This window comes from Caenimonas soli (assembly GCF_013155545.1).
In the GTDB taxonomy this organism is placed as follows: Bacteria; Pseudomonadota; Gammaproteobacteria; order Burkholderiales; family Burkholderiaceae_C; genus Ramlibacter; species Ramlibacter soli.
Genome location: NZ_JABJVV010000026.1, coordinates 1 through 46,067 on the forward strand (window position 1 = coordinate 1; position 46,067 = coordinate 46,067).

General features: G+C 65.4%; 50 protein-coding genes and 3 tRNA genes. 37 read left to right on the forward strand and 16 right to left on the reverse strand.

Translation table 11 applies throughout. The features are described from left to right. The coding region (locus HNE04_RS26505) for a transposase (RefSeq protein WP_172226505.1) at positions 1–228 on the reverse strand (228 nt) is incomplete at its 3' end. Between the two features lie 210 nt (positions 229–438). Between HNE04_RS26505 and HNE04_RS26510 the strand changes: the two genes are divergently transcribed. After that, positions 439–1,281: a hypothetical protein gene (locus tag HNE04_RS26510; protein WP_172226508.1), complete on the forward strand. Its 843-nt coding sequence runs from the start codon at positions 439–441 to the stop codon at positions 1,279–1,281. A 453-nt stretch (positions 1,282–1,734) separates the two neighbouring features. Here HNE04_RS26510 and HNE04_RS26515 read toward each other — a convergent pair whose 3' ends face one another. Next, the gene (locus HNE04_RS26515) at positions 1,735–2,463 is read right to left on the reverse strand and encodes an IclR family transcriptional regulator (RefSeq protein ID WP_172226511.1); all 729 of its coding nucleotides are present in this window, start codon (positions 2,461–2,463) and stop codon (positions 1,735–1,737) included. A 90-nt stretch (positions 2,464–2,553) separates the two neighbouring features. Here HNE04_RS26515 and HNE04_RS26520 point away from each other — a divergent pair, with 90 nt between their 5' ends. From HNE04_RS26520 to HNE04_RS26575, 12 genes are all read left to right on the forward strand, one after another. Then, on the forward strand, positions 2,554–3,495 hold the full coding sequence (locus tag HNE04_RS26520) for a hydroxymethylglutaryl-CoA lyase (protein ID WP_172226513.1): 942 nt from the start codon (positions 2,554–2,556) through the stop codon (positions 3,493–3,495). Continuing rightward, positions 3,488–4,687 (forward strand): CaiB/BaiF CoA transferase family protein, encoded by a 1,200-nt coding sequence (locus tag HNE04_RS26525; RefSeq protein ID WP_172226516.1) that lies wholly within the window; start codon positions 3,488–3,490, stop codon positions 4,685–4,687. Before HNE04_RS26520 ends, HNE04_RS26525 begins: the two co-directional genes overlap by 8 nt. 50 nt (positions 4,688–4,737) lie before the next feature. Then, a complete protein-coding gene (locus HNE04_RS26530) occupies positions 4,738–5,655 on the forward strand; it encodes a LysR family transcriptional regulator (RefSeq protein ID WP_172226519.1) in 918 nt (305 codons plus the stop codon). Beyond that, positions 5,655–6,110: a DUF2214 family protein gene (locus HNE04_RS26535; protein WP_172226522.1), complete on the forward strand. Its 456-nt coding sequence runs from the start codon at positions 5,655–5,657 to the stop codon at positions 6,108–6,110. Before HNE04_RS26530 ends, HNE04_RS26535 begins: the two co-directional genes overlap by 1 nt. Positions 6,111–6,126: 16 nt before the next feature. After that, positions 6,127–7,800, forward strand: coding sequence for an arginine--tRNA ligase (gene argS, locus HNE04_RS26540; RefSeq protein WP_172226525.1), 1,674 nt, complete (start codon positions 6,127–6,129; stop codon positions 7,798–7,800). An 18-nt stretch (positions 7,801–7,818) separates the two neighbouring features. Continuing rightward, positions 7,819–8,436, forward strand: a complete 618-nt coding sequence (locus tag HNE04_RS26545; RefSeq protein WP_172226528.1) for an SPOR domain-containing protein — start codon at positions 7,819–7,821, stop codon at positions 8,434–8,436. Between the two features lie 73 nt (positions 8,437–8,509). Next, positions 8,510–9,163: a thiol:disulfide interchange protein DsbA/DsbL gene (locus tag HNE04_RS26550; RefSeq protein ID WP_172226531.1), complete on the forward strand. Its 654-nt coding sequence runs from the start codon at positions 8,510–8,512 to the stop codon at positions 9,161–9,163. Between the two features lie 88 nt (positions 9,164–9,251). Continuing rightward, a complete protein-coding gene (gene lptA, locus HNE04_RS26555) occupies positions 9,252–9,860 on the forward strand; it encodes a lipopolysaccharide transport periplasmic protein LptA (RefSeq protein ID WP_172226534.1) in 609 nt (202 codons plus the stop codon). After that, on the forward strand, positions 9,857–10,645 hold the full coding sequence (lptB, locus tag HNE04_RS26560; RefSeq protein ID WP_172226537.1) for an LPS export ABC transporter ATP-binding protein: 789 nt from the start codon (positions 9,857–9,859) through the stop codon (positions 10,643–10,645). Before lptA ends, lptB begins: the two co-directional genes overlap by 4 nt. Before the next feature lie 17 nt (positions 10,646–10,662). Further along, on the forward strand, positions 10,663–12,210 hold the full coding sequence (locus HNE04_RS26565) for an RNA polymerase factor sigma-54 (protein WP_172226540.1): 1,548 nt from the start codon (positions 10,663–10,665) through the stop codon (positions 12,208–12,210). Then, on the forward strand, positions 12,207–13,427 hold the full coding sequence (locus HNE04_RS26570; protein ID WP_172226543.1) for a THUMP domain-containing class I SAM-dependent RNA methyltransferase: 1,221 nt from the start codon (positions 12,207–12,209) through the stop codon (positions 13,425–13,427). The genes HNE04_RS26565 and HNE04_RS26570 overlap by 4 nt, the downstream gene beginning before the upstream one ends. Beyond that, on the forward strand, positions 13,408–13,827 hold the full coding sequence (locus HNE04_RS26575) for a PIN domain-containing protein (protein WP_172226546.1): 420 nt from the start codon (positions 13,408–13,410) through the stop codon (positions 13,825–13,827). The genes HNE04_RS26570 and HNE04_RS26575 overlap by 20 nt, the downstream gene beginning before the upstream one ends. Here HNE04_RS26575 and HNE04_RS26580 read toward each other — a convergent pair. Both HNE04_RS26580 and HNE04_RS26585 read right to left on the reverse strand, forming a co-directional pair. Then, the gene (locus HNE04_RS26580; protein ID WP_172226549.1) at positions 13,820–14,317 is read right to left on the reverse strand and encodes a nuclear transport factor 2 family protein; all 498 of its coding nucleotides are present in this window, start codon (positions 14,315–14,317) and stop codon (positions 13,820–13,822) included. The genes HNE04_RS26575 and HNE04_RS26580 overlap by 8 nt on opposite strands. A 15-nt stretch (positions 14,318–14,332) precedes the next feature. Next, the gene (locus HNE04_RS26585) at positions 14,333–15,217 is read right to left on the reverse strand and encodes a LysR family transcriptional regulator (RefSeq protein ID WP_172226552.1); all 885 of its coding nucleotides are present in this window, start codon (positions 15,215–15,217) and stop codon (positions 14,333–14,335) included. A 93-nt stretch (positions 15,218–15,310) separates the two neighbouring features. Here HNE04_RS26585 and HNE04_RS26590 point away from each other — a divergent pair, with 93 nt between their 5' ends. Continuing rightward, positions 15,311–16,327, forward strand: coding sequence for an NAD-dependent epimerase/dehydratase family protein (locus tag HNE04_RS26590; RefSeq protein WP_172226555.1), 1,017 nt, complete (start codon positions 15,311–15,313; stop codon positions 16,325–16,327). 11 nt (positions 16,328–16,338) lie between these two features. After that, the gene (locus HNE04_RS26595) at positions 16,339–17,499 is read left to right on the forward strand and encodes an Acg family FMN-binding oxidoreductase (protein WP_172226558.1); all 1,161 of its coding nucleotides are present in this window, start codon (positions 16,339–16,341) and stop codon (positions 17,497–17,499) included. A 6-nt stretch (positions 17,500–17,505) separates the two neighbouring features. On the opposite strand, the gene HNE04_RS26600 is transcribed toward HNE04_RS26595, so the two are convergent. The 4 genes from HNE04_RS26600 to thiL are packed head-to-tail and all read right to left on the reverse strand — an operon-like array spanning position 17,506 to position 19,992. Then, positions 17,506–17,988 (reverse strand): CinA family protein, encoded by a 483-nt coding sequence (locus HNE04_RS26600; protein ID WP_235965462.1) that lies wholly within the window; start codon positions 17,986–17,988, stop codon positions 17,506–17,508. Further along, a complete protein-coding gene (locus tag HNE04_RS26605) occupies positions 17,985–18,518 on the reverse strand; it encodes a phosphatidylglycerophosphatase A family protein (RefSeq protein WP_172226564.1) in 534 nt (177 codons plus the stop codon). Before HNE04_RS26605 ends, HNE04_RS26600 begins: the two co-directional genes overlap by 4 nt. Next, positions 18,515–19,036 (reverse strand): thermonuclease family protein, encoded by a 522-nt coding sequence (locus HNE04_RS26610; RefSeq protein WP_235965463.1) that lies wholly within the window; start codon positions 19,034–19,036, stop codon positions 18,515–18,517. Before HNE04_RS26610 ends, HNE04_RS26605 begins: the two co-directional genes overlap by 4 nt. Next, on the reverse strand, positions 19,033–19,992 hold the full coding sequence (gene thiL, locus HNE04_RS26615; protein ID WP_172226567.1) for a thiamine-phosphate kinase: 960 nt from the start codon (positions 19,990–19,992) through the stop codon (positions 19,033–19,035). Before thiL ends, HNE04_RS26610 begins: the two co-directional genes overlap by 4 nt. Before the next feature lie 96 nt (positions 19,993–20,088). On the opposite strand from thiL, the gene HNE04_RS26620 reads away from it, so the two are divergent. Beyond that, the gene (locus tag HNE04_RS26620) at positions 20,089–24,972 is read left to right on the forward strand and encodes an RHS repeat-associated core domain-containing protein (protein ID WP_172226570.1); all 4,884 of its coding nucleotides are present in this window, start codon (positions 20,089–20,091) and stop codon (positions 24,970–24,972) included. Further along, positions 24,960–25,412 (forward strand): hypothetical protein, encoded by a 453-nt coding sequence (locus HNE04_RS26625; protein WP_172226573.1) that lies wholly within the window; start codon positions 24,960–24,962, stop codon positions 25,410–25,412. Before HNE04_RS26620 ends, HNE04_RS26625 begins: the two co-directional genes overlap by 13 nt. Before the next feature lie 177 nt (positions 25,413–25,589). Here the strand turns inward: HNE04_RS26625 and HNE04_RS26630 are convergent, their stop codons facing one another. From HNE04_RS26630 to apaG, 3 genes are read right to left on the reverse strand one after another with little or no spacing between them, the layout of a single operon-like run. Further along, positions 25,590–26,711 (reverse strand): YbdK family carboxylate-amine ligase, encoded by a 1,122-nt coding sequence (locus HNE04_RS26630; RefSeq protein WP_172226624.1) that lies wholly within the window; start codon positions 26,709–26,711, stop codon positions 25,590–25,592. A 37-nt stretch (positions 26,712–26,748) separates the two neighbouring features. Further along, positions 26,749–28,011 (reverse strand): cation:proton antiporter, encoded by a 1,263-nt coding sequence (locus tag HNE04_RS26635; RefSeq protein WP_172226576.1) that lies wholly within the window; start codon positions 28,009–28,011, stop codon positions 26,749–26,751. Positions 28,012–28,024: 13 nt separating this feature from the next. Next, a complete protein-coding gene (apaG, locus tag HNE04_RS26640; RefSeq protein ID WP_172226579.1) occupies positions 28,025–28,405 on the reverse strand; it encodes a Co2+/Mg2+ efflux protein ApaG in 381 nt (126 codons plus the stop codon). Between the two features lie 53 nt (positions 28,406–28,458). On the opposite strand from apaG, the gene rpe reads away from it, so the two are divergent. Beyond that, on the forward strand, positions 28,459–29,142 hold the full coding sequence (gene rpe / locus HNE04_RS26645; protein WP_172226582.1) for a ribulose-phosphate 3-epimerase: 684 nt from the start codon (positions 28,459–28,461) through the stop codon (positions 29,140–29,142). On the opposite strand, the gene HNE04_RS26650 is transcribed toward rpe, so the two are convergent. Continuing rightward, entirely contained in the window at positions 29,132–29,398 is a 267-nt protein-coding gene (locus tag HNE04_RS26650) for a hypothetical protein (protein WP_172226585.1), read from the reverse strand. The genes rpe and HNE04_RS26650 overlap by 11 nt on opposite strands. Positions 29,399–29,623: 225 nt before the next feature. On the opposite strand from HNE04_RS26650, the gene HNE04_RS28380 reads away from it, so the two are divergent. The 4 genes from HNE04_RS28380 to HNE04_RS26665 all read left to right on the forward strand — a co-directional run bounded on the left by HNE04_RS28380 (position 29,624) and on the right by HNE04_RS26665 (position 33,313). Then, positions 29,624–29,746 (forward strand): hypothetical protein, encoded by a 123-nt coding sequence (locus HNE04_RS28380; RefSeq protein WP_268904976.1) that lies wholly within the window; start codon positions 29,624–29,626, stop codon positions 29,744–29,746. A gap of 80 nt (positions 29,747–29,826) precedes the next feature. Beyond that, positions 29,827–31,986, forward strand: a complete 2,160-nt coding sequence (locus HNE04_RS26655; protein WP_172226588.1) for a catalase — start codon at positions 29,827–29,829, stop codon at positions 31,984–31,986. A 159-nt stretch (positions 31,987–32,145) separates the two neighbouring features. After that, a complete protein-coding gene (locus HNE04_RS26660) occupies positions 32,146–32,517 on the forward strand; it encodes a KGG domain-containing protein (protein ID WP_172226591.1) in 372 nt (123 codons plus the stop codon). Positions 32,518–32,590: 73 nt separating this feature from the next. After that, positions 32,591–33,313, forward strand: a complete 723-nt coding sequence (locus HNE04_RS26665) for a Crp/Fnr family transcriptional regulator (RefSeq protein WP_172226594.1) — start codon at positions 32,591–32,593, stop codon at positions 33,311–33,313. Positions 33,314–33,319: 6 nt separating this feature from the next. Here the strand turns inward: HNE04_RS26665 and HNE04_RS28475 are convergent, their stop codons facing one another. Beyond that, positions 33,320–34,126, reverse strand: a complete 807-nt coding sequence (locus HNE04_RS28475; protein ID WP_172226596.1) for a beta/gamma crystallin-related protein — start codon at positions 34,124–34,126, stop codon at positions 33,320–33,322. A gap of 229 nt (positions 34,127–34,355) precedes the next feature. Between HNE04_RS28475 and HNE04_RS26675 the strand changes: the two genes are divergently transcribed. Together HNE04_RS26675 and HNE04_RS26680 are read left to right on the forward strand one after the other, a co-directional pair. Continuing rightward, on the forward strand, positions 34,356–34,667 hold the full coding sequence (locus HNE04_RS26675; protein ID WP_172226597.1) for a BON domain-containing protein: 312 nt from the start codon (positions 34,356–34,358) through the stop codon (positions 34,665–34,667). Positions 34,668–34,674: 7 nt separating this feature from the next. Continuing rightward, positions 34,675–35,067: a hypothetical protein gene (locus HNE04_RS26680; protein ID WP_172226598.1), complete on the forward strand. Its 393-nt coding sequence runs from the start codon at positions 34,675–34,677 to the stop codon at positions 35,065–35,067. Positions 35,068–35,091: 24 nt separating this feature from the next. On the opposite strand, the gene HNE04_RS26685 is transcribed toward HNE04_RS26680, so the two are convergent. Further along, the gene (locus HNE04_RS26685) at positions 35,092–35,811 is read right to left on the reverse strand and encodes a Crp/Fnr family transcriptional regulator (protein ID WP_235965464.1); all 720 of its coding nucleotides are present in this window, start codon (positions 35,809–35,811) and stop codon (positions 35,092–35,094) included. Between the two features lie 123 nt (positions 35,812–35,934). On the opposite strand from HNE04_RS26685, the gene gph reads away from it, so the two are divergent. Then, on the forward strand, positions 35,935–36,645 hold the full coding sequence (gene gph / locus HNE04_RS26690; protein ID WP_172226600.1) for a phosphoglycolate phosphatase: 711 nt from the start codon (positions 35,935–35,937) through the stop codon (positions 36,643–36,645). Here the strand turns inward: gph and HNE04_RS26695 are convergent. After that, on the reverse strand, positions 36,614–37,198 hold the full coding sequence (locus HNE04_RS26695) for a chalcone isomerase family protein (protein WP_172226601.1): 585 nt from the start codon (positions 37,196–37,198) through the stop codon (positions 36,614–36,616). The genes gph and HNE04_RS26695 overlap by 32 nt on opposite strands. A gap of 324 nt (positions 37,199–37,522) precedes the next feature. Here HNE04_RS26695 and trpE point away from each other — a divergent pair, with 324 nt between their 5' ends. The 8 genes from trpE to HNE04_RS26735 are packed head-to-tail and all read left to right on the forward strand — an operon-like array spanning position 37,523 to position 44,164. Beyond that, positions 37,523–39,022: an anthranilate synthase component I gene (gene trpE, locus HNE04_RS26700; protein ID WP_172226602.1), complete on the forward strand. Its 1,500-nt coding sequence runs from the start codon at positions 37,523–37,525 to the stop codon at positions 39,020–39,022. Beyond that, positions 39,019–39,336, forward strand: coding sequence for a chorismate mutase (locus tag HNE04_RS26705; protein WP_172226603.1), 318 nt, complete (start codon positions 39,019–39,021; stop codon positions 39,334–39,336). Before trpE ends, HNE04_RS26705 begins: the two co-directional genes overlap by 4 nt. After that, complete coding sequence (locus tag HNE04_RS26710) at positions 39,333–39,905, forward strand: aminodeoxychorismate/anthranilate synthase component II (protein WP_172226606.1); 573 nt, start codon at positions 39,333–39,335, stop codon at positions 39,903–39,905. Before HNE04_RS26705 ends, HNE04_RS26710 begins: the two co-directional genes overlap by 4 nt. After that, entirely contained in the window at positions 39,902–40,966 is a 1,065-nt protein-coding gene (gene ltaE / locus HNE04_RS26715; protein ID WP_172226609.1) for a low-specificity L-threonine aldolase, read from the forward strand. Before HNE04_RS26710 ends, ltaE begins: the two co-directional genes overlap by 4 nt. Next, positions 40,959–41,609 carry a LysE family translocator gene (locus HNE04_RS26720; RefSeq protein WP_172226612.1) on the forward strand — a complete coding sequence of 217 codons (651 nt, stop codon included), beginning with the start codon at positions 40,959–40,961 and terminating at the stop codon, positions 41,607–41,609. The genes ltaE and HNE04_RS26720 overlap by 8 nt, the downstream gene beginning before the upstream one ends. A gap of 12 nt (positions 41,610–41,621) precedes the next feature. After that, positions 41,622–42,653: an anthranilate phosphoribosyltransferase gene (gene trpD, locus HNE04_RS26725; protein WP_172226615.1), complete on the forward strand. Its 1,032-nt coding sequence runs from the start codon at positions 41,622–41,624 to the stop codon at positions 42,651–42,653. A 5-nt stretch (positions 42,654–42,658) separates the two neighbouring features. Further along, a complete protein-coding gene (trpC, locus tag HNE04_RS26730; RefSeq protein ID WP_172226618.1) occupies positions 42,659–43,450 on the forward strand; it encodes an indole-3-glycerol phosphate synthase TrpC in 792 nt (263 codons plus the stop codon). Positions 43,451–43,453: 3 nt separating this feature from the next. Beyond that, complete coding sequence (locus tag HNE04_RS26735) at positions 43,454–44,164, forward strand: uracil-DNA glycosylase (RefSeq protein WP_328700421.1); 711 nt, start codon at positions 43,454–43,456, stop codon at positions 44,162–44,164. Here the strand turns inward: HNE04_RS26735 and HNE04_RS26740 are convergent. Then, a complete protein-coding gene (locus HNE04_RS26740) occupies positions 44,150–45,304 on the reverse strand; it encodes a patatin-like phospholipase family protein (protein WP_235965466.1) in 1,155 nt (384 codons plus the stop codon). The genes HNE04_RS26735 and HNE04_RS26740 overlap by 15 nt on opposite strands. Before the next feature lie 76 nt (positions 45,305–45,380). Here HNE04_RS26740 and HNE04_RS26745 point away from each other — a divergent pair. The 4 genes from HNE04_RS26745 to HNE04_RS26760 all read left to right on the forward strand — a co-directional run. After that, positions 45,381–45,466 (forward strand) — tRNA-Tyr (locus HNE04_RS26745). A gap of 87 nt (positions 45,467–45,553) precedes the next feature. Continuing rightward, a tRNA-Gly gene (locus tag HNE04_RS26750) sits at positions 45,554–45,627 on the forward strand. 28 nt (positions 45,628–45,655) lie between these two features. Then, positions 45,656–45,730 (forward strand) — tRNA-Thr (locus HNE04_RS26755). A gap of 40 nt (positions 45,731–45,770) precedes the next feature. After that, a partial coding sequence (locus tag HNE04_RS26760) for a GTP-binding protein (protein ID WP_172225625.1) occupies positions 45,771–46,067 on the forward strand: 297 nt, incomplete at its 3' end.

The following is a 46,067-nucleotide window of genomic DNA, read 5'->3' on the forward strand; positions in this document are numbered from 1 at the left end:
CTCAGAGCGGATCCCAAAGCAATAGCCAATGACCAACATCCGGATCATCAGCTCGGGGTCGATCGATGGCCGGCCCGTGTGACTGTAGAAGGGCGCCAGGTGGCGGCGCAGATCGCTCAAGTCCAAGAAGCGCCCTATACCCCGCAGCAAATGATCCCGCGGTACATGGTCTTCCAGATTGAACGCGTAGAACAACGGCGCTTGGCTCGCGCCTTGGTTTCCCATCATGGCCCACTCCACCCCTCGAGTTGGTCGTGGCCTAAATCTAGAAGGTCAGCAGGAGTTTTTCAACACAATAGGTCGAAAGCAGCCATGACCCAGGAATTTGCCTAGTTCGGATACCGCGTTCGCGACATTTTTCACGCGTGCGGATCGCGCTTGCAACTGTCGGTTGCGCTTCCCGTCACACAGGCCGTACGATCGCGGCAGGAAAACATCGTGCCCGACCGCCTTATCCCTCGCTGCCGCGTGCATGCGGCGCTTCTCATCGGGTTCGCCGCTGCGCACGCGCATGCGCAGACCCCCGTCTCCAACCGCGCGGTTCTGGAGCCGCTGGCGGGCGTCCAGGTAAGCTACGAACGCCTGGGCCCGGACGGCAGCGCAAGCCCGCCTGGGCAGTTCGATGGGTTCCTCTCCACGCCGGCTGGCACCTTGCGCACGACGATCCATGCGGTGCCGCTCGCCAAACAGCAGTTCCAGCGTGGCGACACGAGCTTCGAATGGGCGACTCGCGTGCTCGGTGGGCAGCTGCAACTGCGTGACCTCCAAGCCGGTGGGACAGCCGCGGCTTGGCGGGGGCGGCTCGACGCCAGCCACACGGCCGAGACCGAGTATGAGTGGACGCCGGTCCGCAGCGGCCAAGCGCTGCGGCTAAACCAGAACTTTGGTGAAGGCCGCGTTGCCACGGTACGTCTGTCCAGCTCGAGGGCGGCCGCCGGCCAAGGCTCGCGTGGAGAGTTCGAATTCGTCCAGGACACTGGCAGGTCGCGCTGGAATGCCGGAATCGACGCGGCCGAACAAGGCTATGTTGCGACTGCCGGTGGTCCGGAGTCTGGCGTCGCCGGGCTCCTGGGCGCGCAATGGCTGCTCTTGCCGCACACGCGGTTGGAGGCCCGCTATAAGCGGAAGCTTCGAAGCGATGCGGAGAAGCCCCCGTCTTCGGTGTTGCTCGCCACGCGGTTCGACCTGCCGCACCGCCTCAGCCTGGTGACGAGCGTGGAGACGGACGCGAACGACCACAAGGCCTCGTTAACGCTCGCCGTGCCGCTGGAAATTCGCTGAGCTTCCGTGAACCAGCGGGGGTGCACCGGACTTCTTTTGACGATGTGAGCAAGGTTATGTCTGCGTCGGTCCACTCAGGGAACCGCACCGCAAACGACGTCTGCTTCTTTCGGGGCCAAGTACGGACATGCCCAAGCCATTCGCATCATCGGCTCGGAGTTCCGCAGGCGGCGGCCAACTTGACTGCTCCTCTGTGGACTCACTATGCTGGGTGCCTGCGAGGGGGATGATGAAGCTCAAAGCACGCTTACTGCCTTGGCGGCGTGGCGCCAGTTCCATTCGTCGCCCTTTTTCGAACCGGGCCACTAAGCAGGGCAACGTGCCGCCACCGTGCTAGGCGATCGGCCTAGTGTCACGCCGGCGCTGCCGAGCTCGCATTGACCCAGGCGGCGCACTTGAAGCGCTGGGAGTCGCCGATCAAGAGCTCGGGCGACAAGACCGAGTAGTCCGGCTTCACGCCTTGCCGCTCAGCCGCCGGGCGGCTTCCAGCACCGGCTTCACGTAGCGCTCGTCATAGCGGTGGCTGGGCATGGTGAGCGTGACGGCGGCCGCGATGGCGCCGTCCGCGTGGAACACCGGCGCGGAAATTCCGGCGACCTCGGCCAGCCGGTCGCCGGTGGCAGCGTAGTAGCCGCGCTCGCGGACTCCGGCCAACAGCTTGCGCTCCCGCGGCGGGGCGGCTTTGGCTAGCGCGGGATCGAACGCGGTTAATACCCGTCCCCCGGTTCCCCGGTCCAGCGGCAATACATCGCCGGCCTTGATGTGATCGCGGATGGGGTGGGGCGAGTCGACGCGGTACAGGCACAGCCGCGCATCGGCCTGGCGCACGTGATAGGCAGCGCTTTCGCCGGTGCTCTCCACCAGGGCGCGCAGTTCCGGCAGCACCAGGCTATCGAGCGAGAACGATGCCGCGTAGATCGCGTGCAGTCTCGCCACCTCGTTGCCCAGGGCGTAGCGGCCGTCGTCCCGGCGCAGAATCAATCCCGCATGTTCCAGCGAAGCCAGCAGCCGCAACACCGTGCTCTTGTAGAGGCGGGTGCGCTCGGCCAGCTCGGCCAGCGCCAGGGCGGTGTCGCCGCCGCGAAAGGCGCCCAATAGCGAGAGCGCGCGGTCCACCGCGGCGGCCCCGCCGGGCGCGGCGTCGGCGTCGGCGATGGATTCGGTCTGGGCTTTGCGGGGCATGGGTTGACATCCGGGCGCGCCTGCGCCATCATTTCATTAGAAAGAACACTGTTCTATCTTATAGAATTAACGGAAGGCGTCAAGAAGTTCATGCGAGACACGACGACACCCCAGGTGCTGATTAGCGAAGTGGGCCCGCGCGATGGCCTGCAGTCCGTCAAAGCGACCATGCCGACGCAGCGCAAGTTCGCATGGATAGACGCGCTGCACGCGGCGGGCCTGCGCGAGATCGAGGTCGCCTCTTTCGTGCCGGCAACACTGCTACCCCAGATGGCCGACGCATCGGAAGTGGTGCAGCATGCGCTGTCGCTGCCGGGGCTGACGGTGATGGCGCTGGTGCCCAACGTGCGCGGCGCGCAAGCCGCGCTGGCGGCGGGCGCGCATAAGCTCACCATTCCGGTGTCGGCCAGCGCCGCCCATTCGATGGCCAACGTGCGCAAGACACGCGAGCAGATGATCGACGAGCTGCGCGCCATCGTGGCCTTGCGCGACGAACGTGCGCCCGGGGTCAAGGTCGAGGCCGGCATTTCCACGGCCTTCGGCTGCACGCTGCAAGGTGAGGTTCCCGAAGACGAGGTGGTCTGGCTGGCCGCCCAATGCGCCGCGGCCGGCGTCGATGACGTAGGCCTGTCCGACACCACCGGCTATGCGAACCCCGCCCAGGTGCGGCGGCTGTTCCGCCGCGTGCGGGCGGAGATCGGCGACAAGACCGGCGCCGCCCACATGCACAACACCCGCGGCCTGGGCCTGGCCAATTGCCTGGCCGCTTACGACGAGGGCGTGCGCACCTTCGACTCATCGCTCGGTGGCCTGGGCGGCTGCCCTTACGCGCCGGGCGCCTCGGGCAATGTCGTTACCGAAGACCTGGTGTTCATGTTCGAGGCCATGGGCGTGTCCACCGGCGTCGATCTGAACCGGTTGATGGCGGCGCGCGAAGCCTTGAAGGCCGGCCTGCCGGGCGAGCCGATCTACGGCATGACGCCCGAGGCCGGCCTGCCCAAGGGTTTCGTGCAGGAGGCGATTCATGGCTGATCAATCCACCGAAAACAACTTGCCGCTGTCGGGCATCCGAGTGGTCGAGTTCACCCACATGGTGATGGGGCCGACCTGCGGCATGGTGCTGGCCGACTTGGGCGCCGAAGTGATCAAGGTCGAGCCGATGGGCGGCGACAACACGCGCAAGCTGCTGGGGTCCGGCGCTGGATTCTTTCCGCTGTTCAACCGCAACAAGAAGAGCATCGCGCTCGACCTGCAGCAGCCGCAGGGCCGTGAAGTCGCGCTGCGCCTGGTCGCCACCGCCGACGTGGTGAGCGAGAACTTCAAGCCGGGCACCATGAAGAAACTGGGCCTGGACAACGCCAGCCTGTGCAAGCTCAACGAGCGCCTCATCTACGTCAGCCACAAGGGCTTCCTGCCCGGGCCCTATGACCATCGCACGGCGCTGGACGAGGTGGTGCAGATGATGGGCGGGCTGGCGTACATGACCGGCCGGCCCGGCGATCCACTGCGCGCCGGCACCAGCGTCAACGACATCATGGGCGGCATGTTCGGCGCGATCGGCGCCATGGCGGCGCTGATGCAGCGGGCTCACACCGGCCGCGGCCAGGAGGTGCAGAGCGCCCTGTTCGAGAACAACGTGTTCCTGGTGGCCCAGCACATGATGCAGTTCGCGGTGACGGGCAAGCCGGCCGCGCCCATGCCCGGCCGCATCTCGGCCTGGGCCGTGTACGACGTCTTCACGGTGAAGGACGGCGAACAGATATTCCTGGCGGCCGTGAGCGACACGCAATGGAAGCTGTTCTGCGAGGCCTTTGGCTTCGCCGATCTCTATGCCGACCCGCGCCTGAAGACCAACAACGACCGGGTGCAGGCGCGCGACTGGATGATGCCCATCCTGCGCTCGCGGCTGGCCGATCGGAGCGCAGCGGATCTGAGCGCGGTGTTCGAGAAAAACGGCCTGCCGTTCGCGCCCATCACCCCGCCCGAAGACCTGTTCGACGATCCGCACCTGCGCGAAACCGGCGGCCTGGCTCCCCTGACCCTGCCCGACGGGCGCGCCACGCAGGTCCCGCTGTTGCCCCTGACGCTGGGCGGCGAGCGTCCCGGCGTACGCCTGCAGCCGCCCAAGCTGGGAGAACACGGCGGCGAACTGCTCGCCGAGCTGGGGTATGACCCAGCGCAGATCGAGGCGCTTCGCAGCGCCAAAGTCACGGTTACAAGCTAATCGCCTGACGTTACTCGTCCATTCGAGACTTTGATGCGCATAATCTGCGCGTGGACAAACTCAAGCAGCTTGAATCCTTCGCCTCGGTGGCGACCCGTGGCAGTCTCACCGCCGCCGCCAAAGCCGAAGGGGTCGCGCCCGCCATCATGGGCCGCCGCCTCGACGCGCTGGAGGAGCGCCTGGGGGTGAAGCTCCTGGTGCGCACTACGCGCCGCATCACGCTGACGCACGAGGGCAGCGCCTTTTTGGAAGATTGCCAGCGCCTGTTGTCCGACATCGCCAACGCCGAGGCCAGCGTCAGCGCGGGCGGCGTCAAGGCCAGCGGGCATCTGCGGATCACCGCGCCGGCCGGGTTCGGGCGGCGCCATGTGGCGCCGCTGGTGCCCAAGTTCCGCGAGCTGCATGCCGACGTGACGATCTCATTGAACCTGAGCGATCGCGTGGTCGACCTGGCGGGCGAGGGCTACGACTGCGCCGTGCGTGTGGGCGACCTGCCCGACTCATCGCTGGTGAGCGTGCGGCTGGCCGACAACCGGCGGCTGTGCGTGGCCACGCCGCAATACCTGAAACAGCACGGCACGCCCCAGCATCCCAACGAGCTGTCCAAGTTCGACTGCCTCACGCTGTCCAGCGACGCCTCGCAGACCCGCGGCTGGGCCTTTCGCATCCCCAAGCCGGAGGGCGGCGAGGTGGTTCATCTCAAGCCGGGCGGTCCGCTCGATTGCTCCGACGGCCAGGTGCTGCACGACTGGTGCCTGGCCGGCTACGGCATCGCCTGGCGCAGCACCTGGGAAGTGGAAAGCGAAATCGCCGCCGGCCGGCTGACCGAAGTGCTGGCCGAATTCGCCGCGCCCCCCAACGGCATCTACGCCGTGTTCCCCCAGCGCAAGCACCTGCCGTTGCGGGTGCGGCTTTGGATAGACTTCCTCAAGCACAACTACAGCCAGCCCGAGTTCTGGAAAACCTGATGACGCTCGAAGCCCTGCTTGCCTATGCGCACCTGCTGGCCATCCTGACGATGGTCGTGTTCATCTCCAGCGAGGCGGCGCTGTGCCGGCCCGAATGGATCAACGCCAAGGCCGTCGAGCGGCTGGGCAAGATCGACATGGTGTACGGCATCGCGGCCGGCGCCGTGCTGCTCACGGGGATCGCCCGTACCTGGTGGGGCATCAAGGGAACGCCCTGGTACTGGAGCAACGGCCTGCTGCACCTCAAGCTCGCGCTGTTCGTGGCGGTGGGGCTGATCTCGATCAAGCCGACGCTGATGTTCAGGCGCTGGGGCAAGCAGCTGGCGGCCGGCGGCGGCATGCCTGAGGAAGCCCAGATCCGGCTGGCGCGCAAGTGGGTCATGGTGCAGGCGCACCTGATCGCGGTGATCCCGCTGGCAGCGGTTTTTCTGGCGCGCGGCTATGGAACGCGCTGAACCTTAAAATTCGTCAATGCTCCTCGTCAAACAAGAATTGCTCGGCAGCCTGGCTGCCGAGCTGGAAAAGCTTTTCCCCGGCTCGGGCGATAAGGCGGTGTTCGAATCGCCCAAGGTGGCGGCCCACGGCGATTTCGCTTGCACCGCCGCCATGCAGTTGGCCAAACCCCTCAAGCAGAACCCCCGCCAGCTGGCTGAAAGCCTGCGCTCGGCCCTGCTGGCGGTGCCGTCCTTCGCGCGCTGGGTCGAGGCGATCGACATCGCCGGCCCCGGCTTCCTGAACATCAAGCTCAAGCCCGAAGCCAAGCAGCAGATCGTGAAGGAAGTGCTGGCCGCGGGCGCCGCTTTCGGCCGCCAGCCCGCGGCCGGCAAACGAGTGATGGTGGAATTCGTCTCGGCCAATCCCACGGGGCCGCTGCACGTGGGCCATGGCCGCCAGGCCGCGTTGGGCGATGCCATCTGCAACTTGTACGCCACCCAGGGCTGGGATGTGTACCGCGAGTTCTATTACAACGACGCGGGCGTGCAGATCGCCACGCTCGCCACCTCCACCCAGCTGCGCGCCAAGGGCTTCAAGCCGGGCGACCCCGAGTGGCCGGAAGCCGCCTACAACGGCGAATACATCGCCGAGATCGCCCAGGACTTCCTGGCCAAGAAGACCGTCAAGGCCGACGACCGCGAGTTCACCGCCAGCGGCGACGTGAACGACCTGGATTCCATCCGCCAGTTCGCCGTGGCCTACCTGCGCCACGAGCAGGACCTGGACCTGAAGGCCTTCGAGGTCCAGTTCGACCACTACTACCTCGAGTCCAGCCTCTACACCAGCGGCAAGGTCGCTGAGACCGTGCAGCGGCTGCAGCAGGCGGGCAAGACCTACGAGCAGGACGGCGCGCTGTGGCTCAAGTCCACCGACTACGGGGACGACAAGGACCGCGTGATGCGCAAGTCCGACGGCAGCTACACCTACTTCGTGCCCGATGTGGCCTATCACATCAGCAAGTGGGAACGCGGCTTCGCCAAGGCCGTGAACATCCAGGGCACCGATCACCACGGCACCATCGCGCGGGTGCGCGCCGGCCTGCAGGCCGCGGACGTGGGGATTCCGCTGGGCTATCCCGACTACGTGCTGCACACCATGGTGCGGGTCGTGCGCGGCGGCGAGGAAGTGAAAATTTCCAAGCGCGCCGGCAGCTACGTCACCTTGCGCGACCTCATCGAGTGGACCAGCAAGGACGCGGTGCGCTTCTTCCTGCTGTCTCGCAAGCCCGACACCGAATACACCTTCGATGTCGACCTGGCGGTGGCCCAGAACAACGACAACCCGGTGTACTACGTGCAATACGCCCATGCCCGCATCAGCTCGGTGCTGGCGGCCTGGGGCGGCGATGCGGCCACATTGAATGACGCGGACCTGTCGGCCCTGGGCAGCCCTCAGGCGTTATCACTCATGTTGCAGCTGGCCAAGTACCCGCAGATGCTGCAGGGCGCGGCAACGGATTTCGCGCCGCACGACGTCACCTTTTATCTGCGCGAACTGGCTGCCACCTACCATAGTTACTATGATGCCGAGCGAATCCTGGTGGACGACGAGGCCCTGCGCAATGCCCGGCTGGCGCTGGTCGCCGCCACGGCCCAGGTGTTGCACAATGGTTTGGCGGTGCTGGGCGTCAGCGCCCCCCGGAAGATGTAAGCGGCAGGAAATCAAGCAGTGAAAAACAGACAAACAGGCTCCGTCATCGTCGGCATCATCATCGGGGTGGTGCTCGGCTTGGCCGCAGCCTTGGCGGTCGCGGTTTATGTGACCAAGGTGCCCGTGCCCTTCATGAACAAGGGGCAAAGCCGTACGGCCGAGCAGGACGCGGCCGAGACCCGCAAGAACCGCGACTGGGATCCCAACGCCCCGTTGTACGGCAAGAACCCGGCCAAGACCGTTCCGCCGGCGCCGGCTGTGGTCGCGCCAGCCGCGCCCGCCGTGGCCACCATCCCCGCTCCGGCCACCGTGCCGGTCGCCCCTGCCGTGCGCGGCAAGCCTTCCGCCGATCCGCTGGGCGACCTGGCCTCGGCCCGAACAGCGACTCCCGGGGCCGACCCGTTCTTCTATTTCGTGCAGGCCGGCGCCTTCCGCACGGCCGAGGACGCCGAAGCCCAGCGGGCCAAGCTCTCGCTCATGGGCATCGACGCCAGGGTCACCGAGCGCGAGCAATCCGGTCGCCAGGTGTTCCGGGTGCGGGTGGGCCCCTTCGACAAGCGCGAAGAAGCCGACCGGCAGAAGGAAAGGCTTGAATCCGGCGGGGTCGAAACCGCGCTGGTTCGGGTGCAGCGCTAAAGCCGGACGCCCGCCGCCGGAACCTTCCGGCTGAGCTGGCCTCAGACCTTTCTCAGCAAGGAGTGAAAGCTACATGAACCGACGTGATTTTTCTGCGGGCGCCGCCTGCGTGCTGGCGACTGCCGCCCTGGGCCTGCCCGGCAGCCTGTTCGCCCAGATCAAGAAGCCGGATGAAGGTACGGAGTACCTGACGCTGGACAAGCGGGTGAGCTCGGACGCGCCGCAGGGCAAGGTCGAAGTCATCGAATTCTTCTGGTACAGCTGCCCGCACTGCAATGCCTTCGAGCCGCGGCTGGAGGCCTGGATCAAGAAGCAGCCCGCCGACGTGGTGATCAAGCGCGTGCCGGTGGCGTTTCGCGACGACTTCGTGCCCCAGCAGCGCCTGTTCTACACGCTCGAGGCCATGGGCAAGCTCGACGAACTGCACGGCAAGGTGTTCCAGGCGATCCACGCCAACCGCGAGCCGATCAACCGCGAAGACCTCATCCTCGCGTGGGCCGGCAAACAGGGCCTGGACACGGCCAAATTCAAGGAGCTGTACAACTCGTTCTCGGTGTCCAGCAAGGCCCGGCGCGCAATCCAGCTGCAGGAGGCATTCCAGGTGCAGGGCGTGCCCGCCATCGGCATCGCCGGGCGCTATTACACCGACGGCACCCTGGCAGGCAACATGGACCGGGCGCTGCAAGTCACCGACTACCTGATCGCGGAAGCCCGGAAGACTCGATAAAAACGAGCTCATTTGTCGCATCGAAAGCCCGCGCAGCGGGCTTTTTGCTTTCCACTGGCTACAATGCCAGAGCAAGATTCATGCCTCTATGAAACATTCCTACGTTCCGCTGTTGTTGTCGCTCGCCCTCGCGCTGTCGGGCGGCTTGGCCCGCGCTGAAAAGGCCGACCGGAACAAGCCGATGAATATCGAGGCGGATGCCCTGCGCTACGACGACCTGAAGCAGACCAGCATCTTCACCGGCAAGGTCGTGCTGACCAAGGGCACGATCGTGATCCGCGGCGCCCGGGTCGAGGTGCGGCAGGACCCGGAGGGCTACCAGTTCGGCGTGGTGACGGCCGAGCCGGGCAAGCTGGCGTTCTACCGGCAAAAGCGCGAGGGGGTGGATGAGTTCATCGAGGGCGAGGGCGAGGTCATCGAATACGACAGCAAGGCCGATCGCGTGAAGTTCATCAAGCGCGCCGAACTGCGGCGCTACCGCGGGGCCTCGCTCAACGACGAGGTCGTCGGCAGCCTGATCACGTATGACAACGGCACCGACGTGTTCAGCGTCGACGGCGGGCCCACCAGCCCGGCCGCCGGGGGCCGGGTCCGGGCCGTGCTGGCGCCGCGCGGCAGCGCATCGGCCCCGGCCGCGCCCGCCCAGCCCCCAGCGCAGCTGCGGCAGAGCACCACGCTGGACGGGGGCAAGAAGTGACGCAGCCGTCGCCGGCCGGGCGCAGTGCGGAACCTACGCCCGGCAACAGCCGGCTTCAGGCGCGGCACCTGCAGAAGTCCTACGGCAGCCGCAAGGTGGTCAAGGACGTTTCGCTCGAGGTGGACAAGGGCGAAGTGGTGGGCTTGCTGGGGCCCAACGGCGCCGGCAAGACCACTTCGTTCTACATGATCGTGGGCCTGGTGCGCGCCGACGCCGGCGAGATTTCGATCGACGGCCGGTCGGTCGAGCACATGCCGATCCACCGGCGCTCGCGCCTGGGCCTGTCGTACCTGCCGCAGGAAGCATCGATCTTCCGCAAGCTGAATGTCGAGGAAAACGTGCGCGCCGTGCTGGAACTGCAGCGCGACAGCGAGGGCCAACCCCTCAACCGCGCCGAGATCGACAAGCGCCTCACCACCTTGCTGCAGGACCTGCGGGTCGATCACCTGAGGGACTCGCCCGCGCTGGCCTTGTCCGGCGGCGAGCGCCGGCGGGTGGAAATCGCGCGCGCATTGGCGACGCAGCCGCGCTTCATCCTGCTGGACGAGCCTTTTGCGGGCATCGATCCGATCGCGGTGATCGAGATCCAGCGCATCATCGGCTTCCTGAAGTCGCGCGGCATCGGCGTGTTGATCACCGACCACAACGTGCGCGAAACGCTGGGCATCTGCGATCACGCGTACATCATCAGCGACGGCAACGTCTTGGCACAGGGCACGCCCTCCGAGATCGTGAACAACGCCGACGTACGCCGGGTCTATCTCGGCGAACATTTTCGAATGTAAATGGCCTGGTGTTCCCCATGAAGCAGGGTCTTTCGCTTCGTGTCTCCCAGCATCTGGCGTTGACGCCGCAGCTGCAGCAGTCGATCCGCCTGCTGCAGCTGTCCACGCTCGAACTCTCGCAGGAAGTCGAGCAGATGCTCGACGAGAACCCCTTCCTGGAGATGAGCCTCGACGAAGCCCCGCGCGAGGAATTCGGGCTGGCGCAGGCCGACGCCCCGGTGCCCGAAGAGGACCGCGAGACCGATTTCTCCGACTACGCGCCCGCGGCATCGGCATCGGCAACGGAAGCCGAGCCCGCTAACAGCGTGGAAGTCGAGGCGCCCAGCTGGGAGGGCGATGGCAGCACTGAAGTCATCCCCGACGACGGTGAGTGGGGCGGTGACGCGACGCCGCGAAAAAACAACCTGGGCGGCGACGAGGAGATGGACGCCACCAACCTCGCGCGTGCCCATGAGTCGCTGCAGTCCCACCTGCACCGGCAGGCCCTGTCGCTGCGCCTGTGCGAGGAAGACAGCTGCGCCTTGCGCTTCCTGATCGAATCGCTCAACGACGATGGCTACCTGGACGAGTCGCTGGAGTCGCTCGCCGCCGGCCTGGCGGAAGGCGATGCCGAACAGCAGGAAGAGTTGGTGCACCGTTTCACCGTGGCGCTGCGCTTGCTGCATCACCTGGACCCGGTGGGCGTGGGCGCACGGTCGCTCGGCGAATGCCTGTCGTTGCAGCTCAAGGCCATGCAGGACGACGGCGACGCCCATGTGGCCTGCGCCACGGCGCTGCGCATCTGCGCCCAGCCCATGGAACTGCTGGCGCGCCGCGATGTGAAGCGGCTGTCGCAGCTATGCGGCGACAGCGACGCCCAGGTTCGGGCGGCGATCGGCCTCATCACCCGGCTGGAGCCCAAACCCGGCCGGCGCTTCGTCGATGTGGAGCGCAACATCGTCATTCCCGACGTGCTGGTCACCAAGGCCGGCCGTGGCCAGCAGGCGCGCTTTCGCGTCCAGCTCAATCCCGACGTGATGCCCAGGCTGCGCGTGCACGACATCTACGCCGGCGCGCTCAAGTCGCACAAGGGCGAGGGCCACCAGGCGCTGCAGCAGCGGCTGCAGGAGGCGCGCTGGTTCATCAAGAATATCCAGCAGCGCTTCGACACCATCCTGCGCGTGTCCAACGCCATCGTCGAGCGCCAGAAGAATTTCTTCGTGCACGGCGAACTGGCGATGCGGCCCCTGGTGCTGCGCGAGATCGCCGACGAGCTGGGGCTGCACGAGTCCACGATCAGCCGGGTGACCACGGCCAAATACATGTCGACGCCCTATGGCACCTTCGAGCTCAAGTATTTCTTCGGCTCGGCGCTGGGCACTGAAACCGGCGGCAACGCATCCAGTACCGCGGTGCGTGCGCTCATCAAGCAGTTCGTGGCGTCCGAGAACCTGAAGAAGCCGCTGTCGGACAGCCAGATCTCCGACATGCTGAAGGAACAAGGCATAGAGTGCGCGCGCCGCACCGTCGCAAAATACCGCGAGGCGCTGCGCATCGCGCCCGCCAATCTAAGAAAAGCCTTGTGAACCAACTTCAGCTATTCCTGCCTTGCGCCGCCGGCGTCGAGGGCTTTCTCGCCGACGAGGTGCATCGCCTGACGGGCCTGGCCGGCGACGACCTGCTCACCGGCCGCGGCGGCGTGATGCTGCGCGCATCCTGGCGCGACGCGATGCGGCTGAACCTGCACAGCCGTCTGGCGCAGCGCGTGCTGGTGCAGCTGTCCCATACGCCTTACCGCAGCGAGAACGACCTGTACGAGGCGGCCAGCGCCGTGGCCTGGGAGATCTGGTTCACCACCAAGGAGAGTTTCAAGGTCGAGGTGACGGCGCAGCACAGCCCGCTGAAAAGCCTGAACTTCGCCGGGCTCAAGATCAAGGACGCGGTGGCCGACCGCTTTCGCAACAAGCGCGGCGAGCGGCCGAATGTCGATACCCAGTGGCCCGACATCCGCATCTACGCCCACCTCACCACCGACACTGCCACGCTCTACATCGACACCTCGGGCGAGCCGCTCTTCAAGCGCGGCTGGCGCGAGGACAAGGGCGAGGCGCCGCTGAAGGAAACCCTGGCCGCGGCCATGATCGCCGCCAGCGGCTGGGACGCCGCGACGCCGCTGTACGACCCCTGTTGCGGCAGCGGCACCATCGCCATCGAAGCCGCGCAGGTGGCCTGCAACATCGCGCCGGGCCAGCTGCGCAGCTTCGCCTTCGAGAAAATGCTGCCTTACCAGGCCCATGTCTGGAAGGCGCTGTGGGAAGAGGCCAGGGCGCAGCAGCGGCCGGCGAGCGCGCCGGTCTTCGGCAGCGACGTGGCCTTTCGCATGGTCGATTTCGCGACACGCAACGCGGGCCGCGCCGGCGTCGCCGACACGGTGCAGCTGCGCGGCGGCGACGCCTTGCAGCGCATGCCGCCCAGCGAGGAGCCCGGCGTGATGCTGGTCAACCCGCCCTATGGTGAGCGCATCGAGACCGCCGGCGTGGCCGGCCGCAGCCAGGGTGGACGTGAACGCGCCGAAACCGAGGACGGCGGTGACTTCTTCAATCAGCTGGCCGCCCATTGGAAGAAGAACTACCCGGGCTGGACCGCCTGGATCCTCACCCCCGACCTGAAGCTGCCATCGCGCATGCGGCTGAAGGAATCGCGCCGCGTGCCGATGTGGAACGGGCCGATCGAATGCCGGCTGTTCCGCTTCGACATGGTCAAGGGCTCGGCCCGCGCCAAAGATGCAAGCCCTGGTTCTTGATACCAACATCGTCCTGGACCTGTTCGTCTTCGACGACGCGGCGGCCAAGCCGCTGAAGGCCGGGCTGGAGCGGGGCGACTGGGGCTGGGTGGCGACCCAGGCGATGCGGGACGAGCTCGAACGCGTGCTGGACTACCCGCACATCGGCTCCCGGCTGGCCTTCTACCAATTGCAGGCGGCCGACGTGCTGGCGGGCTTCGATCGCCACGCCCGCATCGTGGAAGTGCCGGCCAAGGCGGGCCTCACTTGCAGCGACCCGGACGACCAGAAGTTCATCGACCTGGCGGTGCAGCACAGGTGCCTTCTGCTGAGCAAGGACGCCGCGGTGCTCACCATGAAAAAGCGCCTGGCGGCCCTCGAGGTCAGCGCGCTGTGCGCAATCCCGGCCTCTGTTACTTGAACTGCGGCTGTCGCTCGAGGAACTTGCTCAGATTGGCCGCTGCCTGGGCGCGCACCTTGTTGCGTATCACCGGCGTCCAGCCCAGCAGCACGCCCGGCGCACCCAGGGCCTGGCGCGACCAGCGCCAGAAGTCGAAGCGGTCCTTGTGCCGCGCGATCTGTCCGGCCGGGTTGAATTCGAAGTTCGCGTCGATGCTGTTGTCCACGATGCGGCCGGTGGCGCTGAAGCGATAGTGCGCGTCCCAATGCGCGGCGCCGCGGGTCGCGTCGGCCCGTATATCGCGATAGTCCAGTTTCCAGACGTCGGCGCCCTTGGCCCGCATTGCCTCGCACAGCATGCGCCACATCCCTGTCACTTCGCGCTTGCCGCGCAGCGCGAACACCTCGTCGTCGAACACGGCGTCGGGCGCGTAACAGCGCGCCATGGTGTCCGCGTCCAGCCGGGCGAAGGCGCCGTAGAACATCTCGATGGTCTGCTGGTTGGGGTGCATTTCGTTTCCCTGTAACTAGAGCGCTTTGGGTATGGCGGCTGCGAGGAAATCGTACACCGCGCGGATACGCGGGCTGGTGCGAATTTCGCGGTGCACGGTGAGCCAGATCGGAATGGGCGGGATCTTGAGCGTGGGCAACAGCGGCACCAGCTGGCTGTCGGTACGCGCCAGGTAGTCGGCGAGGAACCCCACGCCCAGGCCGGCCCGCACGGCTTCCCAATAGGCGATCAGGTCGTCGGTGCGAAAGGCAAAGGCCTCGCGCCCCACCGGATGGCCGAAGCCGGCGAAGGCGCGCAGGATCGCTTCGTCGCGATCGCCGCCGATCAGCTCATGGTTCAGCAGGTCGGCGATCTGCCGCGGCGTGCCGCGGCGTCGCAGGTAGTCGCGATGCGCGTAGGTGCCGAGCGTGACCCTGGCGATGCGCTTGGCCACCAGGCTGGCCTGGTCGGGCTGGACCATGCGCAGTGCGATGTCGGCTTCGCGGCGCAGCAGGTTGCTCACCTGGTTGCTCGCCACCAGCTCGACCTGTACGTCGGGCAGGGCCGTGCGCATCTGCGCCAGCACCGGCGGCATCACGAAGCAGGCGACCGGCTGGCTGGCGGTGATGCGCACGCTGCCGGAAATGCCGGCCTGCGCGCCGGAGACGCTGCGCACCAACTGATCCGCGCTACCTTCCATGGCCCTGGCCGAGTCGGCCAGCCGCGCCGCCATCTCGGTCGGCAGCAAGCCGCGCCCGGTGCGTTCGAACAGCACCACCCCCAGCTGACTTTCCAGCTCGGCGATATGACGCCCCAGCGTGGGCTGGGTGGATCCCAGCGCGCGGGCTGCGCCCAGCAGGCTGCCATGGTCGAGCGCGGCCAGGAATGAACGGATCAGGCTCCAGTCGAATTGGCTATTCATTCTTGAATAACTGATATGGATGGTTAGGCGATTGTGGAATAGGCGAGAGGTTTCCACAATGACGCTATCGCCACTTCATTGCCGGAGTCCTCCATGCCCTCAGCCTCTTGCGTTCTCATCCTCGGTGCCCGCGGCCGCTTCGGCCTGGCCGCTACCCGGGCTTTCGCCCAGGCCGGCTGGAAGGTCTATGCCCAGGTGCGGCCTGGCGCGAGCGGCCCGGCCATCGCCGGCGTGCAGTGGTTGCAAGCGCAGCCCGGCGACACGGCTGCGCTTGCGGCGGCGGCGAATGGAGCCGACGTGGTGGTCCAGGGCTTGAGCCCGCTCTACACCCACAAGGCCTGGGCCGCCGACATGCCTGGCCTGACGCAAGCGGCCATCGACATCAGCCGCAAGCTGGGCGCCACCTTGCTGTTGCCCGCCAGCGTCTACAACTTCGGCGCCGCGATGCCGCCGGTATTGCACGAGGACACGCCGCAGCGGCCCACCACCTTCAAGGGACGCATGCGCGTCGCCAGCGAGCAGCAGATCCGCGAGGCGACGCAGGACGGCCGCATGAAGGCCGTGGTCATCCGCGGGGGCGACTTCTTCGGCAGCGGCACGGGTTCGTGGCTGGACCTGGTGATGGCCAAACAACTGCGGCAAGGCAAGTTCACCTACCCCGGCGCGCTGGATGTGCCGACCACCTGGGCCTACCTGCCGGACATGGCACGCAGCTTCGTCAAGGTGGCCGAACAGCGGCACCGGCTGCCGGCGTTCGAGACCCTGCATTTCGGCGGCTATCAGCTCACGGGGCAGGATTGGGTCGATGCGGTGGCCCCCATCGCACGGGAACAGGGCTGGGTGAAATCCGATGCGGCCTTGCGCGTGACATCCGTCTCATGGACGCTGATGCGCGCACTCGGCCTGTTCATTCCGACCGTGGCCGCTTTGTGCGAGATGCGCTACCTGTGGCGCACGCCGTATGCGCTGGCCAACGCCCGGCTGGTGGCGCTGATCGGCGAGGAGCCGCGCACGCCGTTCCCGCAGGCCTTGCGCAAGGCCCTGGACGAACTGGGGATGTTGGCGCCCAATAGCGCTGCGGCCGGATGGGTCTCACTGTCGCCGCGTTGAAGGAGACTGCCATGGACCGTCGCCAATTCATTCGCGTTGCCGGCGGCGGCGTCATCGCCTCGGCTGTCGCGCTTCCGCTCGCCGGCTGCTCCAGCGACTACCCGGCCGAAGCGGTGCAAGCCTGGCAAGGCCCCGGGGCCGATGGCGGCGACGTGCGCCGCTGGATCCTGAGCTACGCGATCCTCGCGCCGCACTCGCACAACCTGCAGTCCTGGTTGGTCGACCTGCGCCAGCCCAACGAGATCTGGCTGTACTGCGATCTCACGCGGTTGCTGCCGGAAACTGATCCGTTCTCGCGCCAGATCATGATGAGCCAGGGCACCTTCCTGGAACTGCTGGATCTGGCCGCGCGGCGCCGGGGCCTGCGCGCGGACATCGAGCTGTTCCCCGAAGGCGAATTCGGCCCCGACAAGCCGGATAGGCGGCCCACGGCGCGCATTCGCTTGGCCCCGGACGCAACCGTCGCCCCGGACCCGCTGTTCGAGCAGATCCTCAGGCGCTGCACCAACCGCGAGGCCTATGAATCGCGCGAGCCGGCCGCAGCCGCGGTGAAGGCCATTGCCGACAGCGTGGCCGCCTTCCCCATCCGCACCGGCTTCGTCGGCGCGGCCGAGCCGCAGGCCCTGCAGCAGCACCGCGCGATCGCGATGGAAGCCTGGCGCATCGAGCTGGTGACGCCGCGCACGATCATGGAGTCGTACAAGGTGCTGCGAGTCGGGCCGCGGGAGATTGCGCAGCACCGCGATGGCCTGTCCATCAACACTCCGATAGTGCGGGCCCTCACGGCGTTGGGCCTGTTCGACCGCAGCAAGGCGCCGGGGCCCGATGACGCGGCGACCACCGGGCAGATCAAGGATTTCAATGCCAAGATCGCGGGCACTCCGGCCTTTTTCTGGATGGTGACCGAGGGCAATGGGCGCAAGACCCAGGTCAACGCGGGCCGCGCCTATGCGCGCGCACAATTGGCCGCCACGGCGCAGGGGCTGTCCATGCAGCCGCTCTCGCAGGCCCTGCAGGAATATCCCGAGCAGGCCCAACCGTACGCGCAGATCCATTCACTGCTGGAGGCGCCGCCGCGCTACACCGTGCAGATGTGGACGCGCCTGGGCTTTGCACCGCCGGTGGGTCCGGCGCCGCGGCGCGGCGTGGACGCCCACGTCCTCAAGGCTTGACGCAAGTCAGGTTTCGGTTTCCTGCGCCAGCCGCAGCAGCAGGGCGTCGAACGCGTACGCCACTGTGGCGGCGCGGACGGCGGCGCGGTCGCCATCGAAGCGCTTCACCTCGCTGGTCAGGCGTCCGTCGACCATGAAGCCGAACCAGACGGTGCCCACGGGCTTGTCCTTGCTGCCGCCGCTGGGGCCGGCGATGCCGGTCACCGCCACGCTGACTCGCGCGCGTGAATGACGCACCGCGCCGAAGGCCATGGCCCGCGCCACCACTTCGCTCACCGCGCCGTGGGTGTGGATGAGGGCCGCGTCCACGTCCAGCAGCTCGGTCTTCGCCTCGTCGGAATAGGTGACGAAGCCGCGCTCGAACCAGTCGCTAGACCCGGCCAAGTCGGTGCAGGCCGCGGCGATCATCCCGCCGGTGCAGCTCTCGGCCGTTGCCAGCATCCAGCCGCGGTCCACCAGGGCCGCCGCCAGCTCTTTTGCGTCTCTCATGCCCAGAACCTCCATATCGCAATGACCAGCAGCGTGCAGAAGGCCGCCACCAGGTCGTCGAAGATGATGCCGAAGCCGCCGCGCCAGCCGAAGCCGTGGAACAGGTCGTCGGCCCAGGCCACGGGCCCGGGCTTGACCGCGTCGAACACGCGGAACAGCGCAAATGCGATGAACTGGCCCCAGAAGCCCACGGGCATCAACAGCCACAGCACGATCCAGAAGGCCACCACTTCGTCCCAGACGATGCTGCCCGGGTCCAGCACGCGCATGCGCCCCGCCGTGACGGTGCAGGCCCACCAGCCGATAGCCAGCGATGCCGCGATCACCCAACCGATGGTGGCGGGCGACAACCAGCTTTGCATCACGACGAACGCAAGCCAGGCCCAGAGGGTTCCCGCGGTGCCGGGCGCGACCGGCGACAGGCCGGAGCCGAAACCCAGCGCAATGCAATGGGCCGGATGCGACAGCATGAAACGCGGGGTGGGCCGGATCAGGGGCGGGCGCAGCGGCGGGTTGAGCGGGATGTTCATGGGTTCTGGAGGGCGAGGGCGCCTGGTTTGCCGGAGCAGCTGCCATGGCGCTTTCGGAATTCTCGCGGCGAAACCGGCGCGTCGCCACGCCACAAACCCAGCCCGGCTTTTCTCGCGTGCGCTTGCTGCCGGGCGTAGGGGCCGGGATCATTGTGGAAGCGATACGACCATGCATAGCCGCGCTTGACCATCCATGCGCCCAGGTCGTCGTCGCCCAGGCTGACGTGCGCCAGCGCGCGATGGTAGCTGTCGGTCGCGCGGCTTCGCACTTCCACTTGCCGGCGCAGCACGCGGGCAGCCAGCGCGTCGCGCGCCTGGCTGCCGAACGCCTGGCAGATTTCCGGCGCGTCGATGCCCTGCAGGCGGATCTGGCGCGGCGCCCCACCCGACGCCGGGCGCACCCACAGCGTATCGCCGTCGGTCACATGGGTCACTGTGCCGGCGAAGTCGCCGGCTGTTGCCGAGACGGAAGCGGCCAGCAGCAAGCTCGTGCCGATGAGGTGCCGCCAGCGCATCATGGCGACGCGAAGTGATCGAAGGAGCCGTAGTGTTTCTGCATCGCCCGGCCGGCGCCATCCAGCAACCGGATGCCGGGGGTGGATTCGATCTGGCCGATGCGGGTGACGCTTGTGCCCGACTGATTGGCCGCGGCCTGGACGGCTTCGCGCTGGGCCGCTGGTGCGGTGAAGGCAAGCTCGTAGTCGTCGCCGCCGGCGAGCACATATTCCAGTTGCAGCTCGGCATTCAATTGGCCCGCAGACGCCATCAGCGTGGCCGCTGGTTCGGCGTGGATCGACGCGCCCACGCCGGACTGCCGCAGCACATGACCCAGGTCGCCGAGCAGGCCGTCGCTGATGTCGATGGCCGAAGTGGCGATGCCGCGCAGCGCCTGGCCCAGTGCGACGCGCGGCGTCGGCTGCTCCATGCGCGCGCGCGCCGCCTCGAAGACTTCAGCCGGCACGGTCAGTGTCCCGCGGAACACCTCCAGCGCCAGCCGCGCGTCGCCCAGCGTTCCGCTCACATAGATGTCGTCGCCGGCTCGCGCCCCCGAGCGCAGCAAGGCTTGGCCTTGCGGGACTTCGCCGAAGACAGTGATGCAGATGTTCAGCGGGCCGCGGGTGGTGTCGCCGCCCACCAGCTCGCAGCCGTGCATGTCGGCCAACGCCAGCAGTCCGCGCGAAAAGGGCTCCAGCCAGGCTTCTTCGGCCCGGGGCATGGCCAGGGCCAGAGTGAAAGCCAGGGGCTTGGCGCCGCAGGCAGCCAGATCGCTCAGGTTCACCGCCAGTGCCTTGTGCCCCAGCTTTGACGGCTCGACGGTGGAAAGAAAGTGCCGGCCCTCGACCAGCATGTCGGAAGACACGGCCAGCTGCATGCCCGGCGCGGGTGAAAGCAAGGCGCAGTCGTCGCCGATGCCCAAGGTATGGCGGCGGACGGGGCGCTTGAAGTAGCGGTCTATGAGGTCGAATTCACCCATGGGGCGATTGTCGCGGTAACTGTTCCATACCTACGCGGTTCGCTTTACAGCTGGTTGCATAGCATGCTAAAGTTCGCAAAAATTCAGGGGGCTCCAATGAGAGTTACAAGCATCGCTCGCGTACAGCGGGCTCTTGCATTGCTGTTCAAGCTGCACATTCTGGCGATCATTTTTTTGTGGAGCCCGATCACCGCGGCACAGACAGATGACTGGCCGGTCTTCAACTCCTACGACTTGCGTTACTTGTGGGGCGACCGCTATCCGTTCAGCCCCAACTTCCCAACCGCGCAGGAGGCCTGCGCCTTCGCGTGGAAGCCCCAAGGCCAGGTTCGACAACGCAACAATGGGCACTTTTACGCGATCTACAGCTACCTGGGCGCCGGGGTGCCGAACAGCCCCGCAAAGCGCTACTGCATGTCCAGGTATTTGCCGACGGCCGGCGGGCCCGCCGTGGATGACTCAGCGGACTACATCGTTACCGGCTACGGCATGGTGACTTTGGCGGAGATCAAGCTGCGGGGAGGTGACCACACGAAAGCCCTTCCTGCCGGGCCCGCCTTGCCACATGTCGCGGAAGTCACGCAGAACGGCGCGCCCGTCAGCGGCAAGGCTGTCAGCATCCTTGCCGGTAGCAGGCACATCAGCGGAGTGACAGACAGTGCCGGGCAGTTCCATTTCCCGTACATTCCGCCTTATACCGGGGGCATCACAGAAGCGGTCACGGCATCGTGCAGCGGTTGCGTCAAAACCGCACAGAAATCCGTGCAGGTCCATGCGAACGAAAGCTGCGAACGCAAGGGCAACCCCATCCTTCCAGCCACGGGAGAGAAGGAGCAGATCGAATCCGACTGGGCCGACGCCAGCCCGCATGGGTTGAGCTTCACACGCCACTACCGCAGCTACTCCATGCTGCAGGCGGGCTTGGGCCCCCGGTGGTCGCACAACTATGCGGCAGGACTCACAGGCGGCGACCTCGAGGCCATCGTGGACCTGCCCGGCGGCGACAAGGCCTTGTTTCGCCGCGGCAGCAATACGTCCGCCTGGGTCGAAGACAGCCGCCGCGACAGTCTGGCCGACACCGTCGGTGGCAAGATCTATACCCGCGCTGCCGATGAAAGTCGCTGGCAGTTCGATGCCGCAGGTAAGCTCATATCCGTCACCCAGCGCAACGGCTGGACCATGAGCCTTGCATACGACTCGGCCAACCAGCTCACCCGCGTCGTCAACGCGTTCGGCCGCGCAATTCAATTCGGCTATGACGCGCAAGGACGGCTCACCGGCATCAGTACTCCTGACGGCAAGTCCATCGCCTATGGTTACGACGGCCTGGGCCGATTGGCCAGCGTCATCTACCCGGACAACGGTTCCCGCAACTACCTGTACGAGGACCCGCGTCACACCGCAGCGCTCACGGGTGTCGTCGACGAAGCTGGTACCCGCTACGCCACCTTCACCTATGACCAGGCAGGCCGTGCCACCTCCACCAGTCATACGGGCGGTGCGGACAGCTATAGCGTTAGTTATCTGCAAGGCGACACCGGCAGCACTCTGGTTGCCGGCGGCACGGTGGACCCCGCCATCTATCGCACCACCGTCCAGATCAGCGACCCACTGGGCACCACCCAGAGCTATACATGGGTGGGCGGCGATGGCCAAGTCCGACTTTCGAGCGCCAGTGGCGCGGCCGATGGCAATCAATTGGCCAATCGCAGTCTTGGCGCTTACAACCTGCCTGAGCGCGAAACCGATTTTCTCGGCATCTCCACCGCCTACACCTGGGACCTGAGTCGCCAGCTCCAGCTGTCCACCACCAGAGCCGAAGGCCGGCCTGAAGCGCAGACCAGTTCCGCGGAGTGGCACCCGAGTTTCCGTCTGCCTTCCAGGATTACTGAGGCCGGCCGGAGCACAGCCTACAGCTACGACAACCTGGGCAACACGCTCAGCGAAACGATCACCGACACGGCGACCGGCGAAGCGCGTAACTGGCGGTGGACATACAACGCCCAAGGCCTGCCTGACTCCATGACGGACCCAAAGGGCGGTGTGTGGAAGTACGGCTATGACACTGCCGGCAATCTCACCAGCGCCAAGAACCCGCTGGGCCACGAAGCAAGCTACAGCTACGACGCGGCCGGCCGCGTCACCAGCCAGACCGCGCCGAATGGCTTGATCACGGCCTACAGGTATGACGCACGTGGCCGCCTTGTTTCGCAAAACCGCGGCGGCGAAATCTCCACCTTCGGCTACACGCCAGCTGGCCAGCTGGCCAGCGCAAGCCTGCCCAACGGCTTCCAGACCAGCTACAGCTACGACGCCGCCCAGCGTCTGATCGCTGCCACTGATAACCGCGGCAACAGCGTGAACTACACGCTGGATGCGATGGGCAACCGCATCCGCGAGGAAGTCAAGGACGCTACGGGCAACATCGCCCTGGTTACGGCCCGCGTCATCAACAGCTTGAACAAGGTCGCCGCCATCCAGGGCTCGGTCGGCCAGACTACGCAACTCGCCTACGACGCCAACGGCGAGCCCATCGCGCAGACCGACCCACTGAACCAGACCACCCGGCAAGCGCTGGACGGATTGCGCCGGACGACTGCCACCACGTTTGCGGACAACACCTCGGCCACTCAAGCCTGGAACCAGCTGGATCAACTCACCAAGGTCACCGACCCCAAGGGTGTTGCGACCAGCTACCAGACCAATGCCTTCGGCGAAGTCATGAGCGAGACGAGCCCTGACATCGGCGTGATGACGTACACGCGTGATGCCAACGGCGAGGTGACCAGCATCCAGGACGCTAAAGGCCAGGTCAACCACATCGAGCGCGACGCGTTGGGCCGGCCCACCGTCATCGAATACGCGCAAGGCCACAATGCCAACTTCAGCTATGACGCTGCCGGCCACGTCACACGCATCGAAGACAAATCGGGTGGCACGATCTACCAGCGCAATGCCCAGGGCCGCATCCTGGCTAAGACCCAGACCGTCAACGACAACCCGAGCAGTCCGACGCAGCTCTCCATCACCTACGGCTACCAAGGCGGCGAACTCTCCAGCATCGGCTACCCCAGCGGGCTGAAGGTGTTCTACAAACGCGCAGCCGGCCGCATCACCGACATCGACGTTCAAGAGCCGGCGAGCCGCGGCAAGACATCGGCTGTCATCCCGTTCGTGAGTGACCTGACCCACACCGCGCTGGGCCAGCCCAAATCCTGGCGATGGAACAGCGGGGATGCGGCCAGTCGGACCTTTGACACCGATGGCCGGATGACCCAAAGCGAGATCGCCAGCTACAGCTACGACGTAGCCTCGAAGATCACGGGCATCACCCAAAGCCTGTGGGCGCAGCGCACCGTCACGATGGTGGTCAACGGCAAGAGCCAGACAATCACCGAGCTGTACCAGACCCCCATCAGCTGGACGGCCAGCTATGACGCCAGGAGCCGCCTGACCAGCTTTGCGAGAGCGGGCGCGGAGACCAAATACAGCTACGACGCCAACAGCAACCGCCTGACAGGGATCGACCAAACCACCGGCGACGTGGATCTGGAAGGCGCTTTCGATCAGCCCCACTTCACCCAGTCCGCCAGTCAGAGCCTGAACATCGACGCCGCCAGCAACAAGCTGCTGGGCTTCACCCAGACGGTAACCAAGACCCACGGCGGCAACCCCGTCAGTAGCGTCACCAGCAACGTCAACTACAGCATCGACGCCAACGGCGCGATGACCAGCGACGGTTTGCGCACCTTCGAATACGACGATTCAGGCCGCCTGGCCAAGGTCAAGATCGTCAAGGATGGTGAAGCCGCAGCGGTGGACTACATGTACAACGCTATCGGCCAGCGCGTCTTTAAGAGCGAGCCGCAAGCCGAGCAGACGCTACCCAAAGAGGAAGACCTCGGGCCTGGGTTTATGAATTGGCTGAAGAAGCAATTCGGCTGGATGTTCACCAAGGGCAGCGGGGCCAAGGCCAGCATCGGCATGGCCTTCGTCTACGGCGACAGTGAAATTCCGCAGTGGGCGCTGCTGGGTGAGTATGACAACGGATCAGCGCTGGGCAAGGGCAGGACCGAATACATCTGGCTGCCGACGGAAGACGGGCAGGCTATCCCGATCGGGCTGTACAAGAATGGCAAGTTCTATTCCGTCCACAGCGATCACTTGGGCACGCCCAGGCTGATGACCGATCAGGACAGGAAGCCGCTGTGGCAGTGGCCTTACTCGGGGTTTGGTAGTAACAGGACCACAGGGCCACTCGCAGCAATCACCATCAGCAGCAATCAAGCCGCGCTGAAGCGCACGAAGCCTCTCATTGAAGTCAACCTTCGCTTTGCAGGGCAGTACTTCGATGACGAGGACAATCTCGCGGACAACCACTTCCGGCTATATCAGCAGACGCAGGGCAGGTACACTCAGCCGGACCCGATAGGGCTTGTAGGAGGATGGAACCGGTTCAGCTACGTGGAGGGGAATCCCTTGATGTACACGGACCCTGAAGGGTTGGTGGCACAAGGCATTGTAGATTTCGGCGCCGGCATGGGAGACGTAATACTGTTTGGCCAAGGGCAGCGTCTGCGCGATCTATTCGATGTAGATGGTGGTATCGATCAGTGCTCCGACGAATACAGTGCAGGGGAATGGGCTGGTATTGCAGCCAGCATGGCGACCGGGCTAGCAGGAGGTCTAAAAGCCGCGGGTGCAAAGGGTGCTGGCAAGGAGTTCTCGCATTGGATTCCCAATCGAATGGGTGGACCGCGGTCAACGTGGAACGGTAACTTCGTGCCGGCCGCGACGCATGCACTTTCGGATCCCTATCGCTATAGATTCATGCCGAGGCCGTGGAAGGCACAAAACCCGATGCCGAATGCGGCTTCGCAGCAATGGACGCGTATTCCCAACGCGTACAAAGGCGGCGCTGCTGGTGCTGGATATGGCGCGGCGGGCGCCGCGCAGACAGGATGCTCATGCCGTCGTTGAAATCTTTACTGGGCGCCCTATTCGGCGCATCGAACCGACTCTCTGATCTGGAGAAGCGGATTCTGGTCTACGTTCGAGCACAGCTTGCCGAGCGGCTCCTTCCCCTGTGGGACAAACAGATCCATGCGATCAACAAAGTTCAAAGACTGCCTGAAGGCGTCGAAGTCAACTTCTATCGGATGAGGGGCGGCCGCCCAACCTTTGACGCTGAGTTGGCATTTCCAAATAAGGCCGAGGAGCTGCAGCTCGCGAAGCTGGAAATGAAGCTTGCGAACGTTCGCCAGAAGCTCGTTGCGCGCGTTTGGTGTGTCAAGGGCTTCCTCTTTTCGATCGAGTACGAGGGAAGCATCAACTACTTTGAAGAGGCCGCAGGTTTGGATACACCGTCGGAGCTGCACATTGACTGTGAGTTGACCGCAGACTTAGCTGCTCCACACTGAAACCTCCTGCGAAAAAGAGCCACCTGCAAGCCCTCTTGGCCCGCCAAGGCTGTGGGTTCCGGATGGCCTTGCTTCGCCCGCCCGTTAGGTCCTGATTGGTCGATGACGGCCAGAAGCGCGGAGTAGCTCATTTTCGGCGGTTCAGGGAACCATGTTGAGCAGAAGCTGCGTGATAGATCACTCCCGTCCCCGAAACCGCAACGCCCCCTGCCTCACCACCTCCGCCAGCAACCGCTCACGGCCCTGCTTTTCCCGCAGCCATCGCGCATCGTTGGTGCCCAGCTCCGCGTCCTCGCTGAGCAGCTGCACGCCATGGCTGGCGCCTAGCTTGCGGGCGTGGTCGCCGACGCGCCTGAGGGTCTGCACGATGTGGTCGCGCAGCGGCATGTGCTGGCCGGTGGGCGGGTCCACATAGACGGCGTCCAGGCCGAAGCGGCAGGCCTGGAAGCGGTTGTAGGTATAGACCATGTAATCGTCTTCCTGGGGCATGAACGGCTGCTCGTGCAGGAACCACGAAGCCAGCGCCTGCACGAATCCCGCCAGCGCGGCGGCACGCTCCACCGTCAGCGGCGTGTCGAACACGCGGATCTCGATGGTGCCGTATTCGGGCTTGGGACGGATGTCCCAATAGAAGTCCTTCATGCTCTTGACCACGCCGGTGCGGGTGGTCTTGGAGAAGAACTGGCCGAACTCGTCCCAGCTCAGGGTGAAGGGGGCGCGGCCGGACATGGGAAAGGCGAACACCGAATTCAGCCGCGCGGAATCGAACTGCGTGTCCTGGCCCTGCACGAACGGCGAAGAGGCCGACAGCGCGATGAAGTGCGGGATGTAGCGCGACATGCGGTGCAGCATCAGCAGCGCGGCGTCCGGGTCGGGGCAGCCCACGTGCACGTGCTGGCCGAAGATGGTGAACTGCTTGGACAGGTAGCCATACAGCTCGGAGAGTTCGCGAAAGCGCGGCCGGTCGTAGATGCGCCGCTCATGCCACAGCTGGAACGGATGGGTGCCGCCGCCGACGATTGCGATGTTGAGCTTGTCGGCGCACTTCACCAGCGCGTCGCGGATCTGCGAGAGTTCCGCCAGCACCTGCGAGGGCGTTTCGCAGACACCGGTGGAGATTTCGATCATGCTCGAGGTCATCTCCGGCACGACCGAGCCCGGCAGCGTGTACTTGGCCATCAGCCGCAGCATCTCGTCGGAGTAGGGCGCCAGGTCGTAGTCGTGGGTGTTGACCAGCTGCAACTCCAACTCCACCCCCAGCGAGAGCGCCGCCGACTTCTGGAAGGGCTCCAGGACGATGGGTTCGGCGGGGTTGCTTACCGGTACTTGCACGGGCTTATCCACGCAGTTCTCCCGGCAGGGTGTTGAGCGGCGTTGTGTCGGCCAACGAGGGTCTGGAGCTTTCACCGACGCGGAAGATCGCGAAGGTCGCGAAGATCGCGCCCAGCACTTCCATCAGCAGGATAGCGGGCAGGGCGATGCTGGCAATGCGCGGGCCCAGCGTCAGCGATGAGGCGACGAACTGGGAAACCAGCAGCAGCGCGACCGACGACATCGGCGACATCGCGCAGCCGGTCCAGAAGGCCTGGCGCCAGTTCGTGCCGCTGCCCCAGTTGGCGGCGCCCACGCCCAGCACCTTGGCCACGCCGCGCGCCAAGACCATGGCCACGACCAGGCTGGCCACGGCGGGGTTCCAGTCGGCCTTGGCGGCCACCACCGACACCAGGACGAACATCAGCATCGTAAGCAGCGATGACGCGGTGCCCAGCTGGCGTGGCCAGGCCCAGGGCCGCGGGTTGAGCTGCTTGAGCATCATGCCTCCCAGCAGCGCGGCCAGCGGCGCCGATCCGCCGAAATGGGCAGCCAGCGCGGTGGCGGCGGTGATCAGGGCGATCAGCAGCATCGAAGTGTTCTCGCTGGTCGGGCTCATCACGCGCAAAGCCGTACGCAGCGCCAGCGCCAGCACGGCGGCGACCACGAACGACACGCCCAGGACCACTGCCACCGGAAACAGCAGCTCGCCCAAACTGGTATGGGCCCGGTGCATCACGCCGGCGCGCGCACTGACCAGCGTCAACGCATACAAGGTGCTGAGGGTCGACAGCACCATGGCCCGTTCGGTCACCGGGCCCGAGGCGCGCGTGTCCATGATGACGCGGCTGAGCACGGCGGGCGAAGCAGCCATCGCCACCAGTGCCACCGCTTCGGCCACAGAGGGCTGCACGCCCATCCAGCGTAAGGTGTAATAGACAAACAGCGCCGTGAGGGTGCATTCCAGCAGGCTTTGCAGCAGCACCATCGGGTTGTGGCGGAACCAGCGCAAGGCGATCCGTCCCCCGGCCTCGAACAGCACGACCGAAACGCCCAGTTCCAACAGGAACAGGCCAATGCCTTGCAGCGGCCAGGCCCCACCCGAAAAGCCACCCAGGCCGGCCAGTGCGCCGATCATGGAATAGCCGACGACTTTCGGCAGGCCGGTATGGCGTTGCAGCAGATGGCCCGCCGCCGCGGCGACAGCCAGCAAGATGGACCATTGCACCGTGGGCAGGCCCGCCGAGGGCTTGAGCCAGTCGGCCCAGATGGCCATGATTTCGTTCATGAGCTTGGGCCGCTCAATGCAGCACGCGGCTGGTGCCGTCGTCGAGCACGAACGCAGGAATCTCCACGTCGAAGCGCACGCCGTCTTCGGCCACGCAGAAATAGCTACCTTGCATGGTACCGGCGGAGGTACGCAGCCTGCAACCGCTGGTGTACTCGAAGGCTTCGCCCGGCTTGAGCAGAGGCTGGTGCCCGACCACGCCCAGGCCCTTCACCTCTTCCACTTCGCCCGCCGCGTTGGCGATGATCCAGTGGCGCGCGATCAGCTGGGCCGGGACCTCACCGGTATTGGTGATGGTGATGGTGTATGCAAAGCTGAACAAACCCTCTGCCGGCGCCGATTGCTCGGGCAGGTATTGGGGTTCGACTTCGACACGGAACTGGTACTTCGCCATCCGGCAATCCTACCCGGTTCGATCGCACCCACGCGATTTGCGAGAATCGGGGCATGAGCAAAATCCACCGCATCGCTCCCTCCATCCTCTCGGCCGACTTCGCCCGCCTGGGCGAGGAGGTGAAGAATGTGGTCGCGGCGGGCGCCGACTGGATCCATTTCGACGTGATGGACAACCATTACGTGCCCAACCTGACGTTCGGGCCGATGATCTGCTCGGCCTTGAAGCCGCATGCCAAGACACCCGACGGCAAAGCCGTCCCGATCGACGTTCACCTGATGGTGCAGCCGGTGGACGCGCTGGCCCAGGCCTTCGCCGAGGCCGGCGCCGACTACATCAGCTTCCACCCTGATGCCTCGGCGCACGTGCACCGCAGCGTGCAGGCGATCAAGGCCAGCGGCTGCAAGGCCGGACTGGTGTTCAACCCGGCCGCCCCCATGGACGTGCTGGACTGGATGATCGAGGACATAGACCTCATCCTGATCATGAGCGTCAACCCGGGCTTCGGCGGCCAGGGCTTCATCGACTCGGCGCTGCGCAAGATCGAGCAGGCTCGCCGGCGGATCGAAGCTTGCGGCAAGGATATTCGCCTCGAAGTGGACGGTGGGATCAAGCCCGACAACATCGCCCGGGTCGCGGCGGCAGGCGCCGATACTTTCGTCGCCGGCAGCGCGATCTTCGGCAAGCCCGACTACAAGGGCGTGATCGACACGATGCGCACGGCCCTCAAGGGCTGAACTTCTTCACGGGGTCGTCCGCGCCCTCGCGCACCTTGTCGTAGGTCTGGTCCAGCACCGGGCCTTTGTCGGTATCCACCACGCCGCGCTCGATGTCCTCATAGGCGGCCTGTCCCACGGCGCGGCCCGACGGCTCGCTGGACGCCTGGTTGTCGGCGGACTCGTCGCGCTCATGCGGCATGCGCGGCGTCTGGTCCTGGGTTTCGCCCTGGACGGGCACGGTGTTGCCTTGGCGTTTCGGATTTCGGTTTTTCATGCCGAAATGGTGCGAGCGGCGCCTCTGCCGAATGGTAGGACGCCCCGTGCCGCCGTTGTAGGACATCTCCGGGGCGGCGCGACGTCCTGGGCGTGGGAATTGTCCTACCGCCGAATGCAGCTTCAGCCGACAAACTCGCCCGCCGCCCAACTACGGCTGTTTGCGCATGAGCTTGCTTATGCTGGGGTACGGGTTGCAGTACGGCCCAAACCTAAGGAGATGGTCATGGAGTTGTTCGCTGGAATGCCCGAATGGCTGGTCTGGTGTGCCGCCGGCGTTGCCGGTGCGATTGCCCTGGCCAATCTCGCCGTCATCCTCGAAGCCGCGCTCGAACTGGACGCGGGCTGAGCCTGTCTTCACGGCGGCCGCAGCGCCCGTGGCGCGCGCGTCTTCGCCTTCCCACAAGAAAATAGCCACAGGAGTATTCAATGGCACAGTCCAAGCAGGATGCCCAGCGCAAGTCCAAGGCCACCGAGGTTGCCTTGGCAAAGCAAAAGCAGCTGGAGTCGTTCAGCCAGGGACCGGAAAACCTGTTGACCACCAACCAGGGCGTGGTCATTCCCGACAACCACAACTCGCTCAAGGCCGGCGTGCGCGGACCGACGCTGCTGGAAGATTTCATCCTGCGCGAGAAGATCACCCACTTCGATCACGAGCGCATTCCCGAGCGGGTGGTCCATGCCCGCGGCGCGGGCGCCCATGGCTACTTCGAGCTCACCAAGTCGATGGGCGAATACACGCGGGCCGATTTTTTGCAAGAAGTCGGCACGCGCACGCCGGTCTTCACGCGCTTCTCCACGGTCGTGGGCTCGCGCGGTTCTTCCGACACGGTGCGCGACGTGCGCGGGTTCGCGGTGAAGTTCTACACGCGCGAGGGCAACTACGACCTGGTGGGCAACAACATCCCGGTGTTCTTCGTGCAGGACGCGATGAAGTTTCCCGACCTGGTTCATGCGCTCAAGCCCGAGCCGCAACATGAAATGCCCCAGGCGGCCAGCGCCCACGATACCTTCTGGGATTTCGCTTCGCTGATGCCCGAGACCACGCACATGTTGATGTGGGTGATGTCCGACCGGGCCATTCCGCGCAGCTTTCGAATGATGGAGGGCTTCGGCGTCCACACCTTTCGCTTGGTCAACGCCAAGGGCGTCTCGCACTTCGTCAAGTTCCACTGGAAGCCCAAGCTCGGCAAGCACGGCCTGGTCTGGGACGAGGCGCAGAAGATCGCCGGCAAGGACCCCGATTTCCACCGCCGCGACCTGTGGGAATGCATTGACCAAGGCAACTTCCCCGAGTGGGAGCTGGGCCTGCAGCTGATCCCCGAGGACAAGGCGGAAAGCTTGGGCTTCGACTTTCTCGATCCGACCAAACTCATTCCCGAGGAAATGGTGCCGGTGCTGACGGTGGGCCGGCTGGTGCTCAATCGCAACCCCGACAATTTCTTCTCGGAGACCGAGCAGGTAGCCTTCCATCCAGGTCACGTGGTTCCGGGCATCGACTTCAGCAACGATCCGCTGTTGCAGGGGCGGCTCTTCTCGTACACCGACACGCAGCTGTCGCGCCTGGGCGGGCCGAACTTTCACGAGATCCCGATCAATCGCGGCGTCTGCCCGTTCCACAACTTCCAGCGCGATGGCATGCATCGCATGCTGGTGAACAAGGGCCAGGTCTCGTATGAGCCGAATTCGCTGGCCAGCGGCGCCGAGTTTCGCGTCGACGGCGGCCAGCAGGGGTTCCAGAGCTTCACCGAAGCAATCGAGCCGCCCAAGATCCGCCGCCGCAGCCCGAGCTTCGACGATCACTTCAGCCAGGCCTCTTTTTTCTGGAACAGCCAGAGCCCGGCGGAGAAGGAGCACATCATCGCGGCGTTCCAGTTCGAACTGTCCAAGGTGCAGGTGCCGGCCGTGCGCCAGCGCGTCGTGGACAACCTGGCTCATGTGGACTCCAAGCTCGCCCGCAAGGTCGCGGAGTCGCTGGGAATCGCCGCGCCTGACGCCAAGGCCGCGGCCGGGCGGGCCGGATTCCGCGAAAAGCGCTCCAAGTTGCCGATCGAGGCGTCGCCCGCATTGAGCATGGATGTGAACGGTCACGGCATCGCGACCCGCAAGGTGGCGGTGTTGGTGGCCAACGGCGTCGAGATCGGTGCCCTGAGGGTCATCCAGCAGGCTCTGCAGGAGGCGGGAGCGAGCAGCCGCATCGTGGCAGCTCATCTGGGCTTTGTGGCTACCTCATCGGGCCAGCAACTTGCTGTGGACCATACGCTGGAGAACATGCCGTCGGTCATGTTCGACGCGGTGCTGGTTCCCGGCGGTGCAGCCAGCGCGCAAGCCCTGACGCGCAATGGCGACGCCGTGCACTTTGCGCTGGAGGCCTATAAGCACTGCAAGACCATCTGCGTGATCGGTGAGGGCGTCCAGTTGCTGCGCACGCTGGGCATTGGCGCGGGCGAGGGTGGCCCAGCCGTGCCGGGCGTGGTGATCGGCAAAAACGACCCGCCCCTGCGCGCGCAGCTGGCACAGGAATTCATTGCCGCGATGGCGCGCCATCGCCATTGGACGCGGCCCAACGTCGAGGCGGTCCCCGCCTGACCCGCGCCCCAGGCCGTGTTGCAGCGCGGCACAAGGGCGTTCCTACGCGCCCTTGACTCACTCGCTTACTCCCGGGTCGCGCCTCCTGCTCCCAAATACTCCCCGGTGGCCGGCGCGGGGCCGGCTGCGAAACAGCGCATTCGTGCAGGAGAGATCACCATGGCATCCAGCAACCAAGGCGGAAACCAGGGCGGTGGCGGCAAGGGCGCAGGCCAGGGCGGCAAGCAAGGCTCATCCACTCGCGGCTTTGCTTCGATGGATCCGGCGCGCCAAAGAGAAATCGCAAGTGAAGGCGGCAAGGCGGCCCACGAGAAGGGCACCGCCCATGAGTTCACGTCCGAAGAAGCCCGTCAAGCCGGTAGCAAGGGCGGCCAGGTAGCGCATGAAAAGGGCACGGCCCATGAATTCGATTCGGAGGAAGCCCGTGCGGCTGGCCGCAAGGGTGGCCAAGCCAGCGGCGGCCACCGCAGCGGCGGTCAAAGCGGCAGTCAAGGCGGCAATCAGGGCGGAAATCAAGGCGGCAGCCGTTAAGGGCAGCTCCCGCTGGATGGGGCGGCGGCCCCTTTTTTTCGGCTCCTGGTTGCGTGGCGGCACAATGGCATAGATGCCGACGCCCCACAACACCACGCAAAACCATATCCTGGCGGCTTTTCCCTCCGCAGAGTATGAACGCTTGCTGCCGCACCTCGAGTTGATCCCGATGCCGCTGGGTGAAGTGCTTTACGAATCCGGCGGTCGTTTGCAGCACGTCTATTTCCCCACCACCTCCATAGTTTCGCTGCAGTTCGTGCTGGAAGACGGGGCGTCTGCCGAGATCGCGGTGGTGGGCAATGAGGGAATACTTGGCATATCCCTGTTCATGGGCGGCGACACCACCCCCAGCCGGGCCCTGGTGCGCAGTGCCGGTTATGGCTACAGGCTCAAGGCTCAGTTGTTGCAGCAGGAATTCGGCCGCGCCGGCCCGGTGATGCGGCTGTTGCTGCGCTACACCCAGGCGCTCATCACACAGATGACGCAGACGGCCGTCTGCAATCGGCACCACTCGGTCGAGCAGCAGCTCTGTCGCGCGTTGCTACTGAGCCTGGATCGCTTGTCCACCGATTCCTTGGTGATGACGCAGGAGCTCATTGCCGGCATGTTGGGTGTTCGCCGCGAAGGCGTGACCGAGGCGGCTGGAAACCTGCAGCGCGCGGGCTTGATCCGGTACAGCCGCGGCCGGATCGATGTGCTCGATCGGCCGGGGCTGGAGAAGGCCGTCTGCGAGTGCTACGCCGTGGTCAAGGCGGAGTTCGAGAGGCTGCTGTCGGACATTCCGCGCAGCGACTGAGCGGGATTACTGCCTGGGTTCGCCGTTGCCATTCACCGCGATGGTGGTGCCGGGGGCTGCGGTCATCTGCATTTGATGGTCGCGGCCGCGGAAGTTGTAGGTGACGTCCCAATAGGCCGGCGTTCCGCTGGTGGTGTTCTCGCAGCGGCGCACGTCCTGGGCAGAAGTGGTCGAGCCGTCGCGACCGACGTTGGCGCCGATGACGCCGCCCGCCACCGCTCCGCCCACGGTGGCAATCTTCTTGCCGCTGCCGCCCCCGACCTGGTGTCCCAGCACACCGCCCAGAAGCGCGCCGACTACAGCGCCACCCACGTTGGGTTGGCCACGTGCCGGCTCGGACACCTGTTGGCGCTCGACCCAGCAGCGTTCCGTGGGCGCACCCATCACCGCGCGAACCGACGTCACGGGCGCGTCATAGACCCGCTCGTTGGCGCGTTGGCGAAATGCGTAGTTGGGTGTTTCCATCGGCGCGGCAACTTCGTTGTCGTACTGCCTGCGGCTGTTGACCGGACGCACCGAGGAGATGCTGTTGCCCAGGCCGGACGCGTTCAGAGAGTCGTAGCTGCCGCGTCGCAGGATCGCGCAGCGGCCGCCGAAGTTGGCGTCTTCGCAGACTTCCCAGCGGCCGCGTTCGACCACGACGGAAGACGTGCGGTCATTGAAGCCGTTGCGTTCGAAGTTGCGCACCTGCGTGTCGGCAGTGAAGGCGCGCCCGCGGAAGTTCTCGCCCTCATAGAAAGTGATCTGCGCCGCGGCTTGCGTGGCGAGGATGAGGGCGGATACCGCCAAGACGGTCTTGAGTTGTCTGTTCATTGAAAGGCTCCTGTTTGCCTGTTCAGGTTGCGCGCCAATGCTGAGTTGGTCTGTGCGATCGCGCACATAGGCGCATGAAGCGATTTCGTCCTACACGACCCACTGGCTCATCGGTACGGCAGCGCACAGACGAGCCCGGAGGCCCCGCCTAATCTCGGTTTTGTTGACGCCGTCATCCGCCCAGCGAGCCATCGATGGGCTGTTATCCGAGATTGCAGGAGTACTTCACATGAACCAATTCAGCCGCATTTCCATCCTCGTCGCCGCCGTCGCCCTGACCAGCCTGGTGGGCTGCGCTTCGACCCGTCAGCATGAAAGCCCCGGCCAGTACGTTGACGACACCGCCATCACCACCAAGGTGAAGACCGCCATCTTCAATGAACCCATGCTGAAGTCCGCCGAAATCAACGTGGAAACCTTCAAGGGCCGCGTCCAGCTGAGCGGCTTCGTCAGCTCGCGCGCCAGCATCGATCGCGCCGTTCAGGTCGCGCAAGGCGTGAGCGGCGTCACCTCCGTCGGCAACGACATGCGCCTCAAGTAAGAACGAAATGACCTTCATCCGCGCTCTCTGGTCCTTGCCTGCGGCGACTTTGCCTTGCTTTGTCGCGGCCGTCGTGTTCAGCACGGTGGCGATGGCCAACGTACCCAGCATGGGATGGTGGCAGGGCGCGGTGGCGGCGGAGGCCCCGGCAGTGTCCGTGCCTTTCCCCGAGGTAGCCACGGCTGCCAGGGCCAGGGCGGTCTGCGAGTCCTGTGGCGTAGTGGAAACCATCCGCCGTTTCGAGCCGGTCGGCGAACTGCCCGCCGGCTACGAGTTAACAGTGCGAATGCGCGACGGCTCGACCCGTGTCAGCAGCCTTGCCAACGCGGCCAAGTGGCATACCGGCGACCGCATCATGCTCATAGGGGGCGCGCCGGCTTCCGCCAAACAACTGCCTTGAAGGACCTGATCCTGCTTCGCTCCGTCAGTGGGCGGAAGGATCTTTGGGTCCCATCACCCGGGCATAGGTGGCCTTGTCGGCCTCATAGCAGGCGCAAGAGGCGGCTTCCAAACCTGGCCGATCAAGGATGGTGACCTTGCCGCGGCTGTAGCTGATCAGCCTGTTTTTCTGCAGCGAGCCCGCTGCCTTGGTGACGCCGACCCGGCGCACCCCCAACGCGCCCGCCAGCAATTCGTGCGTGACATGAAACTCCGCCGCATGGGCGCGGTCCTGTGTCATCAGCAGCCAGCGCGCCAGCCGCGCCTCGACCACGTGGAATCGGGTGCACAGCGCAACCTGCGCGAGTTGGTCCATCAACACATAGAGATAGCGCTTGAGTTCCTGCAGCAACACCGGGCTGCGCGCGAGTTGCCGCCTGAATCGCGCCGCGCTCATGCACAGTGCCGCTCCGGAGCCTTGAACCATCGCATGCAGCGGCGATACATCGACGCCAAGTATCAGCGGCGTCCCCAGCATCCCTTCGTTGCCGACCAACCCAACTTCCAGGCTGGCACGCTCGCCAATGGGGGTCATCAGCGAGATCACGCTCGTCATCGGGAAATAGACGTTGCGGATGGTATCGCCCGGCCGCGAAAGAACATCGGCAACGATGAGTTCCACCGACTCGCACTCGCCACTGAAGCGTTCCCTGTCCTTGCGAGGCAGGCCAGCTAGCAGGCGGTTGGCGGGCGGGGTGGTCGGCAACTGGCTCTCCGGTGAATGGACCCGCCAAGCGTGCCGCCAAAGGGACCGCTTGTCTGCGCGGTACCGTACACAACTGCTCAGTTCGCGACAAGGCGATGAAGTGCCGCCGCGAATCGTGGCACGATGACGGCCGTGCATTCGATCAGCCCACGCCCCCTTGCCCTTCAAGCCGCCATCGTCGATCTCGACGGGACGATGGTGGACACGTTGGGCGACTTCGCCGCCGCCTTGAATTGCATGCTGGACGAACTGGGCCTGCCCCCGATCGAACCGGTGGCCATCGAGTTGATGGTGGGCCGCGGCTCGGAACATCTGATACGGTCAGTGCTCGGTCACGTGGGCGCCGCGCCCTCACTGTATGAAGCTGCGTGGCAGTCCTATCAGGCGCACTATCTGGCCATCAACGGCCGGCACTCGGCGGTGTACCCGGGCGTCGTCGAAGGCCTGCGCCTGCTCAAGGACGCGGGCTTGAAGCTCGCCTGCATCACCAACAAGCCCACCAATTTCGCCAAGCCCCTGCTCCAGGCGAAGGGCCTGGCCGGATTCTTCGAGGTGGTTTTCGGCGGCGATGCGTTCGAGCGCAAGAAGCCGGACCCGCTGCCGCTGCTCAAAGCCTGCGACGCATTGGGCTCAAAGCCCGCCTCCACGCTGGTGATAGGCGACTCGAGCAACGACGCCGCGGCCGCACGTGCTGCCGGCTGCCCGGTGCTGCTGGTGACCTACGGCTACAACCATGGCGAGCCGGTGCGTGCCGTGGACGCCGATGGCTTCCTCGATTCGCTGGCCGGCCTGCAGCGATGGCTCAGGCAGGCTTGCCCAGCAGCGCGTCCTTGAGCTTCCAGTCGGCCGGGTTCGGTCCGAGCCAGATGCGCAGCAGCGCGTTGTAGAACTCGGGCTCCTTGAAAGGCTCTCCCTGCGGCACGCCCTTGACGGTGATAACGGTGCCCGTGCCGGGAATCCAGTCGATCAGGAAGTTCTCGCCGGGCATGAGCCTTTTGTGATCCGAAAAGAGCTGGCTCATTCGCAGCACGCCCGGGATCAGCTTGGAGAAGGCGGCCTTTTCCATGTTGTCTTCCATGCCGCGCGAAAACAGCTTCCCCAGCTCCGACGAATCGATCTCGCGCAGCATGGTGATGGACATGCGCTTGGCGCCTGGGGCGGCCAGCACTTCCTCGGTCGTGCCGCCCTTCTTGGGGAGATACAGGCCGGCGGTGTAGACCTTGAACACGGCCTTGTAGCGCACGCCCGCACCATTGAGCTGGAGCTTGGTGCCGCGCACATCCGCCGCCTCGTCGTACTTCACGCCGGAAACGGTGATCTGGGCGAGGGCTGCAGGCGCCAGGGCCAATGCGGCAGCGGCAAGCAGCCATTGCTTGAGGAATTTCACTTCGGCTCCTGAAAAAGAACGGTCGTTCGATTCGGCGAATTCTGGGCATCGGAGCCGGCCGCTGCAAGAGGGTTTCCTCGCGTAACCAAATGTTTAGATAGAGCGCTCCAGGACGCCGGCCCCGTTTGCTACACTTTCGCCCATGTTCATCCACCGCACCAACATCACAGGTCGTTCGAGCCGGGGAGCCTGGCCCTGGCGGAAGCCTGATTTCGTGCGTTCCTGATTGCACGGGGCAGCCCCGTGCCCCCGCGCCTCTTGCCAGAGAGGTACCCGTCTTGAATAGTGCGGCACCATGCCGCCGAGCTTGTGGAGGCTCACCCCTTGATCACCGAACTTGAATTCAAAAGCCTTGCTTCGCAGGGCTACAACCGTATTCCGCTGATCGCCGAAGCGTTCGCGGACCTGGAAACCCCGCTCTCGCTCTATCTGAAACTGGCCCACGCCAAGGGCGGCGGCAAGCACAGCTTCCTGCTGGAATCCGTGGTCGGCGGCGAGCGGTTCGGGCGCTACAGCTTCATCGGATTGCCCGCCAACACGCTGCTGCGCGCCAGCGGCTTCGGTGCCGATGCCTTGACCGAAGTCGTCAAGGACGGCAACGTCATCGAGACGGCGCGCGGCAATCCCCTGGACTTCATCGCGCAGTACCAGACCCGCTTCAAAGTCGCCTTGCGGCCCGGCCTGCCGCGGTTTTGCGGCGGCCTGGCCGGCTACTTCGGTTACGACACCGTGCGCTACATCGAGAAGAAGCTGGAAAAAAGCTGCCCGGTCGACACGCTGGGCTGCCCGGACATCCTGCTGCTGCAGTGCGAAGAACTGGCCGTGATCGACAACCTGTCGGGCAAGCTCTATCTCATCGTCTACGCCGATCCGGGCCAGGGCGAAGCCTATGCCAACGGCAAGAAGCGCCTGCGCGAGCTCAAGGAGCAGCTGAAATACTCGGTGAGCGCTCCCGTGATCAAGCAGACGCAGACATTCCCCGCCGAGCGCGACTTCGCCAAGGCGGACTACCTGAAGGCCGTGGAGCGCGCCAAGGAGCTGATCGCCGCCGGCGACTTCATGCAGGTGCAGGTGGGGCAGCGCATCAAGAAGCGCTACACGGAATCGCCGCTGTCGCTTTACCGTGCGCTGCGCTCGCTCAATCCCAGCCCCTACATGTACTACTACCACTTCGGGGATTTCCACGTGGTGGGGGCCTCGCCCGAAATCCTGGTGCGCCAGGAGCAGACGCCCGAAGGCCAGAAGGTCACCATCCGTCCGCTGGCAGGTACCCGCCCCCGCGCAGCCTCGCCCGAGCAGGACAAGCTCGTCGAGCAGGAACTGATCAACGACCCCAAGGAGCGTGCCGAGCACGTGATGCTGATCGACCTGGCGCGCAACGACATTGGCCGCATCGCCAAGACCGGCACCGTCAAGGTGACCGAGGCCTTCGCCGTGGAGCGCTACAGCCACGTGATGCACATCGTCAGCAACGTCGAAGGCATCCTCAACGACGGCATGACCAGCATCGACGTGCTCAAGGCCACGTTCCCGGCCGGCACCTTGACCGGAGCGCCGAAGGTACACGCCATGGAGCTGATCGACCAGCTGGAGCCGACCAAGCGCGGCCTCTACGGCGGGGCCTGCGGCTACCTCAGCTACGCCGGCGACATGGACGTAGCGATTGCGATTCGCACCGGCATCATCAAGGACCAGATGCTGTATGTGCAGGCCGCCGCCGGCGTCGTCGCCGACTCCGTGCCCGAACTGGAATGGAAAGAAACCGAAGCCAAGGCGCGGGCGCTGCTGCGCGCCTCCGAACTGGTCGAGGAGGGCCTGGAATGAACAAGCCTGTTGTCCATCATTGCCAATCGATGGCGGAAGTGCGCCAGCACATCGATGCGCTCGACGCGCGTATCGTGCCGCTGCTGGCCGAGCGCAGCGGCTACGTGGCCCAGGCGGCGCGCATCAAGCAGCATGCCAACCAGGTGCACGACCAGGAGCGCATCGACTTCATCGTCGATCGGGTCAAGGCAATGGCGCGCGAATTGGGCGCGCCCGAAGCGGTGGTCGAGGCCACCTATCGCGCCATGATCGATGGCTTCATCGAGTTCGAACGGGGCGAATTCGCGCGTCTTCACGCAAGGACTGAGCCATGAAGCTATTGATGATCGACAACTACGACAGCTTCACCTACAACCTGGTGCAGTATTTCGGCGAACTCGGTGCGCAGGTCGAAGTGTTCCGCAACGACGAGATCACGGTGGCCGGCATCGCGGAGCGCCGGCCCGACGTGCTGGTCGTGTCGCCGGGGCCCTGCTCGCCGGCCGAGGCCGGCATCTCGGTCGCAGCGATTCAACACTTCGCCGGCAAGCTGCCGATCCTGGGCGTTTGCCTGGGGCACCAGAGCATCGGCGCTGCCCTGGGCGGCAAGATCGTGCGCGCCCAGCAGCTGATGCACGGCAAGACCAGCGTGATCACGACGACGCGCGAGGGCGTCTTCGCCGGCCTGCCCGAAAAATTCACCGTCAACCGCTACCACTCGCTGGCCATCGAGAGAGCCTCCTGTCCGGCCGAACTGGCCACCACGGCCTGGACCGATGACGGCGAGATCATGGGTGTGCGCCACAAGGAGCTGCCGATCCAGGGCGTGCAGTTCCATCCCGAATCCATACTCACCGAGCATGGCCATGCCATGTTGAAGAACTTCCTGGAGCAGCGGCAATGAGCGCGCCGGTGGATTTGCGCAGCGACACGGTCACGCAACCCACCGCCGGGATGCGTGCCGCCATGGCCGCCGCACCACTGGGCGACGACGTGTTCGGCGACGACCCCAGCGTCAACGCCCTGCAGGACAAGATCGCCGCGATGCTGGGCTTCGAAGCGGCGCTGTTCGTGCCGACCGGAACGCAAGGCAATCTCTGCGCCATCCTCGCCCACTGCCAGCGCGGCGACGAATACATCGTCGGCCAGATGCAGCATTGCTATCGCTGGGAAGGCGGCGGCGCGGCCGTGTTCGGCAGTGTCCAGCCGCAGCCGCTGGACAACCAGGCCGACGGCTCGCTGGCGCTGGCGCAGATCGAGGCCGCCATCAAGCCGGACGATCCGCATTTCGCCCGCACCCGCCTCTTGGCCCTGGAAAACACGATAGGCGGCAAGCTGCTGCCCATGGCCTATGTCGAGCAGGCCACGCAGCTGGCGCAGCGCAAGGGCCTGTCCCGCCACCTGGATGGCGCGCGCTTGTTCAATGCGGCCGTGGCCCAGGCGGCGCAGGCCGGCAGCGATCCACGGGCGGAGGCGCGGCGCATCGCCCAGTGCTTCGACAGCGTGTCGGTGTGCTTCAGCAAGGGCCTGGGCGCACCGGCGGGCTCGGCGCTGTGCGGCTCGCGCGAGCTGATCGCCCGCGCCAGACGTATCCGCAAAATGGCCGGTGGCGCGATGCGCCAAGCCGGCTTCATCGCGGCTGCCGCTTCGTACGCGCTCGATCACCATATCGACCGTCTGGCCGAAGACCATGCGCTGGCACGGCGGCTGGCCGAGGGTCTGGGCGGTATTGCGGAACTGCAGGTGGAGCCGCCGCAGACCAACATCCTGTTCGTCGATCTGGTCGGGCCGGCCCAGGAGCGGTCTGCCGCGCTGCTGGACCATCTGGCGCGCGAAGGTGTGCAGGCGACCGGGCTGTACCGCCTGCGCTTCGTGACCCATCTGGATGTGGACGCGGCGGGGGTGGAGCGCGCCGTCGCCGCCATCCGGCGCTTCTTTCAAGTCTCCGGAACCCGCCATGCCTGACTTTCATCACCTGTTGCTGTTCATGGCCGCCGGCTGGCTGCTCAACCTCACGCCCGGGCCGGACGTGCTGTACATCGTGACCAATTCGCTGCGCTCGGGGGCGCGCGCCGGAATCGTCGCCGGACTGGGCATCACGGCCGGCTGCTTCGTCCATATCTTTGCGGCGGCCTTGGGCGTCAGTGCATTGCTGGCCACCTCGGCCACGGCGTTCGCGGTGCTCAAATGGGCCGGCGCTGCCTACCTGCTGTGGATCGGTGTGAGGCTGCTGCTGTCCAAGGCGCCGCAGGTCACCCCGGATCTGGCTGCACTGGCCGCGGCCGAACCGCCGCGCAGCCTCAAGGCGATCTGGCGCGGCGGTTTCTGGACCAATGTGCTCAATCCCAAGGTGGCCATCTTCTTCCTGGCCTTCGTGCCGCAGTTCATCGCGCCCGACGCGAGCAACAAGGCGCTGGCCTTCGTACTGCTGGGCGCGCTGTTCAACCTGAACGCCATCCCCGTCAATGCCGGGTGGGCCCTTGCCGCAGCGTGGATGGCCAGGCGGGATAGCGTGCAGCGTGGCATGCACTGGCTCGACCGCGTGGCCGGAGCCATGTTCATTGGCTTTGGCATCAAGCTGGCCTTGTCCGACAATCGAGTTCAGTAAATGGAGATCGCCATGCCCATCACCCCCCAGGAAGCGCTGCAGCGCACCATCGAACACCGCGAGATATTCCACGACGAGATGCTCAAGGTCGTGCGCATGATCATGAGCGGCGAGCTCTCTCCCGTCATGATGGCCGCCCTGATCACGGGCCTGCGCGTCAAGAAGGAAACCATTGGCGAGATCACGGCCGCCGCCCAGGTGATGCGCGAGTTCTCGACCAAGGTCAACGTGGCCGACAAGACCCACCTGGTCGATATCGTGGGCACGGGCGGTGACGGCTCGCACACCTTCAATATTTCCACCTGCACGATGTTCGTGGCCGCGGCCGCCGGCGCCAAGGTCAGCAAGCATGGCGGCCGCAGCGTTTCCAGCAAGAGCGGCAGCGCCGACGTGCTGGAAAGCCTGGGGCTGAACATCAACCTGGCGCCCGAAGCCATCGCCCGCTGCATTGAAGAGGTGGGTATCGGCTTTATGTTCGCGCCGAATCACCATCCCGCGATGAAGAACGTCGCGCCGGTGCGCAAGGAACTCGGCGTTCGCACCATCTTCAACATCCTGGGCCCGCTCACCAACCCGGCCAGCGCCCCCAACATCCTGATGGGCGTGTTCCACCCCGACCTCGTGGGCATCCAGGTGCGGGCGCTGCAACGCCTCGGCGCCGATCACGCCGTCGTGGTGTATGGCCGCGATGGCATGGACGAGGTGAGCCTGGGCGCGGCGACCATGGTGGGTGAACTCAAGCATGGGCAGATCCACGAATACGAGATCCACCCCGAGGATTTCGGCCTGCCGATGGCCAGCAACCGCGCGCTCAAGGTGGAGACGCCGGAGCAATCGCGCCTGATGCTGATGAGCGTGCTCGACAACCAGTCCGGCGCCGCCCGGGACATCGTGGTCTTCAACGCCGGTGTCGCCTTGTACGCCGCCAATGTGGTCGAGACCATTCAGGCCGGCATCGTCAAGGCGCGGGCCGCCATCGAATCGGGCGCTGCCAAGCACAAGCTCGAGCAGTTGATCAGTCTTTCCAAATCGCTCGCAGCCTGAAGCCCATGTCGGACATCCTGAACCAGATCGTCGCGGTCAAGCGCGAGGAAATCGCCGCCGCGCAGAAGAAGATTCCCTTCGCCGCCATGCGTGCGGATGCGGAAAGCCGGGTGCTGACCCGCGACTTCGAAGGCGCGCTGCGGCGCAAGATCGACGCAGGCAAGAGCGCCGTGATTGCCGAAATCAAGAAGGCCAGCCCGAGCAAGGGCGTGCTGCGCGCCGACTTCATCCCGGCCGACATCGCCCAGAGCTACGCCGAAGCCGGCGCCGCTTGCCTGTCCGTGCTGACCGACCGCCAGTTCTTCCAGGGCCAGGCCGACTACCTGAAGCAGGCGCGGGCGTCCTGCGACCTGCCGGTGCTGCGCAAGGACTTCATGGTCGATGCCTACCAGATCTATGAATCGCGGGCCATGGGTGCGGACTGCGTGCTCCTGATCGCGGCTTGCCTGGAAGACGCGCAGATGGCCGAACTGGAGGCGATCGCCCGCAGCCTGGACATGGCTGTGCTGGTCGAAGTGCACGACCGGCCCGAACTCGAGCGCGCGCTCAAGCTCAAGACCCCCTTGCTGGGCATCAACAACCGCAACCTGCGCAGCTTCGAGGTCTCATTGGAGACCACATTGGGCCTGCTGGGCGAGGTGCCGGTCGATCGCGTGCTGGTCACCGAGTCGGGCATCCTGACCCAGGACGACGTGAAGAAGATGCGTGACGCCGGCGTCTATGCTTTCCTGGTGGGCGAGGCCTTCATGCGCGCCGACGATCCCGGCCAAGCACTGGCCGCGCTGTTCGGAAACTGAAAAGTGGATAACCTGCAGCGCTGGGAACCCGAGCATTGGGGCTTGGCTGATGGATGGGGCGGCGTGGTTGACGCCTTCCTGTCGAGCACCACCGGCCTGCGGCTCGCCTCGTTCATTCGTGAACGGCTGGCGGCCGGTGCCACGATCTATCCGCCGCGTCCTTTCCGGGCGCTTGAGCTGACCCCCTTGCACAAGGTGCGGGCGGTGATCCTGGGCCAGGACCCCTACCATGGCCCCGGCCAAGCCGAAGGCCTGGCCTTTTCCGTGCGACCTGGCGTCAAACTGCCGCCATCGTTGCGCAACATCTTCAAGGAACTGCGCAGCGAGCCGGATGAGCCATTGCCCACCCATGGCTCGCTGGTCGATTGGGCGCAGCGCGGTGTCCTGCTCCTCAATACCAGCCTGACCGTCGAGGATGGCCTCCCCGGCAGCCACGCCAAGAAAGGCTGGGAAGTGCTGACCGACGCGCTGCTGGCCGAGGTTGCTGCCCGGGCGTCGCCTTGCGTATACATGCTCTGGGGCGCCCATGCCCAAGCCAAGGCCCCGCTGATCGAGGAAACCGCAGCTCGCCACGACCGTGAGGCCATGGTGTTGCTGGCCAACCACCCTTCGCCGCTGTCGGCCAGCCGGCCACCCGTGCCGTTCCTCGGCTGCGGTCATTTCGGGCTGGCCCGCGAATGGCTGGCAGCGCGCGGGTACTCAAGCGTTTTTTGAGCGCTTGAACAGCCGCGCGAGCCACGACCGAAAGCCCCTTTCCCGGATGCTTCCGTCGGGAGACGGTGACGGCAGGTCCTGCCGAGTGTCGTCGAGGTAGTCGCGCCGGATATCGACGGTGCTGCGCTGGCCCAGCGCGTCGAAATGCCGCGCCAGCCAGTGCGCTGCCGAGGCCTGGCCGGCCTCGAACAGCTTGCGGATCATGACTCCGTCGGTCGATGTCTTGGTGGAAGCCGGCCAGGCCTGCAGGGCTGGGCCGCCATCGATGCGGTGCACCAGGACGTTCTTGCAGTACGCACCCTGCAGAGCGCCCTTGGCCAGCAGGTCGTTGATGAGGTCGATGGAGCGCATTTGGGTCAGCAGGCTGGCGTTGAAGGTCAGCTCATTGACGCGATCCAGGATCTCGCCCGAGCTCTGGGGGATGCGGTCGCGCCGCAGCGGGTTGAGCTGCACCAGCATCAGGTCGGGGCTCTCGCAGCGATCGATCAGGGGCGCCAGGGCCGGATTGACCGAATAGCCGCCATCCCAGTAGTGTTCGCCGTCGATCTCCACGGCCTTGAACAGCATCGGCAGGCAAGCCGATGCCATCACGGCCTCCACGGTGAGCTGCCTGCCACCGAAGATGACGGCCTTGCCGGTCCTGACATGTGTGGCCGAAACGAAGACCTTGAGCTGGTGGGTGTGGGCGATGGCCTCGAAGTCGATCTCGCGCTCCAGCAGGCGGCGCAGCGGATTGATGTCCAGCGGGTTCGACTGGTAAGGGGAAAACAGGCCCCTCAAGGTGTTCGAGATGATGTTGGTAGGCGCTAACTCCGTAGGTAGCCCGCCCCAGAGCATCGCAGCAACCCTTTCCTGCAGCGCTCCCAGGCTGCCCCAGGCCGCGATTTCGCCCCATATGCGGGCCAACGAATCGCGCGCGGCGCGGCGCGGGTCCTGGCCGGCGGCGAGGCCTTTGCAGTAGCCACTGGCCAGGGCCACGGCGTTCACGGCGCCGGCGCTGGTGCCGCTGAGGCCTTCGAGGGCGATGCGCTCGTCGGCGAGCAGGGCGTCGAGCACGCCCCAAGTGAAGGCGCCGTGCGAGCCGCCCCCCTGCAAAGCCAGATTGACGGTCCGCATACCGGGATTCAAAGCAACATTCATGCGGGGCATTGTGGGGTCAATGCCTGACCCAAAGGTGACCCGGCGGAGCAAATCGTGCTATATTTCGAGGTTCGCCGGAGGGGTGCCCGAGTGGCTAAAGGGGGCAGACTGTAAATCTGTTGGCTTACGCCTACGCTGGTTCGAATCCAGCCTCCTCCACCAAGCATTTTTGCGAGGTCGGCGAAGAATGAAAGAAGCGGTTTGTGTAGAGCTGTGGAAAGTCTGCAAGGGTCGTTGAAGTCGCCCGATGCGGGAGTAGTTCAATGGTAGAACCCTAGCCTTCCAAGCTAATGACGCGGGTTCGATTCCCGTCTCCCGCTCCACAAACCGGTTTGCGCGGCGAAGGAATTCGCCCTTGTGGCTCAGTGGTAGAGCACTCCCTTGGTAAGGGAGAGGTCGCGGGTCCGATTCCCGCCAAGGGCACCATAGTTGAGTTGAGATCTAGTTTCTTTTTCGGAGTCGAAAAATGGCAAAAGGAAAATTCGAGCGTACCAAGCCGCACGTCAACGTGGGCACGATTGGCCACGTGGACCATGGCAAGACGACGCTGACGGCGGCCATCACCTCGGTGCTGGCGGCCAAGTTCGGCGGCGAGGCCAAGGCGTATGACCAGATCGACGCGGCTCCGGAAGAAAAAGCGCGCGGCATCACCATCAACACCGCGCACGTCGAGTACGAGACCAAGAACCGCCACTACGCGCACGTGGACTGCCCCGGCCACGCCGACTACGTCAAGAACATGATCACCGGCGCCGCCCAGATG

Excerpts from the sequence above, each read along its gene's own strand:
- HNE04_RS26550 (WP_172226531.1), top strand. The coding sequence starts at position 8,510 with ATGAACCGACGTGATTTTTCTGCGGGCGCCGCCTGCGTGCTGGCGACT.
- HNE04_RS26525 (WP_172226516.1), top strand. The coding sequence starts at position 3,488 with ATGGCTGATCAATCCACCGAAAACAACTTGCCGCTGTCGGGCATCCGA.
- HNE04_RS26575 (WP_172226546.1), top strand. The coding sequence starts at position 13,408 with ATGCAAGCCCTGGTTCTTGATACCAACATCGTCCTGGACCTGTTCGTC.
- HNE04_RS26520 (WP_172226513.1), top strand. The coding sequence starts at position 2,554 with ATGCGAGACACGACGACACCCCAGGTGCTGATTAGCGAAGTGGGCCCG.
- HNE04_RS26625 (WP_172226573.1), top strand. The coding sequence starts at position 24,960 with ATGCCGTCGTTGAAATCTTTACTGGGCGCCCTATTCGGCGCATCGAAC.
- HNE04_RS26665 (WP_172226594.1), top strand. The coding sequence starts at position 32,591 with ATGCCGACGCCCCACAACACCACGCAAAACCATATCCTGGCGGCTTTT.
- rpe (WP_172226582.1), top strand. The coding sequence starts at position 28,459 with ATGAGCAAAATCCACCGCATCGCTCCCTCCATCCTCTCGGCCGACTTC.
- HNE04_RS26635 (WP_172226576.1), bottom strand. The coding sequence starts at position 28,011 with ATGAACGAAATCATGGCCATCTGGGCCGACTGGCTCAAGCCCTCGGCG.
- HNE04_RS26535 (WP_172226522.1), top strand. The coding sequence starts at position 5,655 with ATGACGCTCGAAGCCCTGCTTGCCTATGCGCACCTGCTGGCCATCCTG.
- trpC (WP_172226618.1), top strand. The coding sequence starts at position 42,659 with ATGTCGGACATCCTGAACCAGATCGTCGCGGTCAAGCGCGAGGAAATC.
- apaG (WP_172226579.1), bottom strand. The coding sequence starts at position 28,405 with ATGGCGAAGTACCAGTTCCGTGTCGAAGTCGAACCCCAATACCTGCCC.
- HNE04_RS26710 (WP_172226606.1), top strand. The coding sequence starts at position 39,333 with ATGAAGCTATTGATGATCGACAACTACGACAGCTTCACCTACAACCTG.
- trpD (WP_172226615.1), top strand. The coding sequence starts at position 41,622 with ATGCCCATCACCCCCCAGGAAGCGCTGCAGCGCACCATCGAACACCGC.
- HNE04_RS26705 (WP_172226603.1), top strand. The coding sequence starts at position 39,019 with ATGAACAAGCCTGTTGTCCATCATTGCCAATCGATGGCGGAAGTGCGC.
- gph (WP_172226600.1), top strand. The coding sequence starts at position 35,935 with ATGACGGCCGTGCATTCGATCAGCCCACGCCCCCTTGCCCTTCAAGCC.
- HNE04_RS26590 (WP_172226555.1), top strand. The coding sequence starts at position 15,311 with ATGCCCTCAGCCTCTTGCGTTCTCATCCTCGGTGCCCGCGGCCGCTTC.
- HNE04_RS26600 (WP_235965462.1), bottom strand. The coding sequence starts at position 17,988 with ATGAGAGACGCAAAAGAGCTGGCGGCGGCCCTGGTGGACCGCGGCTGG.
- ltaE (WP_172226609.1), top strand. The coding sequence starts at position 39,902 with ATGAGCGCGCCGGTGGATTTGCGCAGCGACACGGTCACGCAACCCACC.
- HNE04_RS26650 (WP_172226585.1), bottom strand. The coding sequence starts at position 29,398 with ATGAAAAACCGAAATCCGAAACGCCAAGGCAACACCGTGCCCGTCCAG.
- HNE04_RS26675 (WP_172226597.1), top strand. The coding sequence starts at position 34,356 with ATGAACCAATTCAGCCGCATTTCCATCCTCGTCGCCGCCGTCGCCCTG.
- HNE04_RS26595 (WP_172226558.1), top strand. The coding sequence starts at position 16,339 with ATGGACCGTCGCCAATTCATTCGCGTTGCCGGCGGCGGCGTCATCGCC.
- HNE04_RS26720 (WP_172226612.1), top strand. The coding sequence starts at position 40,959 with ATGCCTGACTTTCATCACCTGTTGCTGTTCATGGCCGCCGGCTGGCTG.
- HNE04_RS26620 (WP_172226570.1), top strand. The coding sequence starts at position 20,089 with ATGAGAGTTACAAGCATCGCTCGCGTACAGCGGGCTCTTGCATTGCTG.
- HNE04_RS26660 (WP_172226591.1), top strand. The coding sequence starts at position 32,146 with ATGGCATCCAGCAACCAAGGCGGAAACCAGGGCGGTGGCGGCAAGGGC.
- HNE04_RS26740 (WP_235965466.1), bottom strand. The coding sequence starts at position 45,304 with ATGAATGTTGCTTTGAATCCCGGTATGCGGACCGTCAATCTGGCTTTG.
- HNE04_RS28380 (WP_268904976.1), top strand. The coding sequence starts at position 29,624 with ATGGAGTTGTTCGCTGGAATGCCCGAATGGCTGGTCTGGTGTGCCGCC.
- thiL (WP_172226567.1), bottom strand. The coding sequence starts at position 19,992 with ATGGGTGAATTCGACCTCATAGACCGCTACTTCAAGCGCCCCGTCCGC.
- HNE04_RS26580 (WP_172226549.1), bottom strand. The coding sequence starts at position 14,317 with ATGCACCCCAACCAGCAGACCATCGAGATGTTCTACGGCGCCTTCGCC.
- HNE04_RS26655 (WP_172226588.1), top strand. The coding sequence starts at position 29,827 with ATGGCACAGTCCAAGCAGGATGCCCAGCGCAAGTCCAAGGCCACCGAG.
- argS (WP_172226525.1), top strand. The coding sequence starts at position 6,127 with ATGCTCCTCGTCAAACAAGAATTGCTCGGCAGCCTGGCTGCCGAGCTG.
- HNE04_RS26610 (WP_235965463.1), bottom strand. The coding sequence starts at position 19,036 with ATGATGCGCTGGCGGCACCTCATCGGCACGAGCTTGCTGCTGGCCGCT.
- HNE04_RS26565 (WP_172226540.1), top strand. The coding sequence starts at position 10,663 with ATGAAGCAGGGTCTTTCGCTTCGTGTCTCCCAGCATCTGGCGTTGACG.
- HNE04_RS26585 (WP_172226552.1), bottom strand. The coding sequence starts at position 15,217 with ATGAATAGCCAATTCGACTGGAGCCTGATCCGTTCATTCCTGGCCGCG.
- HNE04_RS26515 (WP_172226511.1), bottom strand. The coding sequence starts at position 2,463 with ATGCCCCGCAAAGCCCAGACCGAATCCATCGCCGACGCCGACGCCGCG.
- HNE04_RS28475 (WP_172226596.1), bottom strand. The coding sequence starts at position 34,126 with ATGAACAGACAACTCAAGACCGTCTTGGCGGTATCCGCCCTCATCCTC.
- HNE04_RS26680 (WP_172226598.1), top strand. The coding sequence starts at position 34,675 with ATGACCTTCATCCGCGCTCTCTGGTCCTTGCCTGCGGCGACTTTGCCT.
- lptA (WP_172226534.1), top strand. The coding sequence starts at position 9,252 with ATGAAACATTCCTACGTTCCGCTGTTGTTGTCGCTCGCCCTCGCGCTG.
- HNE04_RS26605 (WP_172226564.1), bottom strand. The coding sequence starts at position 18,518 with ATGAACATCCCGCTCAACCCGCCGCTGCGCCCGCCCCTGATCCGGCCC.